Genomic DNA, 57364 nt, shown 5'->3' on the forward strand with positions numbered 1-57364 from the left:
CAGCACGCGGCCGCGTTCGGCTGCGCTGGCCTCGCCCCACGCGCCTTCGAAAGCGCGGCGCGCGGCGTGCACGGCGGCGTCGATATCCGCCGCGGTGCCGCGTGCCAGTTGGGTGAAGGGTTGGCCGTCCGAGGGATCGAGCACGGCGATCGTCTCGCCGCCTGATGCGGCGGACCATTCTCCGCCGATGAAGTGTCGGGCTTCTTCCATGCATGCTCCTTGAGGTGTCACGCGAACCGCTTTGCGGTTACGTGGTGTTCACAAACGAGAGGCACAATCGAGAGAGACGCCAGACGATTATCTCCCCGATCCAATCAAGGGTGCCATTGGCCGATTGGCTATAATGGCGCATTAAGTACTTCCGGCCGCAGCGCCGCCGCTCGTGGCGAGTTTCACGATGCATGCCATTCGAGCGAGCGTGCCGCACGCCGTGTTCCGAATTCCATCCTCACCAGAGAGCGCTCATGAGCTTCAATCACGTCCCCGCAGGCAAAGACCTTCCGCAAGATTTCAACGTTATCATCGAAATCCCGGCGCAAAGCGATCCGGTGAAGTACGAAGCCGATAAGGAAACGGGCCTGCTGCACGTCGACCGTTTCATCAGCACGGGCATGCGCTATCCGGCGAATTACGGCTACATTCCGCAAACGCTGTCGGGCGACGGCGACCCGGTGGACGTGCTGGTCATCACGCCGTTCCCGCTGCTGGCCGGCTCGGTGGTTCGCGCCCGCGCGCTCGGCATGCTGCAAATGACCGACGAATCCGGCGTGGACGCGAAGCTGGTCGCGGTCCCGCACGACAAGGTCTGCCCGATGACCGCCGACCTGAAGTCGATCGACGACGTCCCCGCTTACCTGAAAGACCAGATCAAGCACTTCTTCGAGCAATACAAGGCGCTCGAAAAGGGCAAGTGGGTGAAGGTCGACGGCTGGGCGGGCATTGAAGCCGCGCACAAGGAAATCACGGACGGCGCGGCGAACTACAAGAAGTAAGCTGCGCCACCGCAAAGTGAAAGATTGGCTTCGCTTTGCGAAAAGAGGTTTAACTGCCGAGAGGCAAGCCACAGCGGCTTGCCTCTTTGCATTTGTGCAGCCGATTTCGGCGCTGAGGTTCGCAAGTGCTCTTCCGCCGGCAAACCCTGCGCCAGCGGGGCCCTGCTGTGCAGCACAGAACAGCGCCTCGTTCATTCCGACGCTGCGGATTTGTACCAGAAAAGCGCAAAGTCCTTTCCGGAAAGCAGCATGAAGCTGCGGCATGCCACTGCATCGACGAGTTCGGGCTAGCCGATTTTGCTGCACCGAAACATGGGTGAACGCGCCGAAATACCCTATAGACGCGACCTGACATCAACGCCCTTGCAAATTAATGGTGCGTCGCATCATGTGTATCCGGACACGACATCAGGTCTCGCAGTTCGGGACGCATGGCGTTAACCCTATCAAGACAGCGGCGCATTTCGGCCATATTCTTTGGATACAGAGTTCGGAACACGAAACTCCGAGTCCGGCGTTCAGAGATGAACAGCCTGGCCGAGCGTCCCTATCAATCACTGGAGGAAATCAGACATGAGCGTCAAGTCAGACAAGATGGATGAGCAGAAGCGCACGGGTGGCTCCGCCCCGGTCGCAAAGAAGCTGATCCCTTTCGGCGGGTACTACACGAACAAGGTGCCTGAGCACGACCCCGAACTGACCGAAACCGGTCCGGGCACCCCGATGGGCGAGTTCATGCGCCGCTTCTGGCACCCGGTGTGCATGTCTCTGGAGCTCACCGATACGCCGCGCTTCCTCAAAATCCTGAACGAAGAACTCGTGGCGTTCCGGGATAAAAGCGGCCGGGTCGGTGTGCTGCATGCACATTGCGTGCACCGCGGTGCGTCGCTCGAATATGGTGCGATTCAGGAGCACGGCATCATGTGCTGCTACCACGGCATGGTCTTCGACGTGGACGGCACCTGCCTTCACGTTCCTTTCCCGAAGGGCGAGGAGAAAGAGGCCGAAAAGTTCGCCTGTTCGATTCGTCAGGGCGCTTACAAGGCAGTCGAACGCAACGGCCTGGTGTTCGCCTACATGGGTCCGCCGGATGACGAGCCGCCTTTCCCCGAGTGGGAAGGCGATTTCACGGTAGCGGAGGGTGACGAGCTGGTCGCATACAGCAACTTCCAGCACTGCAACTGGCTACAGGTACAGGACAACGCGGCCGACAACTACCATCCGACGGCGTTGCATTCCGGCAAGAATGTGGTGGATGGTCACTATCAGGGCACGACGTTTGACGAAGTCGGCGCGGCGTCGATGGAAGTCGCTCCCGACATGAATTTTGTCCCGGTTCAGGGCGGTCGCAGCCTCGCTTGTGCGGGCGCTCGTCGCGTCGACAAAGACAAGCTTTTCGTGCGCGTTCAGCATCAGGTGCTGCCGAACCTGAGCCTGCATGCCTATACGTCCGAAGACGGTTCGAAGAAAAAGCTCTTCAGCCGATTCCACATCATCCGCTGGACAGTCCCTGTTGACGACGAAAACAGCAAGATGATCGGCTGGCGTGTAATGGGCCCGGGCATCGACACCCGTGGTATCGGCAACAAGGAACTGGTCGGGTACGAGACCATCGACTTTCTCGAAGGCCAGGTGGCGATGCGCCGTCCTGAGCGCTTTGGCAAATACAAGCTCGAAGACCTGCCGCCCATCCCGCCGAATCACCGGGAGCGCGCAACCTATAAGGACGCGCAATACGCGCCTGGCGACTATGAGGCCATCATCAGCCAGCGGCCTATCGCTGTCCATTCGCTTGAAAACCCGACCAAGTTCGACGCCGGCCTTTATCAGTTCCGCAAGATGTTGCGCGACGCAGTGCGGGGCACGAACGCGGCGGCATCCGCTCACGGGTTCGCCGAGTGGTTCCGCGAACTCGGCGGCGCGCCCAACAGCTATTGCACCGGCAACGTGTTCGAAATTGCTGAAGGCGAAACGGTCGAGGATGAAGTCGCCCGTCGCCGGAAAGTCCTGAAAACCGTCGTCGCAATTCTCACCGAGAGCGACACCCTCAAGGGCACCGCACGCGCCGAATTCGTGCGCGGGAAATTTGAAGAGCTCGAACAGTCGCTGAAGAGCTGAAGCATTGCGTCTTTTGTACGGGATTGATCAGACACTAGCTGCGCCTGGCCGCTCCGTTGTTGAGCGGCCAGGCGCCAGCCAGGAAGGGAGATGACGATGGAAACCTCACTGGAAACGGAAGAGGCCGTTCAGGATATCGAAGCAGGCACGCTGGATGTACGTGTGAAGCAGGTACGGTACGAAGGGAAAGGTATCAACTCGTATGAGTTGACGAGCCCCGGAGGCGAGAAGCTTCCGCCGTTCGAAGCCGGTTCGCACATCGACGTCCATCTGAAGAACGGCGTTATCCGTCAGTATTCACTGTGCAACCCGCCAGCCGAGCGTCACCGCTATGTCATTGCGGTTTTGAAAGACGAAGCCGGACGCGGTGGTTCACGCTCCATGCATGACGACGTAGCAGCAGGGGATATTGTCACCATCAGCCGGCCGCGGAATCACTTTTCGCTGGACGGCAATGCGAAGAAAGTCATTCTGATTGCCGGCGGCATTGGTGTGACGCCGCTCAAGGCGATGGCGCACGAGCTCGAAGCGCATCACGTCGACTTTGAAATGCACTACTGCGCACGAAGTCGCGAAGCGGCAGCATTCAGCGAAGAGCTCGCAACCATGCTGAGCACCGGCAAGTTGCACTATCACTTCGACGACGGCGAAAAACGCAACCAGCTAGATCTGGCGAAGCTGCTGTCGCAGCCTTCTTCTGGAACGCACGTCTATTACTGCGGACCCTCCGGCTTCATGAAGGCATGTGCGGATGCGGCTAGCCATTGGCCCAAAGGCACAGTGCATTTCGAGCACTTCAAGGCGCCCGAGCAGCCGAGGCGTGCACCTGCCAGCGTGGAATCCGCGGATGGTTGCGACGTCACCATTGCAAGCACCGGTCAGGTCATACATGTTGGAGCGGACCAGAGCCTCGCTGAAGCGCTGAATGCAGTTGGGGTCGAAGTTCCGACTTCATGTTGCGCCGGCTTGTGCGCGACGTGCAAGGTTCGCTATCGGGATGGCGAAGTCGAGCACAACGACTTCATTCTCAGCGAAGAAGAACGGCAGGAATACCTCACTGCGTGCGTATCACGGCCGGTAAGCAAAACACTCGTGCTCGACCTTTAAGAGGCGATAGCTAGTTGGATTAACGGGGCCGCCCGCCGTATCGAGGCGACTTCTTCTTCGCGTACTTACGCAGCAGCGCCCTTGGCGCAAACCTCTGGAAACAGCATGAAAGTTTATTACGATAAGGATGCCGACCTTTCTCTTTTGAAAAGCAAAAGCGTTGCGGTCATCGGTTACGGCTCGCAGGGCCACGCACATGCCCTGAACCTGAAGGACAGCGGCATTGACGTAAGCGTCGGTCTGCGCAAGGGTGCTTCATGGACCAAGGCGGAGAACGCCGGCCTGCGCGTCAAGACGGTAGCGGATGCCGTAAAAGAGGCCGACGTCATCATGATGCTGCTTCCCGATGAACGCATTGCAGATGTGTATCGCGAAGAAGTGGAGCCGAACGCCCGGAAAGGCGCGGTCCTGGGCTTTGCACACGGCTTCAACATTCACTACGGTCAGGTCGCCCCCCGCCTCGACCTCGACGTGATGATGGTCGCGCCGAAGGCACCAGGCCATACCGTGCGCAGCACCTTTGTGTCGGGCGGTGGTGTGCCTCATCTCATCGCGGTTGCGCAGAATCCGTCAGGCTCTGTTCGCGAAGTCGCGCTCGCCTACGCTGCAGCGATTGGCGGTGGGCGTGCGGGCATCATCGAAACCAGCTTCCTCGAAGAGACAGAAACGGATCTCTTCGGTGAACAGGCGGTACTCTGCGGCGGTCTTGTCGACCTCATCAAGACTGGATTCGAAGTGTTGGTTGAAGCCGGCTACGCGCCGGAGATGGCCTACTTCGAATGTTTGCATGAAGTAAAGCTCATCGTGGACCTCATTTACGAGGGCGGTATTGCCAACATGAACTACGGCATCTCGAACAACGCCGAGTTCGGGGAATATCAAACCGGTCCGCGAATCATCACCGAATCGACGAAGCAGGCCATGAAGTCGGTGCTGCATGACATTCAGACCGGTGAGTACGCAAAGAGCTTCATCCTCGAGAACAAAGCCGGCGCGCCGACGCTGCAGGCTCGCCGTCGCCTGAGCGCCAATCACGAGATCGAAATCGTTGGGGCGAAACTTCGCGCCATGATGCCCTGGATTAGCAAAGGCGCTTTGGTCGACCGCTCGAAGAACTGAGTTCCCAGCGAAGCAGGCATGGGCATATCGCCGGATAAATCCATGCCGTCGTCAAGGAAAGTGAAACCATGACATCGAAACTGCTCAAGATTCAACCGCGGCCCGATTACGTAGAGGAAGTCTATGAGGTACTCCTCGGCGCAATCTGCGATGGCTCTCTCGCACCCGGAACACGCCTGACGCAGGAAGACATTGCGGAGCAGCTCTCCGTGTCGCGCTCGCCGGTGTTGCAGGCGCTGCGACTGCTCAAGAAAGACGGACTTGTGCAGGATGCTCCCGGCCGTGGTCTGCTTGTCGCACCCCTGGAAGCATCGGCACTCGCCGACCTTTACGAAATTCGCGGAGCTCTGGATAGGCTCGCGGCCGGGCTCGCTGCCGGCGCCGGCGCGCGGCTCGACCCGAAACTCATTGAGCGCGGCCGCAAGGCAGCGCAGACGGGCAACGTTCACGCGATGATCGACGCGGATATGGAGTTTCACTTTGCCGTCTACGCCGCTTCTGGAAATCGTCTGATTGCGCAGACGGCACATGGTCACTGGGTGCATATCCGGCGCGTCATGGGTGCTGTACTGCAGGCGCCCGGTCAGCGCCCGTCAATCTGGGACGAGCATGCGGCAATCGCCAACGCCATAGAAGCGGGGGATTGCGCACTAGCGGAACGTCTCTCGGGCGGGCATGCGAAACATGCAAGCCAGTTGGTCGCCGGTCAGTTCGATGCATTGCTCGGTGTTCTCAATTTATCGGCCGAAGCGAATGAGTCGGTCGCCTGATGTTTGTATTGCAGGTCATGCCGGCGGTGATGGTTACATCGCCGGGTTTCAGTGGGAACAGTGTCGGAAGCAACGCGACTGGTACCCACGTACTTCATAAGTTCCCGTTCAATACGTAGGAGAATTAGACATGTCTACTGCCGTTGCAGAATCCAGAGAAGAATCGATTGTCAAGCCGGGCAAGGTCTCGATTTACCAGCCGGACCAGGAAGGGCTGATTTTTCCGGAAGTTCCACAGTTCACGTCTGTGCAGGCGCACCGCCAGCATCTGAAGGAACGCCTGGTTGCTGCATGCCGCGCGTTCGCGTTACAGGGTTTCGACTACGGATTCGCAGGTCACCTGACCATCCGTGACCCCGAAAATCCTGGCCTTTACTGGACAAACCCGATGTGTGTGCATTTCGCACAGGTCAAGCTCTCGAATCTCATCTGCGCGGACCACAAGGGTAATGTCGTCGAGGGCAACTACGCCATCAACCGTGCCGGCTTCGTGCTGCACGCCGCGGTACATGAGCAGCATCAGGACATCGTCGCGATGTGCCATGCCCACACGACCTACGGAACCGCGTTCTCCTCGCTGGGTAAGCCGCTCGCGCCCATCTCGCAGGACGCGGCAGCGTTCTATGAGGACCACGTCGTTATCGGCGATGAAGCGGGCAAAGTGGCGGTCGAAGTCAAGGGCGGCAATAAGGTTGCCAACGCATTCGCCGGAGTCAAAGCCGCCATCCACCAGAACCACGGCTTGTTGACCGCCAGCCGTCACAGCATCGACTCGGCCGCGTTCTGGTTCATCGCGTTGGAGCGCTGCTGCCAGCAGCAACTGATGATCGAAGCCACGGGTATTACGCCGAAGGAAGTCACGCCGGACCGTGCGCGGTACAGCCGTGAGCACGTGGGTAGCGAATACATTGGCTGGCTTCACTTCCAGACCATCTGGAATGACCTCGTAGCCACGCAGCCGGACATGTTCGACTAAACGCGGTCACGAACGCATACCTGCGGCGGTATTTCCTCGGATACCGCCGCAGGCCACAACCGGTGGGCACTAGAAGAAAAGCAACCACCGTCATCGGAAGGCCCCTCAGGAGACAACAATGAGTTCCCACAGTCCGGCCGTATATCTGGAAGAGAGTGAGTCATCCGCGTTTGCAAAAGCCGCCTGGCGCCTTATTCCATTCCTCTTTCTATGCTATCTGTCCGCCTACCTGGACCGCATCAACGTTGCCTTTGCGAAGTTGCAGATGCTCAACGACCTCGGGCTCAGCGAGGCGGTTTATGGATTTGGCGCCAGCGTGTTTTTCGTCGGTTATCTGCTTTTCGAGGTGCCGAGTAATCTGATACTCATGCGTGTAGGTCCGCGACGGTGGATCGCGCGCATCATGGTTACATGGGGTATCGTCTCGGTCGGCATGATGTTCGTGAAGACGCCCACGACCTTCTACATCATGCGGTTTCTGCTCGGTGTCGCCGAGGCAGGCTTTTTCCCCGCAATTGTCCTCTACCTCACCTACTGGTTTCCGTCTTCGCGGCGCTCAAAGGTTACCGCGCTTTTCATGACCGGCATTCCGATGTCCGGCGTTATCGGCGGTCCTCTGTCCGGCTGGTTGATGACGGCCCTCGGAGGGGCTCATGGTCTGGCAGGCTGGCAATGGCTGTTCCTGGTAGAAGGCGTGCCGACGGTCGTGCTCGGCGTGGCTGCATATTTCTATCTGGACGACAAGGTACAGGATGCGAAATGGCTCACCGACGCCCAGAAAGCCATCATTGAGCGCAAGCTCGTTGATGAGAGGCCCGAGGGCCTTCTGCACTCGGTCAAGGACGGTCTTCTCAATCCCAAGATTCTCCTTGTCAGCGCCATCTACTTTTTCTATACCATGGGCCTTTACGGGGTCAGCTTCTGGCTGCCTTCGCTCATCAAATCGAGCGGCGTGGCCGACCCCTTGCACGTCGGGCTGCTGACGGCCATTCCCTATGCGGTCGGTGCGGTCGCCATGGTGCTCGTCAGCCAGAGCTCGGACCGGATGGGCGAGCGCCGCTGGCACCTGATCGTGCCGGGTTTCGTCGGCGCCTTTGGTCTTGCGATGAGCGTGTGGTTTTCCAACTCGACGGTGCCGGCGATGATTGCGCTGACCATCGGAACGATGGGTGTGATGACAACCATCTCGCAGTTCTGGGTGCTTCCTCCGGCATTCCTTGGCGGAGCCGCTGCCGCTGCGGGGCTGGCATTTGCCAACTCGGTAGGCAGCATCTCGGGCGTGGTCAGTCCGTCGCTGATCGGTCTGGTCAAGACCGCTACGGGATCGGCGGGCGCGGGCGTGTTGGCACTTTCAGTCAGCCTCGTCATTGCGGGCGTGCTGGTGCTATTTGTGCCTCCGACGCTGGTTAACCGTCGTCGCTAGGTGAGCGCTTGTGTGTAAGCGCCGCCGCAGGCTCTGGATCCTGCGGCGGTCGCGACGCCAGAAGGGGAGCAAAAACGCTCAGCGTACCGAGCGTTTCGGCGTGTCCGTTTCCACGATGGTTTGGCTCATGTGGCGAACGAGGTTCTCGCGGGCGACTTCGGTGTGCTGGAGACTGAGCTTTGCAGCGAGCTCTTCATCTCCCTGGGCAATCGCGTCAGCTATTGCCGCGTGTTCGTCCCAGACGGACTTGCGCTGGCCGGTCACCTGGTGAACGGCCCCCATTACACGCCGCAGGTGCATCCAGTGCAAACGTGCGCTGTCGACAATGAGCGGATTGCCCGACGCCGTGTAAATGGCGGTGTGGAATGCCATGTCGGCCTCGATCATCGCCCGGACGTCTTCACCTTTTGACAGCTTTCGCCCGGTCGCCACCAGTGCCTTGTCTATCTTGACCTTCTTGCGCGCGGCCAGGCGAGCGGCGAGACTATCCAGCGCGCCGCGCAGTTCATAGAGATGGCCGATGCGCGTCGCGTCGAGCGGTGTGACCTGCAATCCGCGGCCGGGCGCATCTTCCACCAGTCCGTCTTTTTTCAAAAGGCGGAAGGCCTGCAGAACGGGCGAACGGGAGACAGCCAACTGCTCGGCGATTTCCTCCTGGACGATCCGGGTTCCAGGCGCGATCGAACCCTCGCTGATGGCATCGAGCAGGACTCGGTAGACTTCATCGACGTAATCTGTACGTGCCTGGATTTTCAGGAGTTTTGCTGGCATGGCTACGGTAGCTGTGGATACAGAATACTAATAGCTTACCAGCATTGATTAAGGCTGTTCAGGTCGGCGCTTCGCCTGCATGACGTGGCGCAAGCCTTTGATGATTCGCGGTGGAGGCGAAGGCCCACGGAAAGGAAGGGAGCGGCGGCGGCGTTTTTCGGCAGGAAGCAGCGGTGCTACGCCGGAACAGTCAGTTTTTGCCCGACAGACTGGCGAGCCAGATTGGGGAACTGGCATGCCGGTCGATGTAGAGCCGGTTCAGCTCAGGGATGTCTGTTGCAAATGTCTTTTCCAGCGCCTTGCGCCCGATTTCTGCGCCCCGGCCGGTTTCCGCCTGCACGAGAATGACGACGGACTTTGCGGCGAAGCGCTGTGCTTCCTCAGTCGCGAACGCTGCATCTTCCGCAAGGCGTTCTGAATCGCAATCTTGAGCGTTGCGAATCGCAATGGAAACCAGCCCTGATGAAGCACGCGCGAGAATCCATCCCGAAGAAGGGCGGCGATGTTCGCGCGGCGCGGTCGGCACTCCAATGAGGCCGACGATATCGGCAAATTGCGGATATTTCGCGAAAACGTCCCGAGCGGCCGCGGGAAAGCCCTCGCCGTTCATCCAGACATCCATGATTGATTTCGGTCTGTCCGAGTCGCGAAATGAAAAGCCTGTCTCGCCGATCACGACAGGCGGTGAATTGCCATAGCTTACGGGGCGCGCTATCAGGAAGTCCGCTTCTTTCATGCCGTCTCCGTTCATCATTGTTGAGAAGAGCCGCCGGAGATCCGCCGGCGTTTTTCTGTCACTCTGCGTGCGGAATTCGGAACTCTGTATACAGAAAGAGTACGGGATGTGATGCTGGTGGCCTATCAGTACAAATACTGAGTCGAACGTTTGTGGGGTTTCCCGACTCCCACAACAATTCCGGCAATCGCGATTCTGCGTGCCTGTGAGTTTCGCATCTTGCGTCTTCTCTACCGGTTGTGCTCCGTGAGAAGAACGTGATCGCTTTACAGGTTGTCGCGGTTTGGTGCTCTCGCTATTGCAGCTTTCAACAAGCCTGGTGCGCTTCGATCAGTTGTGCGTCGCGTGCCGTCACAGTTGGAAGATGCTGACGCAGAAACTCGACCCACGTCTTGATTCTGGCGTCTGTGTATCTTCTGGACGGATGAAGCGCGTAGATATTCATCTTCTGGAGCGTGTAGCCGGGAAGTACTCGCACGAGGGTGTGGTTAGATAAACCCTCAAGCGCCGTGTAGATCGGCAATACGCCTATGCCCATACTTGCCCGCGCGGCCATGCCGATTGCCTCAGGCGTGTTCAACTCCACTGCACCGGATACCTTCATCGATTCGCTTCCGTTGTCGCTCTCCAGTAGCCATTCGTAGGCCGGAAAAGCGGGGGAATGCAGAATGAGACATTCGTGACGGGCAAGCTGTTCAGGTGAATCCGGCATGCCGCGTTGATGGACATAGTCTGGCGACGCACACAAGACGCTGAAAGAGGAGCCCAGTAGATGCGAGACGAGGTCCGAATCTGGAAGCGCCGAAGAAGTTGCCACGACGGCAATATCGGTGCTGCCCTTATACAACTCCGGCGCCCGCTGGGATAAGGTGAGCTCTACGGAGACGTTCGGATAGCGTGACCTGTACTCCTTGATGGCGGGCAACACGTAGTACTGCCCGATTCCCGTGAAGCTGTGAACTCGAAGCTTACCCATGGGGCGCGACTGCGCATCACTTGCTTCTTCCTCGGCCATCTCGACGTCCGCCAGAATCTGCTTGCATCTCTGAAGATAGATTTCTCCGGCTGGAGTGAGGGCAACCTTCCGCGTTGACCGGTTGAGCAGTCTCGTTCTAAGCCGTGTTTCCAGTTCCGCGACTGCGCGTGAGATTGCGCCGGGACTTGTATTCAACGTGTTTGCCGCTGCGGTGAACGTGCCCGATTCAACAACGCGTGCAAACACACGCATCTGGTTCAGCGTATCCATTCTTTTCCTTTACTTATTCTCTGGCGCGACGTCGTGTTCGTGAGTGAGGTCGTGTCATCGCCCATCTGCCGCGTTGACTGACTGAGAGACACGCCGACTCTGCTTATGATCGAATCGAGCCCGCTATCGGTCAGCGAGCGGCTCGCATCAAGGTCGTCCAGGAATGTCGCCCGGCCCATTGAGTAGAGGTGGTCGGCGTGACTCGCGGAATCAGCCGCCAATGCGTAAGGCCGTTCGAGCGAGTGCATGCGGTCGATGTTGCCGCTATAACCGGCAACGCCGCATTGAACATCTTTCAGCGCATCAAGAACCACTCCATCGAATCGGGCCAGCGCTTCTGACTGGCAGGCCCACGTGCCCGCGCACGCACCGTTCGCACGGAAGTCCAGCTTATCATGGGAGCCATGTTCCAACGCTTCGTCGCCCCTTCGCCGAGGTCTTCCGTCGCGCCTGTCATGCCTGTGAACGCACCGAGAATCGCATTCGGATATAGGGCACCTATTCGAACGCCGATTCGGGCAGTAGCCGTCGCGAGGTTGCACTCCCTGCCGCTTGAGCACCGCCGCTCCATCGACACCACATAGACACAGCGCATCGAGAGGATGAACCGAATGCATTTTTATATCTAGGTGTAAACCCTTATCATTGGGCTCCCCGCCGCGCTGACATTCCGCCGGCTATCCAGAGGCGCTGACGCGGCGCCAATCCGCGTTCCAAGGAGCACACCGTCCGGATGCTGAATCGCAAGTCCAACCCGTCGTCGTCTTCTTCGCAGCGCTGGTCGAACTGGCTGTATGCCGTCGCCAATGCGATTTACCGCCAGCGGCCGGTATGGATGGTGTCGTTTTCGGCGAGCGAGGCCAGTCTGTCGGAAGGTTTGCGGGCGGCGTGCGCATCGACGGCCATGCTTGCGCTCGGCAATGTGCTGCACGAACCGACCTTCGCGTGGGCGGCGATCGGCGCCTTCTGGACCTGTCTCGCCGACGCCGCCGGTTCCAACCGCGCCCGCTTCGCGTCGATGATGGGCTTCGCCGTGTTGTCCACGCTATGCGGCGGCTTGACGGCTTTCGCCTCCGCAGCCGGGACCGTGTTCGCCGCGCTTGCGTTGCTGGTCTTCACGAGTCTGGGCGCGTTCGGCCGGATCTGGGGCGCCGCCACTGCACAGGTGACGATTCTCGTCGCCACCGCATGCGTCGTGATGGTCGACCGGCCAATGCACGATGTTCGGCAAGGCATGGCGTTTCTCGGCGTCTACCTGATCGGCTGCCTGTTTGCCGTGGCGCTGAGTCTGACGGTCTGGCGCATTCACCCGTTCAGTACGAGCCGCTCGACGCTGCGCGCTGTGTACCTGCGTCTGGCCGACATCGCGTTGGATAGCGCGCGGCTGCTGGAGCGGCGCGCGGCCCGCGGTGAGTGGGCCACGCATGCCGCGAAATTTCGCGCCGACGCCCGCGCCGCGCTGGAACGCTCGCGCAAGGTGCTGGCGCGGGTGCCGGCGTCGAGAACGGGTGGCCGTGAAACTTACGACACGCTGCTCGGCTTGCTGACCGACAGCGAAGCGTTGTTCGCGTATCTGATCGCCGTCTCCGGCGCATGCGAACGAGCACCGGACGACGCATGGCGCGCAAAACGCGCAGTCCGGTTGCTGACGGCCACGGGCGACGTGCTGCGTGGCATCGGCGCGGCAGTCAATGACGGACAGTGGGCGCGTCTTACCGATTTGCAATTGCGCTTGCGGCGTTTTGCCAGGCGGCTCGAAAGCGCCTTGATGGAACCCGTGAAGCTGAAGTCCGATTTCGAACTGGTCGACTTCACGCCGGTGTATGCGCAGCCGGAAAGCTGGCGTGATAGCGCGACGCGGCTTTTCACGCGCATCTGGGCCACGCTCAAGGCCAATCTGTCGGCCGACTCGGTCGGCTTGCGGCATGCGGCCCGCGTCGGCGTGACGACCACGGCGGGCTTTCTCGTGATTCGCGCGCTCGGGCTGCCGTTCGGCTACTGGGCCACGATGGCGACGCTGTTGATCTTGCAACCGTCGATTGCCGCTACGTGGCCGCGCAGTATCGAACGGGCCGCGGGCAGCATTGTCGGCGGCGTGCTGGCGGCGGGTATCGGCTACGCGATCCATTCGCCGCTCGGCATTTCCCTCGCGGTGTTTCCGCTGGTGATGGCGACCATGGCGCTGCGTCCGGTCAGCTACAGCCTGTTCGTGCTGTTCCTCACGCCGACCTTCGTGCTGGTCGCCGACTTCGCGACGCCGGGCGCCAGCGAATTCGCCTATGCGATCACGCGGCTCGGCAACAATGTGCTCGGCTGCGTATTGGCGCTGCTGGCCACGTTCTATCTGTGGCCGACGCGCGAAAAGATCGACTACCGCGCGTATCTGGGCGAGGCGGTGCGCGCCAATCTCGCGTATCTGCGAGCCGCGCTGGAGTCGCCCCGTCGCAGCGAGAAGGACATGGAGCGCTTGCGCCGGGCCGCCGGTCTGGGCAGCAATAACGCGGAGGAAGCCATCGGCCGGATGCGCCTCGAAAAGCTCGAGGACTCGATGGTCGATACCGTGACGCTGACGGTGCTGAGCGTATTGCGCAGAATGGCCGGCACCGCGACGCAACTGCGTCTGAGCACGAACCGGCGCGATATGCACGATGAGCTCGGCGCCTGGATCGCGACCGTGAGCGCGGACATCGACGCCGCGTTGAATCGGACCTTGCGGCCGGTTCGCCACGCGCTGCCCGCACGCGACGGGCTGACTTCGCTGGAGGCGGATGCGGTGGGCGAGCTTGCGCTGATGCATCGGCTGCTCAATGAGCGGATGCGGGAGGCGAGGGGATAGTAACGCGGCGCGAGGAAGAGCGACGACGAAGCTGAAGCCGTTTCAGGTCGCGCGGGTGGCTTCTTGAGTCTGCCCGGCTTCGATCGCTTCGTGCTGAGGCTGAGGTTCCGGGTCAGGCTCGGGCTCCGGCTCCGGCATGACCGACTCCAGCGTGCGAAAGCCCGCCGCCAGCGCCCGCTTCTCAGACGGCGACAGCCGCTTGACCCAATACTCCGCGCGCGACGCGCTCGACCGATCCGCCAGTTCGAACGACGCCAGCACCTGCACCGGCTTGCGCGAACGCGTATAACGCGCGCCCTCGCCACTCACGTGTTTGTCGAAGCGCGCCTGCACGTCGACGGCAATGCCCGTATAGACGCTGCCGTCCGAGCATTCGAGCAGATAGAGAAACCACGCCATCGGTGCGCTTCAGCCTTTAAACGGATTGTGTTCGCGCAGTTCATCCACATACGCGTGGATGCTGTTCTTTTCGTTGTCGAGAAAATGGCCGACCGCGTCTGCGAAAGCAGGATGCGCGAGCCAGTGCGCCGAGCGCGTCACCGTGGGCAGGAAGCCGCGCGCCATCTTGTGTTCGCCCTGGGCGCCGCCTTCGAACGCGCCGAGCTTTTCTTCGATGCAGAATTCGAGCGGCTGGTAGTACGCGGTTTCGAAGTGCAGGCACGGCACGTGTTCCAGCGCGCCCCAGTAGCGGCCATACAGCGTGCCGCCGGTTTTGGCGTCGCGCTGATACACCACGAGCGAACTGGCGATCGGCTTGCCTTCGTATTCGGCGATCACGAGCAACAGGTTCTCCGGCATCGACGCGCCGATCATGCGGAAGAAATCGAGGTTCAGATACGGACTCGAAAAGTGCTCGCGGTAAGTTTGCCGATAACACTTGCTGAAGAAACGCCAGTCCGCGTCCTGAATGTCCTCGCCGCGAAGCCGGCGCATGGTCACGCCGGCTTCATGCACTTTGCGCCGCTCGGCGCGAATGTTCTTGCGCTTCTTCTGTTCGAGCGTGGAGAGGAAATCGTCGAAGTCGCGATAGCCGTCGTTGAGCCAATGGAACTGCACGCCTTCGCGTTGCATCATGCCCATTTCGGTGAGCGCGTTGGCTTCCGTTTCGGTGGGAAACAGCACATGCAGCGACGACACGTCGGCCTGCTCGGCGAACGCCATCAGCGTGGCCGCCAGATGCCTGAGCGCATGCGTATCCGCCGACAACAACCGGTTGCCTTGCACCGGCGTGAACGGCACCGCGCACAGCAGCTTCGGGTAATACGGCAAGCCGTTGCGCTTGTAGGCGTCGGCCCAAGCCCAGTCGAACACATAGGTACTAGTCAAGAATAGAGCGTTTTGTGTCCAAGTAGGGTTTACGTGCATCTGTATCTAAGCTTTTCGAAGGCGACCGCAGGGAGCCGAGAGACTTTAGGTTGAGGGCAAGCATGCCCGAAACCGGTGGGGGTCCGGGGGAGGGGCGCGGAATGTCGATGATAAGTTGTTGAAAAATATATTGTTTTTTCCATTTCTTCGACTAGATTCCATTTTGTGCCCAACCCTCCCAACGGAGCCGACCATGGAAGCAATCACTCCGGACAGCCTTGACATCATCCTGGCGAATGAGAGGGACCGCCGTACCTTCGCGTACCTCGTCGACACCTGTGGGCTTCAACGGGTAATCAAGGCCCGCCAGGCGCTTCCTGGACGTACCCGGCCCTATGTTTCCAACATTGCCAAAAGTCTCGGTGTCACCATACCAGAAGGCGTCGTAATCACGCCACGGGAAGAGGGGCGTCGGCACCTGTCTGAAATCAAAGATTTTCTGGCCGCGCGGATAGTTGCTGCTCCCGCAACACAAGTCCGACGCAACTAACAAAAATACGTATGGACGAAGTATCATTCGGCATCAGAAAGCTTTCGTAAGTCTGTCTGCTTTCAATTCCGGGGATGCCGCCAAGACTCATTCGAATGCCGACCTTGGTGGTCAAGGGTGTGCGTAGTCAGCAGAAGAACTGGGCGTAGCACGTGGCAAACGAAAAGAGCTTTACCGACAAGACCAGCGCGGATGATAAAAGTATTGGATTTGACTACCAGTACTACTACTTCCTCGACAGAATACTCAACCTAAAACCAGGGCAATCCGTTGGCCTTGAAGTAAAAGACGACGTGCATACGGCGCTCAACGCCGATTTCAACATACTCGTCCAGCTCAAGCACACGGTTCAAAGTAACGCGAAGGGCGAGCCAATAGCGTTGACCGAACTCGATTCGGACCTCTGGAAGACGCTTTTCAACTGGTCGCAGGTAATCACAGATTCGGCGGAAGGGCGCGAAACCTTTGGTGCACAAATGCGGTTCGTGGAGAACACGAGGTTCCTTCTTGTCTCTAATAAGTCGCATTCCAAGTCGAATCAGTTTCTTCAGATACTCGACCAGTTCCATGCGGGCGAAGAAGACTTCGAACAGCTGCTTGGTCACTTGAAATTTCTAAACGGTAAGACTGCCGACGACGGTATTAGAGGCTATATCGATGCGGTGCTGAAGTTGTCGCCCGATGTCCTCAAGGCGTTTTTCGTGAATGTCCGCTTGGAGCTCGAACTCGACGACATAATTGGCCGCGTGAAGGTCTCCCTTCTCGCGAAAATTATCGATACCGACAAGCTGGAAACCGTTTTTTCTCGTCTCGATTCCAATATCAGAACCGACAACTTCATTGCCATCAAGCGTGGCGAGTCAATAGTCATCAGCTTCGATGACTTCATGAAACGGTACAAGCGTATTTTCGACGACGGACGTACAAAAAAGCTGGTCTATCCAAAGTTCACTCCGGAGTTGCCGGACGACATCTTCGCGCAGAAATTCATCAAGCGTCTCCTGGAGATTGGTGACATTACCGATTCTGACGAGGAGCTCGCCATCGATTACACCACCTACAAGCTGCGTATATCGAGATATCTGGAGCAGTGGGTTCAGGAAGGTGACCTTGTCCGCGACGAAATCGAAAACTTCCATGAAGAGGTATTCGTTCGTTGGCGAAACGAGTTCCGGGTGGCTTTTCGCGGCTGTAATAGTCCGCAGCAGATTATCGACGCGGCGATGGATTTGCTGATGACTCTAAGGCGCGACCAGTTCAGCTTGGGCGAGACCGAACTTACGACAACATTGAGTAACGGGGAGCTCTACTATCTCTCTGACGCTGGACAGATAGGCTGGCATAAAGATTGGAGCGGCAATGAGCAATAGATGGTCCGGATACAACAACGTGGGGATTTGCTCAATTGCGCTAATGAGCGTCCTTGGACACTCGAAGGGCGTGACGCTCCCGAAAGCCCTGCTTGTGATGCCGCTCGTCATGCACGATGTAACCGTTCGTTATCTAGGCAATTCTCGAGTCGCGCAGAGAGAAGCTGCAGCATTGGTCGCCCAACGGCCTGATTTGTTCGCGAACTTTTCAACCCGTTTCGACGACAGTTTGGCAGTAACGATAAACGCGATACAGCTACTCGTGGCGGCCGGGTTCGTTCAATTCGACGACGGTCTGACATTGCTTAAGCCATTGGAAATTGATGCCGCGTTTGGCAAGCGAGCACAGAAAATCGTCAAAGCGGCCGGGCACATCGCTTCGCTCCTCGCGAGCCCGGTCGAAGAACTGTATCTAAATTTCAGGGTGAAGCTTTGAATTTTGGCATTGATTCCATCACGCTTTGGTCAAAGAGCGGTGAGCAACGAAGCCTGGCATTCGAGCGCAACCGGGTAAATGTGCTCACGGGCGGTAGTCACACCGGTAAAAGCGCTTTGCTTGACATCATCGATTACTGTTTTCTGGCCAGCTCGCATAAGCTTCCTGACAGCATCATCAACGAGAACGTCGGCTGGTATGGGCTCACGTTTTACGTGAACGACAAGACCTACACCATTGCACGCAGGAGCCCGTTAGACAACGCGGTGTCGAAAGACTATTACTTCTCGAGCACCGGCGCTGTTCCGGACGCGCCACAGCCGAACACAAGAGAGGACGACATCAAGTCGATACTGGAGGCTGAGTTCCATATCGACGACAAGGTCACGGTCGCATATGGCGGGCGGGCGCTGAAGGCGGGCTCGAAGGTGTCGTTCAGATATTTCTTTTTGTTCAACACCATTTCCGAAGACATCATCACTAACAGCAAGGTGTTCTTCGACAAGCAGTCTGAAGAGCGGTATCAGGAGGCTTTGCCGCGCATATTCGATATGGCGCTCGGAATCGACGACCTCTCAAACATTGCCGCGCGCGAGAGGAAGGAGGTCCTCAGGAAGGACCTTTCGAGGCTCCAGCGCAAGGACGCGCATCTCGGCCAAGGGCGGGAAACGTTTGATGAGGAAGTACGCGATATCGCTGTTAAGGCGGCTGAATACGGGTTGATAGATAGTGACCCTGAAAAACTGTCCATCGACAGTGTACGGAGTGCGATTCGCGACGCTGCGTCACCGGAGGCAGGGCGCGCCCTGAACCGATATGTCGAAGCAAGTGCCAAGCTCTTTGTCGTTGAGCGGCGGTTGCGAAAGCTCAGGCAGTTCACGTCTGAATACCGCTCGTACAAAGACACGTTGAAGAACGCGGAGGACAGCCTTCGGCCAATCGAGCAGCTTTTGAAGCAGGCGCCGACGCTCTTGAAGTCGGAGATTTTCGATGACCTTATCAGCAGCCTTAAAACGGACCTGTCGGCAGTCAAGAAATCCATCGCTGGCAAGCAGCCGGTGGACGGGCAGATAAGCGCGATGGTCAAGTCACTCGAGGAGGAACGCGAGACGCTGCAACGCGACCTCTCCGGGCTTCCGCAGGAGCCGAAATCTTTTGCGTCAGAGCGCGAAAAGTGGATGTTCGTTGGTGAGGCGATGGGGCGATTTAATGCCTACGAGGGAGCGAGAACGCCGGCCGTTCTCCAGTCAGCTACTTCCGACGAAGCAGACCTCCAACAGCAAATGGACGATATCGAGGTACGTGACGTAGAGGAAACCCGGCAGGCCGTTGTCTCCATGATTAACGAGATTGCGCTCGCTCTGTTGAAGGAAACAGCCAATGCGCTTGCGAACTACGCCAGCTACCAGACCGACTTTGCATACAAGGAAAAGCGCTTGCGACTACGAAAGCCGCGTTCCAAGCTGATTGAGAACGTGGGCAGCAGTTCGAATCACATGTTCCTGCATCTGCTGCATTTCCTTGCGCTGCATGAAGTTGCCATCAGCCACAAGTCGATGTTCATCCCAAGCTTTCTGATTATTGACCAGCCGAGTCGACCGTACTATCCGGACGAGAAAGCGAACGACAATGTGAAGCTTACGAACAGCGACAGCGAGAAGGTCTCAATCGCTTTCAATCTGCTCAACAATTTTGTCGCTCGTATGAACAACGATTATCAGACGGAATTTCAGATGATTGTCTTCGAGCATGTCCCGCGGGATACCTTCACGGGCATGAACTACGTGCACCTCCTGCCCGAATTCCGCAATGGGGAGGCGCTCATTCCGCAGTCCTGGCAAGTGTAAAGGGCGGACCCTTGACCCACTGGACAAGCTGTTAGCTTCAGGCGATGTTGCGGCGACCCCATGCCCGCGTATACGCCGGGCCGGGCAGCAGGCTCGGCGCAAGCATCCCTTGTTGCATTTGCTGTGGCCGGCGGTCTAGGGCCATGTTGCTCACGGCGAGGCCCATTCGCTAAGAGGGAGCGTGGGTGGCGCCGGGACAGCTCACGGGAGGCGTTGCTAGAAGGCGACAAAGTCGCTTGCAGTTGACATCGAAATCAGGAATATATGGCCTGCGTTCTTGCGGACGCTACCCCGAAACGCGTGTCAGAGTGGAGGAACGATGTTCTCATTCAGCGTATTGAAGACGATTCAAAAGTTCGCGTGGTTGTTGCTGATTCCGATGGTCGCGCTCGGCATCGACGCGGATTTTCCAATTCACAATTCTCCGGATGCCAGCGTTATGACGAACATGGCTGCCGGACTGGTCTTCTCTTGCATTGTGGCGCTGCTTGCGATGATGTTGGTCGATAACGCGCTGTTTTTTATCGACCGGTATCTGCCTGACGACGCGATTTTTGGGCTTGTTGGAATCGTGCTGCTGACGTTCTGTCTCTACGGTGTTTCGTTTTTTTATCACCAGCTACCACCGTCACCCTTCAAACCTGTGTGGCATCTGGCAGCAGGTTGTTACGCGTTCGCCCTGTTCGAGCGAAACGCGCTCTTCGCTTCGTTGAGGGCGACCGCGGCTGAGCGCGCGAAGCAGTGTGTCTCGGATTGACGTGCTTTAGCCGGACTACTTTGGGACGAACGTCGGAGGTGACTATGGTCGAAAGGTCGGCTTGCTAGTTAGACGCTGAAACTCACACTTGGCGCCAAGACACGAACCGACCTCGTGCCGCGCGTCAGAGCCACGTACCAGTGATGGCGGTTTTCACACGCGTCCGGCGTAACGACGACATGGTCGAATTCAAGGCCTTTCATCAATAGCGTGCTGCCAACAGCGCGATTCCGCAGGACTCGTCCTCTCTCTCGACGTGCGTTCGCAACTTGAAATGCGGCATCGTCCAGTTGTAGCGCGGGATTCTCTGCGCATAGCTGCAACGCGGATTTGATGCAATACACCAGTTCTGGGCGCACGGTTGTTACGCCGGTCTCATTCTCAATGCACCGAATTGCGTCCAAGACATTCGCGAGCGAATCGCTCGTCACGATGCCGGTCAATGCGACCTCTGCTGGCGTAGCCGGTGTTTTGATGCGCGTCGGATTTGCCAGCAACGATTCAACGCGCTTCCTTTTGCTCGCAGCCCCTACGCCCAGATACGCTGTTCCCATGAGGTCGAGCACGGCGTTCACCCGGTCAACCCCGGTTTGCGTTCTGAGGCTCTCATAAAAATTGCGCTCGGTCCTGCCACCAATGGGTTCGACCGTAGTCGCATGGATGGCCTTTGCCAGGTCTGCGCGCCGCACTTCGTCGATGCTCGAATGAACCACCGCGAGCGTCTCTCCAGCACGAAGCTGGACCGACCAGGAGCCGGCGAGCTGCTGGGCTGCGAGCCGAGGGGCGCAAGCCTGCCATGTTAGGCATGTCGGGGCGCCCCGGAAATCGAAAATGCCGGCGCTGAAGTTTGCTCGCTGGCCGATGAGCCACGCACCGAGTGCGGGATTGCCGGCATGAATCCATCTTTGAGGCGTAGCTAGCACGCCTGCCTGTGGGAAGGCCGCCAAGGTGTGCGTGTGCCAGTTAGCGAGCATGCCTGGGCGAAAGCCAAAAATGGCCTGCAACGGGTCGCCGAACACATAGCAAGGAAGATGGAGCGCAAGCGTGCGTACAAGCCCATGATGTGCGACGGTGCAATCCTGATACTCGTCTACGAGAACGCCTTCATACGACGCGCGAAGAATGCTCTCGACGGCACCGCTTTCAATCAGCGTCGCGGCCGCTACCATCACCGTATCCCAATCCCGGTCTTTAGCCGACCACGTTGAGGCCAACCCTGACCCCTTTGGAAAAGCACGTGCCCATCGGTGCGCCCATGCCGACAGCGTCTCGACCTGAGCTTTCTCGGGGGCTATCTTGTATTTGGCCAGCCGGCGTCGAATGGCATCAACACCAGCGACTGTATGCGTGAGAATCAACCAGCGGCCCGGAGCGTTGCCGGCGACAAGGGCAATCTGCTCGGTTTTACCGGTGCCCGCTGGCGCTTCAATAGCGCCGGCGCGAGCGCGGAGCATCTGCTGGACGGTCAGTTCAAGCATCGCTGCAGAGCCAACTAATAATCTGGTCGAGCTGCCACGGCAAATGGGCAGGTGCTCCTGGGGCTACCGGGGGCGTCGCGAGATTTGAGCCGATACGGAAGCAGAGGTCGTAGTCTTTCTTAATCCACTTCGACTTATGCGCGAGTCCACCAATGTGACGGAGCCAATTCTGGTCCGATAGATACGTGGATGCATGCTGCAGCGTTTCGAGCTTCTGCTGAACAACGTTGGACAGTTCTCCCAGAGCGCGCGGCTCTCCAATTTCGCGAACAATCAACTCTAGTAGCTTTGGGCGCAAGTCCTGCGGTGTCCCCATAAAAAGCTCTTCTTCAGTGCATCGCCCGTCGCCCCACTCGAAGTGGGGAATCTTCTCGGCTTTGAGCGATGCAGTGAAGGCGGGTGGGATTGGGGCATCGCTGTCGGTAAGCAGGGCAGTCCGATATCCCAGTGACGCAAAGTGTATTGCGATGGCGGGCGCCGAGGCCCCTCCGCCATCTATGACGGTCGCACCAAACATCTGGAACTGCCTTTGTTTGCCTTCAGCGTATCCCTTGAGAAGGGCGACCTCTGTCTGCCCTTCGCAAACGAGGACGGACCTTGTAAGCAACGCTTCGCCCAAGTCGCGAATATAGCGCTTTGCCTCAAGCGGCGCCGTGGCAGTTGTGGACGACGGCTTCACTTCAACTTTGCCCGTTGCGTCACGTCGGGAAACAAAGACTTCCCCGAACCTTACCTCGCGCAGTACGCTCGTGGAATGCGTGCTCAGAAATACCTGACCGCCTGATTCAACCCGTTTTCGGAGATGGCTGACTAGCAGAGAGATTCGGTGGGGCTCGAGCCCGTACTCAATCTCATCGACGAGCAAGAACTGGCGATGTGCCGATTCAGCACTCTGGAGGGCGGCAACTGCAAGCCGCGCGGAGCCTGTTCCCATACAGCGAAAGGGTACGTTGCCATCATGAAGGGCAACTCCGCTTGCGTTCATGGAGAAGCTCGTGTGGTCAAGATTCGCGGTTAGCTTGTTACGAACCTGAACACCCAACCCTGTGATGTCCGGTGCAACTGCCTCAATGATTTCACTGAAGGTCGAGGCGCCTTTGGCAGCAAACGTGTCGCGAGCCGAGCGGAACAGCTCGTTCAGCTGCGCTGGCAGCCTTTCTGGATGTGCACCGACCCGTTGCAAGGCGGAGCCGCGGCCCCATGAAAGGTGTCTGTCCGCGTAGGCGCCGAGGCGCGCTGGCGCCATCTCCTTGCGGTCAGCGAAGCGAATTCGCTTGGACTTGTCTTCGGGCGCGCATCCAACATAGATTGACCACAAGGGCTCGAGTGTTTCATCGACCAAGAGTTCGAGCGTCAGTACGGGTCCAAATCCTTGCTTCTCCGAGGGCTCAGCGTTCCACGAACGCGTGACGGAATTCCAGCCGGATAGATACAGTCCGTATCGGTCCTCTCGCAGGTAGTCTCTCGGCAACTCGGCAATGCATGCAACGATTCTGATTGCGTTGGACGGATTCGCGTCGTAGAAGTCAAGGTCGTCAAACGTGACGTTCTGCCGTTCTGCAAGCAGCAGGTCGATAGCATCGAGAATCGTAGTTTTGCAGCTGTCGCCCGGACCAATTAAACAGTTGACGCCTTGATTCGGAAACCACGATAGCTCGCGGATTCCCCGAAAATTGTTGACCCGTAGCGCGACGATGTGCACGGCTTGCCCTCGGCGTATAGCTGGGCTCGCGCGCTCATATGCTCGAATCGCGGCAAGCTCGATGTTTTACGTTTTCTGCAGCGACTAAAGCCGTTGCGCTACAGGTTGCATGAATGCTCCCGACCCGCAACCGGCAGTCTATCTCGACGCCACCGACCTTGCCGACATCCTCGGCCTCTCCCTGCGCACAATCATCCTGCGAGCAAGACACCGCCCTTGGCTGCTACCACCCCGCGCCGAACTGCTCGACCGCGAGCCTGTTCGTTGGCGACCGAACGTGCTCATGCAATGGCGGCGGTTGAACCCTGTCCGTCGGCGCTTCTAAAGCAAATCCACCGGGTTCACGCTAAGTGCTGCTGCCAGTTTCTCAAGCGAGGCAAATTCAAGTGGTGTGGAACGCCCGCTTTGCGATTCAACGCGCGAGATGAAATTGCGGTCGAGCCCAACGCGTGCCCCCAGCTCCTTCTGGGAAATACCCTCCGCGCTACGCAGTTCGAGGACTTTGGCACCGACCGCAGCGCTTGAGACATCTTTCGTCGGCGCACGATGCTCAATCACGGCGTCTGTCGGCGTTGCCATCAGTACTCGGACATCGATTCCCAGTGCCGTAGCAAGGGCGTCCGCGCGCTCCAACGTTGGATTCCCGTAAGTCTGTTCAAGGCGACTGATGCCCGTACGGTCGGCCCCGACAAAACTCCCCAGTTTCTCCTGCGTCATGCCCATTTCTATGCGGTAGCGCTTCAGATTCCGCGCGAAGCGTTCCCTCAAGCTCATCTGCTCGTTAGTCGTTTTCATGTCGCAATTTTGGCGACAACAATTTATCTGTCTACAGCGTAAAACTGTTCGCCTTTAAAATTTGCGTCGTAAAAGTTGTCGTCACTTGAAATGTTGTCGTTTACATGTACATCGTAAACGCCTACACTTGCCGTATGTGCGGTTTGTCGAGCGGCATCGCAAAGGCGCGATGCTGTGAGCGTTCCGAAGCATTTTCGCCATTCCGAGTCTCGGACAGACGGTTTTGTCGTCTGAAATTTGAGGAGGTTCAGCTCTCAAATTTTCCACGTCGCGCTTTGCCGGTGGAAAGGCCGATGCCAAGACGTTCGACAATCGACCGTACGGTCGAAATACTTGAGGCAGGGCCGTGTTTTTTGAGCACAGCACCTGACGGCGTCCTCATTGCGCCTTCATTGTTGATGCATGTGTGATTCGAGGGAAAGTTTGGATGACTAGCGCCGATGACCGCCACTTGATGTCAGTCGCCGAGTTGGCCCTGTTGCTTTTCGTGTCAAAAACTTATGTGAGCAAGAAGCTGTTGCGGAAACACCCCTCGCGGCCAGTACCAGTGCGCCGCGGTCGTGTATCCGTGCTTCGGGCAAAAGCAGAAGCTTATCGACGCAAGCGGCAGAGAATTGCGCGCGGGGCTTTGCGCGAGCTAGCGCGTGTATCTCAGGAAGCGAGACTGTACGAGACTACAAATATTGGAAGATGAGCGACGTTTTAACACCACCGCCTGCTGTGCCACCACCAGCAGCAACTGGTGGATTCGTACTGTATTTAGACTTTGATGGCGTCTTGCATCCCGAGAATGTCTATATGCGCACCGGCCGAGGGCCCTATATTGAGTCGCCCAAAGGTCATAAATTGTTTGAGAATGTAGGATTGCTTGAGAAAACCCTGCTGCCATATCCGGACCTCCGCATTGTGCTGTCAACGTCCTGGGTGCGTGTCTACAAAAGCGTTGTGAGGGTCGCGCGCAAATTGCCGCCAGAATTGCGTAGCAGGGTGATTGGAGCGACGTATCACGAAAACATGGACGCAGAGTTGTTTAGGCAGGCGCCTCGAGGAATGCAAATATGGGCAGACGTCCTGCGACGCAAGCCAGACGACTGGCTTGCAGTCGATGACGACTATTTGCATTGGCCGACGTGGTGTCGGGACAAGTTAATACGAACACATGAGGTTCTCGGAATTAGCACGCCGATGGTGTTAGCGGAACTGCGAGGAAAATTGGCCACGATGTATGAGCGGGAGTACTGACGTGATGGCAGTTTATGCGGTAGAGAGCACTGCATTTCGGGAGAACGAGGGCATCGTAATTGGAGTGTACACAGGGCAATTTGGGTCTAACTTGCAATGGGCTCAGGTTCTATACGGACGTTGCGTTCAGCATGGAGGTGGCCCCGACATTTGGGTCGACGCATACCATGCCCTAGCTAGATACGAAAGCGCGCAGCTCGTCTCTGACGAAAATGCGGTTGCGCGTCCTGAGACGGCTACATGCGCAAAGCGCGCTCGCGTAACGAATATTACTGTCTTCGTCGAACGCGAATGTAGGCAAGTGCAAGATGCGGCCGCGCGCTTCACAATATCCATTGACACATCGGGACGAATTCGAGGTGAGGCTGTCGCTACTGGCCAGTCATTGGTAAAAATCGCACGCATGCGCGTCGAGCCATCTCACTCACCCACCGAGATTGGCCTCGCCGTCCTACTTCATCTGGCGAGCAGAGAACACCATCCTGCGGTCGCGGACCTCATGGGGCGTATGCGCCGAGGAGGCAAGCAATGATGCCGTACATGGCATCGCGTGAATTGGGTTCGAAAATGGCAATCTGAGGTGGCTGATGCTGAATGCGCGATGCGCCTGTGGCCTACGTGCTGGTATGGGACAGTTGCCGACCCCGGGAGCACTTGCGGTCAACAATACGAACTGAGAAAAATCGCGGTGAAACTCAAAGACCGAGTGGTTCGTTCAATTGCTAGGAGGTACAGCGTAGTGATTCTCCGCTCCGAGCTCGCCGCTCTTGGGAGCCCGGCGCAACTTACCCGAGTCTTGTCCAATCTGGTTAAGAACAAGCGATTGGTACGAGTCGGGCTCGGAATTTACGCCAAGACACGACTCAACAAATTCACCGGTGAAGCTGCAACTGCAGCGACGTTTGAGGAAATCGCGGCAGAAGCTTTTCGCAAGCTAGACATAGATGTCAGCCACGGCCAGCTCGCTCGGGACTATAACGCGGGCAAAACCACCCAGGTACCTATGCTTGCAACAGTGGATACAGGGCGACGTCGTATTTCGCGACGCATTTCGCTGGGTAGCAGGACTGTCACTTACGAGCGAAGCAGCAAGCGGATGCCTAAGGAGCCGCAACCGTGAAGATACTAGAAATGCCCATTTTGCCTTCTGCGTCTGGAGTAGCTCGTGGCTGATAGCGGTTGGGACATTGCGATGCGGCGCATTGACGCGGAGTTTGACCTCGCGCAGTTCGTTGCTTCCGCGCTTGTGCGCAAAATCGCAGCAAGCAATTTCCGGCTGCCGGCGTCGGACCGCGTCAAGGTTGGATACTTGCCAGATGAAGTTATCGCTCGCATCCAGCACATCGTCCTCGAATCCTATCTGGAGGCCGGCGAAGACATCGACGAAGACATCCTCCGCGAGGACCTTTGGCAGCAAGCACTAACGAGTCGGCGCGAGATGATTGCGAACGGCGAATTGATTTCAGAAGCGGAATTTCGCAGGCGCGGCAACCTGACAGCGCGAAGGCTTTCTGTGCTCCTCGCGGACGACAGCGTTTTTACGATTAAAGTAGACGGCGTGGAGTATTTCCCCGCTTTGCTGGCAGTTCCGGCAAGTCAGCGGAGGAGCATTTATGCAATTTGCCAAATCATCGCGCCCGCGCCCTCGGACGCTAGGCTCGACTTTCTCACTTCACGGCGTGAACGTCTGGGCGACCGCAGTCCCCTCGAAGTTCTGAAGAGCGTGGATGGGTTCAAAACAGTGAGTCGGATGGCCACGGCTTGGGCCACGCAGTGGTCGCGCACAGTGGTCAAAATTTTCGATGGCGAGCATGAAGTGGAACCTGCGGACATCGAATTGCTTTACACAGCTGCGGCCGACGTGGACCCAAGGAGGCCTCTATGGGAGCGCGCCTCGAATGCACTTCACTTGCACGGTTATCAGTGGCCACTCGGGCCGTATCCCGACGTCAGGATATTTTCCCTCTTCGTCGCGCGTCAGGCGGCGGGGGACTCGACGCCTATACGGGAAGCTTGCGTGCAAATTCACGTCGACGGTGAGCGGATTCTAATCCGCATTGCCGCTGCAGTTGGAACTCGGCTGCATTCAGAAACGTTGCCCCGCGATGAGCATGAAAGCTTCATCGAAATCGCCAAGCGCATCGTTGGCTACCTTTGCAAGCACCTCTAGTCGACAAACGAGGAGGGTCAACCAATGACAAATCCAGAGGAACCCACGGCAATCTCGATTGACGTAAATGAGCGCGACTTCATCCTTCTGTTGAAAGACGGTCGAGAATTTCGGATTCCATGGCGATGGTTTCCTCGATTGCTAGCAGCGACGCCCGACCAACGAAACGATGTTCGAGTCTCTGCGTCCGGCGCAGAGCTGCATTGGGACCAACTTCACGAGAACATCCGCGTCAGCGGACTAATGCGTGACTATGAACCGCTCCTTCTTGAAGAGACGTTGAGTTTACAGGTTCCCAACGACTTTCCTTGGGAAACGACGCCCGCTTCACTAGCCGGCGCTCAGCCAAAGCTCGCGGTGAGGTCGATTGGCGGTAGGTTCGTCGTCGGATTAACTGCGGCCGAAAGGTTTGAGCGGTGGGACATGTGTGAAGACTTGGCACAGCAGTTGGTGCCAAAGACCCTTAAAGACGCAGCGAAATACCCCGAGAATTCGCGCGAAGTAACGCTGCGGAGAATGAAAAGGGCTATCGAAGGAAAACAGTGGACGAGCGTCGTCGAAACGGATTGGCTATTGGAACGGCTGCGCACTCTGCTCAACTGGTAACAAACACTCGGAAACGGGACACATGTGTATCGACTCGATGACCGTGCGGCGCGAGAACTGGCTACTGCCGGCGGTGCCTACCCTACATAGCGACAACTGGCTGCGCACCTCGCTTTTGTCCATGCAACGAGATAGTCACGTTGAAGTGTCTGTCATGACCATTGAAGAAGCAGTGAAATTTCTCTTCGTCAGCCAAGCGCACATTCGCCATCTTCTTAACATTGGCGTGCTGGTCGAGGTGGAGGCGAAAAGTTCATCGGGCCAAGTCGATATCGATGCGACTTCGATTCAGGCTTACCTAGCGAAGCGGAATGCAGCCTGGCGCGCCTATCTGGATTCGCAGACCGAGGATAACGACCCGGTTGGGCTTTAGTACCCTCCGTGAGCCCACAATGCTCGTTCTGACAGAAACCGTAACCACCGCTGACTACCCGCGAATCAGCGCAAGCTTGTGGGACTTCGCAGTTCAAGGGGCGCTGTGGCGTCGAGGATATCAGCGTGAGGGAATTGTTGCACAACGCCGAACATCACGGCGTTTCTGAACCGCTGAAATCAGTAGACCACGCTGTCCAAATCGACCTCGATGACTTGTAGCTAGGCGCCGACGAGAACTGTTCACTACCGCTTTCGGCGCACCGATAGCGGGGGGGGGCATCCAGCTCCCCGGGGAAATCAACGGCGCGCGAACCGGCTGGCGGACGCCTGCCATCGAGTTGCCACCGACGTCCTGCGCGTCAAGAATGACCAGGTCGCTGGGATTGCGGATGGCGTCCTCGGCGTAGGCCATTATCCAACCGTCGTCTGCACGGACCGCATTTGGCCGACGCACGGGTACTGGAAGCGTACTGGCCCGGGACTAATCAGCCGATGCAGGCAATGCGACCGGACTCACCTCAGTTAGTGCATTAATCAGCATCTGGGCACCTGGAGAAATGGGCGCACTGCGACGGGTCACGAGTTCGTACGGCTCGCTGCGCGACGCAACACGGAGGGAGAGCTGCGTGGCCCACCCCTGGGATGTGCAGAATTCCACGACTGGCACTGGCAGCAGTGCAACGTATTGCGGGTCTTTCCGCAGGAGCGACATTGTCGTAAAAGCCGACGTTGTTTCCACAACATGCACGGGCATTCGAAGCCCGGCTTCATGGAATTCACGCTCGAGCAATCGTCGAATTGGCATATTCGTGCGATAAACAATCCAGCGGGCATCCTCAAGGTCAGCGAGGCTCACGCGCTGCACGTGAGCCAGCGGATGTCCTGCACTTGCGATTATGGCAAGCGTTTCGTGCTGAATGATGACACTCGTGTAGAGCTCCGGTGCGCGACTCACACTTGTCCGGCACAACGCCAGCTCAATGCGTCCTTCATCGAGCAGGTCAAGCAGAGATGCACTTGTGTCTTCCATAACCTCCACTGACATCTTCGGTTGTTGCGACAACAAGAGATTGATGCCATCGGTTAGCAGCGGCACCGCCCCCATGATTGTTCCTGCCGACACCCGTCCTCCAAAACCGCGCATGACGCCAAGCAAATCTTCGCGCAAATGGGCCATATCGGTCTGGAACAGGCGCGCGTAGCGGATAACGCAGTGGCCCGCGGCGTTGGGCTCGAGACCCCGGTTCGTTCGGACGAATAGCTCGACGCCGAATATGGACTCGATTTCCCGGAGCGCCTTGCTCGCGCCGGGCTGGGACATTGAAACCGCCTTCGCGGCGTTCAGCAGCGAGCCATGGTCTGCCAGTGCGGCGAGCAGGCGAAGTTGCTTCGCGTGCAGACGGCCAACGATGGAATTAAGAGACGGAATCATCAGGGTTGCCTTCCAGCTATATCACTATCCCGAAGTTTCAATATCGGGCAGCGCAAAGCATTTTTATACTGCAGCCATGAACGCAGCAGTGTACACAATCGATGCCACGCAGGGACCGGTTGGTGGCCCCGTTAAGGTATCCAGTGTCTGGCTGCGCGTGCATTGGTGCAGAAAAACCTAAGGGTAATCTCCGATGCAGCGCTCCCGCCAGTCTTTCAGTGAATGGTCGACACGTGTGCAGGACGGATTGGCGGTAGGCAGGGCGGTTTCATGGATAGTGGTTCGGAAGTTTGGACGGGCACCTGTTGGTACAGCAGTGATGCACCTTTCCCGGAGATGTTCATATGAACGAGCTTGTGAAATTGAAGCAGGCTGACTCGAATTTTCCTCGTGGCAGTGCGCCGGACTACACAATTATGTTGCATGAAGCTGCAAATCAAAGCGGCAGCGGCGTGGCTGGCCTTCCGGCTGTGGCCGCCCTTGCGAGACTCGGGCACTGGATGTCAGAGGAGGACATCGTTCCGGCTGACGTTGCCCGAGTGTCGAAATTGTCCGGGGGCGCCATCCAGGAAAACTGGCGGCTTGAGATGACGAATGGCGATACGTATGTGTTGAGGACGGATGCAGATGGCGCAATCCCGGCTAGTTGCAGCCGCAAGCAGGAATACGGCCGCTATTGTCTGGCGTCGCGCCAAGGCGCACGAGTGCCGCAACCCTACGGCTTTTGTGAAGACCTGAGCGTCATCGGAAAACCGTTTTTCATTCTGGAGTTTGTCAAGGGGACCACGGCGGGGCACGTTCTCGCCAGGAACGACGTACTTGTCCCGGATAGGCACGCGCTTGCGTTCGAACTGGGTGAAATCCTTGGCACCATCCATCGCGCGCCTTGCCCGGACGTTAGGGCTATCTTTGGGGATGCTCCACGCTTGGCAGCGTCTGAGTCAATCACCCATCTTCGTCGGCAGCTCGACAGTTTGCCTGATACCTACCCGGCGCTTGAGTTGTGTCTTCGCGAAGTCGAGCTGCGGGTCGGCGGTATGACCGAAGCGGTTTTTTCGCATGGCGATTATCGGACCGGCAACTACATGGTCGATTGCGGACGTGTTACGGCAGTTCTTGACTGGGAGTTTTCGGGCTGGGGGCACCCTTATGAAGACCTCGGATGGTTCACAGCACCATGCTGGAGATTTGGCAGGACTGAGAGGGCTGCTGGCGGAGTCGGGCCGCTTCAAAGCTTTCTGGACGGATATCGAATGGCCACCGGGCATTGTGTCGAGGCGTCCGAGCTAGTCGACTGGCAGGCACTGGCGCAGGTCAAATGGGCGGTCATTGCACTGCATCAGGAGAGGCGCCACGCTTCAGGTGCCCAGCGCAGTCTCGAGCTCGCACTCTCTGGCCGGCTGGTCTCGGGCCTGACACTGGAAGCATTGAACCTGCTGGAGATTCTCTGATGGAGGCCCCCGGCCAGATAGTCGACCTGCTCGAAATCGCGCACAGCACGCTCACGGCGGATGTTCTTCCGTTGCTCAAGGATGAGAGCCGATATCGCGGCCTCATGGTTTCCAATGCTATGTGCATCGTTGCCCGCCACGTCAACGCAGCGTTCCGTCCGACGGCGCCGCTGCCGCTGCTCGGGGACGTTGCTATTGCCGGAGGCATTCGTGCGGGACAGTTTGACGGTGGCTCGCCGATGCGCTCTGCGCTCGTCGCAAACCTGCGAAATCGCCTCGTACAGGAACTTTCAATCGACAACCCCCGCATGCTCGAAACCCTGCAAAACTCCGAAAGGACCTCGTGAAATGGATTTCTCAATTGACAACAGGACGCGAGCGTTGCGCGACCAGATTCGGACGTTCGTCAACGACGTACTGTTACCGCTCGAGTTTAGGGCTGACTCCTACGACCAGCACGAGAACATTTCCGAGAGCCTGCTCAGGGAACTACGCGCGCAGGCACGCGCGAACGGTCTGTGGGCGCTCCAGATGCCCCGCGAGCGCGGTGGTGGCGGCCTGTTCATTGCCCAGATGGCGGTCTGCTATGAAGAGATGAATCGCTCTATCTTCGGTCCGGTTGTCTTTAACTCGGCGGCACCCGACGACGGCAACATGATTCTTCTGAACAAGGTGGCAACGCCTGCGCAGAAGGACCAATGGTTGCAGCCAATCATCGAGGGGAAAGTCCGTTCCGCGTTTGCTATGACCGAGCCGGCGCCGGGTGCGGGCTCAGACCCGTCGATGATGCTGACGAGCGCAGAGCGCGCGGGCGACCGGTGGATTATCAGCGGTCGCAAGTGGTTCATTACCGGCGCGGAGGTCGCGGCTCACTTCATCCTCATCGCGCGCACATCGGCCGACTCGAGAAGGGGGCTCTCCGCCTTCCTCTTTCACGCCGACAGTCCTGGCTGGCGCATTGTCCGCCGCATCCAGATTATGGGCCCGGAGGAGCACGGGGGACATTGCGAAATTGAGTTCGATGGTCTGGAAATCCCCGATGAGCATCGCCTCATGGAAGTTGGCGATGGCCTCAAGGCAACGCAGATACGCCTTGGCACAGCCCGCCTGACCCACTGCATGAGGTGGAATGGGATGGCCCGCCGTGCACTCGAGCTCGCCGTTGCCCATGTGAACACTCGCAAGGCGGGCGGCAACCTGCTCTCGGCGCGTGAAGGCGTGCAATGGCTGCTGGGGGAAGCAGCCATGAAGCTCGACATCGCTCGCTTGCTGACGATGCGCGCAGCGTGCTGCATGGACACCGGCGACTTCGCACGCCCGGAAATATCGATGGCAAAAATCGCGGCATCGGAGACATTGCACCACGTCGTCGATACAGCCATTCAGTTGCACGGCGCCAAAGGCTATTCCAGGGACACGCTACTCGAATGGATGTACCGGTACGCACGGCAGGCACGCCTCGTTGACGGTGCCTCGGAAGTCCACAAGATGGTCGTTGCGCGCTCGCTCCTTGAAACCGGGAGCGATATCTGGAACTGGAAGTCGCAACCGGCCGAACCTACCACCACGAAGGAGTGACCGTGACTCTGCGAACAGTGACGCTTGACGACAAGTACGCCCTCGACAGCGGGCGCATGTTCCTGACCGGAGTACAGGCCCTTGTGCGTTTGCCGTTGATGCAGCAGCGACGGGATAAGGCAGATGGGCTGAGCACCGCCGGCTACATCTCCGGCTACCGGGGCTCGCCGCTGGGCACATACGATGCCGAACTCGGGAAGGCCAGGAAGTTTCTGGGCAAGGCCAATGTTGTCGTCGTGCCGGGGATAAACGAAGACCTTGCGGCGTCAGCGGTCTGGGGCACGCAGCAGGCCGAGGTGGGCGGGGAGGGCAAGTATGATGGCGTCTTCTCCATCTGGTACGGAAAGGGCCCAGGCGTTGACCGCAGTGGCGACGCTTTCCGTCACGCAAATCTCGCTGGCAGTTCCAGGAACGGCGGCGTGCTGCTGTTGATGGGCGACGACCACACGTGCGAGTCGTCGACGACCTGCCATCAGTCGGAATTTGCGTTAGTCGACGCGTCAATCCCTATCTTGAGCCCGAGTGGCGTACAGGAAATTCTCGACTATGGCCTGTTTGGCTGGGCTATGTCGCGATACTCGGGGTGTTGGGTCGGCATCAAGTGCGTGAAAGACGTTGCTGACGCCTCTGCTGCAATCGATGTCGACCTGGAACGCGTCACGCCGCAGATTCCGACGGCGTTCGAAATGCCGCCGGATGGCCTCAACCTCAGACAACCGGACACACCCCAGCAGCAGGAATTCCGGCTTCACAATCATAAACTTGATGCTGTTCGGGCGTTCGTTCGCGCGAACGGACTTGACCGGGTTGCACTTGGCACGCCTCACGCGCGAATCGGTATCGTGACGCACGGCAAGAATTACCTGGACCTCCTGCAGGCTATTGACGACCTGAACGTCACGGAGGGCGACCTGGAGTCAATGGGCGTTGCCATCTACAAGGTGGCCTGCACCTGGCCACTCGAGCCTCAGGGTATTCGGGACTTCGCATCCGGGCTTGACCTTCTCATGGTCGTTGAAGAAAAGCGCAGTCTGCTTGAATTCCAGGTTAAAGACATCCTGTATCGGCAGCCTCACGCCCCGGTCGTTATCGGAAAGCACGACGAGCAGGGCAAGAAGCTCTTTCCGGTCGAAATGGCGCTCAGTTCGATTCAGATTGCAATCGCTCTGGGTCAACGCCTCGCGCAGCATACGGGCGACGCAGGCATTGCAGAGCGGGTCGCTTTCCTGACTGAACTGAGCCAGGTGGAACTCACGCCTGAAGCCATGCTACGCAGCTTTTACTTCTGCAGTGGCTGCCCGCATAACTCGTCGACGGTTATTCCTGAAGGAAGTAAGGCCTACGCCGGCATCGGCTGTGGCTGGATGGCACAGACGATGGAGCGCAACACGCAGGGCTTCACGCAGATGGGCGCCGAGGGGATGGCGTGGGTTGGCGAGGCACCGTTCTCAAAGCGTGGTCACATGTTCCAGAACATGGGCGATGGCACCTATTTCCATTCAGGCCTGCTCGCGGTCCGTGCAGCGCTTGCTGCCAGGACCAACATCACGTTCAAGATTCTGTACAACGACGCGGTGGCAATGACCGGTGGTCAACGGCACGACGGACAGCTCAGCCCGATGGCCGTCACGCGGCAGGTGCGCGCTGAAGGCGTGAGCCGCATCGCGGTCGTGACGGACGAGCCGTCAAAATATCCAGCGGATGCCGGCTGGGCACAGGGCGTGACCATCCACCACCGTTCCGAACTGCAAAAGGTTCAGGAGGAGCTACGCGACATTCCAGGTGTGACAGTGCTGGTGTATGACCAGACCTGCGCGGCCGAGAAACGTCGTCGCCGCAAGCGCAATCAGTTCCCCGACCCTGCAAAGCGCCTTGTCATTAACGACCTCGTCTGCGAAGGCTGCGGCGATTGCGGCGTGAAGTCCAACTGCGTTTCGCTGGTTCCCCTTGAGACGGAGCACGGGCGCAAACGGGTCATCGACCAGTCCTCGTGCAACAAGGACTACTCATGCAACAACGGCTTTTGCCCAAGCTTCGTGACAGTGCATGGCGGCAGCCTCAGAAAGGGCGGCGCCATCAAACCGAACATCGAACTGTTCCCGGCACTGGTTGAACCTGAACTGCCCTCTGTCGAAGACGGCGTCTACTCCATCATCGTGACGGGCGTTGGTGGTACCGGGGTTGTGACCATTGGCGCAATTCTTGGCATGGCTGCTCATCTGGAAGGCAAGGGGTGCGGAATTCTTGACATGGCTGGCCTTGCCCAGAAGGGTGGCTCGGTATGGTCGCACCTGCGCTTTGGAAAGAGCCCACACGCTATCAAGGCTATCCGCATCGCCGCGGGTGGTGCTGATGTCGTTCTGGGCTGCGATATGGTCGTGGCAGCGAGCCGCAAGACGCTCGCCGCGACGCGAAAGGGTGCAACACGCATGCTCGTGAACACGCACGAGGTCATGACAGGCGAATTTACGCGCCATCCCGACCTCAGGTTCCCTGCGCCGGAAATGCGAAAGGCCATTACCGATGCCGTCGGGGGCGACCGTGCGGAGTTTGTTGAGGCGACAAAATACGCCCTCAACCTGTTCGAGGACACGATTGCGGGCAATATGTTCATGCTCGGCTACGCCTACCAGCGTGGTCTCATCCCGATTGGCTCCGAGGCCATCAACGCCGCCATTGAGCTCAATGGCGCGGGTGTCAGGATGAACCAGGAAGCTTTTCTGTGGGGCCGCCGGGCTGCACTATCGCCCACTGCAGCCGAGCGCGCACTTGTCGCGGCGAAGCCGGTGAGCGAGTCCCTCCGGATTTCGTCGACACTCGACGAATTCATCGAGCGCAAAGTCAGGTTCCTGAGCGACTATCAGAATGCTGCTTATGGCCAGCGTCTCCGCGAGCTCGTCGGCAAGGTTCGCGACTGGGAGCGCACTGTTATGCCGCGCGAGGAGAGCGTCACGCGCGCCGTCGCAAGCGGCTATTTCAAGGTGCTCGCGTACAAGGACGAGTATGAAGTCGCACGGCTTCATTCTTCACCGGAGTTCGTCGAGAGTATCCGGCAGCAGTTTGAGGGAGACTTCCGTATCGCATTTAATCTTGCGCCGCCGCTCGTTGCGGGCAAAGACGTACTGAGCGGCGAGCCGCGCAAGAAGGAGTATAAGGCCTGGATTCTGCCCGCGTTCCGGATGCTCGCGAAGATGAAGGTGCTCCGGGGAACCGCCCTCGACGTGTTCGGGTACACGACTGAGCGTCGAATGGAACGCGCCCTGATACCTCGCTATGAGCACACTGTTGCCGAGATTCTGCGGTATGGCACCGCGCGCAATTATAAGACCGCACTCCGTGCAGCAAACATGGTGGAGAAGATACGTGGGTACGGACACGTCAAGGAGCGCAATTTCAAGTCCGTAGACGCGGAATGGGCGAACGCAGTCGCCCAACTGGCGAAGCCATCGGTGATTGAGCTCAAGCAGGTCGCCTGAATAACGCAAGGACCGGAGAACATGCATGGCGTTCGACTTTAACCTGGCAGGCACGACGGTGCTGGTAACAGGCGCATTCAGTGGACTGGGTCTTCACTTCTCAAAGACGTTGGCGGCACAGGGCTGTCGAGTGGCAATGTGCGGCCGGCGGCTCCTCAGCGGTCAGACGCTGGCCCAATCGCTCTGCGATGAAGGCCAAACGGCACAGGCATTTGCGCTTGATGTAACCGACGCGATTTCTATTGCGCGATGCCTCCAGGAAGTCACCTCGACGCTCGGGCGGCCGTCCGTGCTTGTGAACAATGCTGGGGTGGCTCACCACTCGCCCGCGCTTGCCACCAGTGACGATTCATGGAACCAGACGATTGAGGTAAATCTTAACGGTGTATGGAAAATGACCCGCGCCTTCGCCGATAGCCTCAGGGAAGTCGATGCGCCGGGACGCGTGGTCAATATCGCTTCGATTCTAGGCCTGCGTGTTGCCCAGCAGGTAACCGCGTACGCTGTCTGCAAAGCTGGCGTGATTCAGATGACCAAGGCGCTAGCACTCGAACTTGCGCGACACCGGATTCGTGTCAATGCCATCGCGCCGGGGTACTTCGAAACTGACCTGAATCGGGATTTTTTTTGAGAGCGAGGCAGGAGAGCGACTGGTCATGCGCATCCCGATGCGCAGGTTGGGCAAGCCGGCCGAGCTCGACGGACCAATCCTTCTTCTGGCGTCTGGCGCGTCCTCATTTATGACCGGCTCTGTCGTGACAGTTGACGGCGGTCATCTTATCAGTTCGCTCTGACCTGAAGCCTCGGTGTCGCGCGTGGCTTTGGCGTCGGCGGGCCCGGCGGCAAGTTGCACCGTGGCTGCTTGCATGCTGCGCCGCATCTCGAAAAGGTCGAAGATGTCCTGACGGTGCAGCTCCCGGATGAAGAATCACCGGTTGGGTCCAAAAGTCAGAAGGTTTCGGCGATAAGTCGGTTGAGCGCCTCTCGACGAGGAGGCCGGCTCACCTCGAACTTTTCCTTGAGTTCGAGTTTGTTCACTCGCTCGCCTGGCCGATTCGCATGGAGGACAGCCATCTCCTTCAGATGCTCGTGAAGTTCCTTTACGGTTGGTCTGGCGCGCTTTGGAGCGCTGGTCTCGCGCACGTGCGGTTCGCTTTCCCGAATGAGAGACGCGTAGCCTGCCATTGTCTGCTCCGTTGCTGGCGCCCATTACTGCGCGAGGGGATAACTGAGGGCTGGCACGTTCGCTGGGCGTTTTGTCAGGCGATTGCGTTTTGCAGTCGGCGCACACCTGGCAGGGGCATGTAGCGAGATTTTGCTGTGGCTTCAACACAGCTGCGGTATCGTATTTGTTGCCAATTGGCAGCATACTGGTTTGAGCCTGATTCGGTCGTTCGGGACGCGGCGGCGGTTAGAGCGCAGCGATGCTCGGGGCCTCGGCGACCTACCCGACATCGAGCAACGTCGATGCTCACGCAGAGCGAGCCGATGCGAAGTGCGTGTGCACTGCAGCATGCGAAGTCGTTCCCCGCAGGTCTGGACGAAACGACAGAAGAGCATAGGAGACGATGAAATGTCAGACGCTCTAAGAATTCTTCACGGAGAGTTTGGTCGCGTCGCACTGGTACTTATCGACAAGCCCATGGCGGTCCATGCTCATCGTGTGTGCCACATCATATTCAAGGTCGGCGGGGGAGCAATCGAATTTGGCATCAGGGAGCGGCAGCATCGCCTTGACGCCAGAACCGTACTCCTCGTAAATGCTTGGGAGCCGCACTTCTATGAGCAGAAACCCCTTTCGCCGCCGGCCACGCTTCTGGCGCTCTACCTGGAGCCGGATTGGCTTCGTAAAGTTGACCGTCGTTTCTCGCTGAGTGCACATCCGCGGTTTTTCAGCAGCCCCGGTTGCGAAGCGGAAGGCAGAATTGCAAGAATTCGTGACGAGCTGCTAGATATGCTTGCTGTGAGGGAATCACCTTGGGGGAGAATCGTGGAGGAGACAATCGTCGCGCTGATTGCTGAAATCACTGCGAAGGCTCAACCTTCACCCCACCTTTCGGCATGCGAGTTGATAGGAGGGGTGGCATTCGACGCACGCATCCGGCATTGCATCGAGCTCATGCAGTACACGAGTGGGATTACCGTTGATTTCGATGAGATTGCGCGTTCAGCGAACCTGTCCCGACCTCACTTTTTTCATCTTTTTCGCAAACAGACTGGCGTGACGCCGGCAACATTTGCGACGATGCTGCGCATGGAAGCCTCGATTGCCCGTGTCTCTTCGCCCGACGCCCCTTTGATGGAAATCGGCTGGCAGATGGGGTTCGACTCGCCAGGCAACTTCACGCGTTTCTTTGTGGCCCAACAGGGGTTACACCTAGCCAGTACCGTCGGAAAGTGGAGTTGGTCACTCCGATTCTCCGGTAAGGCATGAAAAGAACCATCCGGAAAGATAAGTCGACAGTTCAAGCGTCAGATTGCCACCTATAACTAAAAGAACCGGGCGACGACCTGGAAGTACTTCTTCCGCGGCCACCTTCGGGATGACCGATGAACAGTCCAACATATAGGAGACAATCATGGCCGGAGTGGGTAGCGAAAAGGTTTTTGAGAACGACAAGGTAATCGTGTGGAACTTCACCCTCGAACCCGGGGAGTGCACGCCCCTTCACACGCACGAGCGCGACTACGTGTGGTATGCGATTGCCGGTGCGCCGCTCCAAATCTACGACGAAGAAGGTAAGGACCTCGGGGTCTTCGACGTCCCCACCGGAGGAATCTTCTCGCTAAAGTTGGAGCACGGCTACCTGGAGGTGCTCTCGGAGATTGGCAAGGGCGCGCGCGTACCCGCGACGCACAAGGCTCTGAATGCCGGGCCCACCCCTTACCGCGAAGTCCTCATCGAATACAAATAGCGCACATCCGTTGCGACGATGTTGGTTGCAGCCGAATATCGTCGCGTTGCCGTGAACAGTTTGCGCGTTTAGCAAAAAACACAGAGGCAGCAAGCGCGGGCGGACAACTAAGAACGCCCGCGCAGCGCAACCGCGCCGCAGATGAAATCGAACAGGCGCTGTAGACGGCTCGTTCTGCTACCGCACGTGCGAGTGGTCACAGTCGAGCCGATATTCGGCAAATTAGAAAAGTAATTTCGCCAAATGTGAACACTGCTGTCGGGGTGTTCGGTGCTACTGTTGTTGCCTTCTGGTGTGTGTCAGTAGAACAGAAGGAGACGCGGAAGTGCTAGCAGATATCGAGAGGATTACCCATCCACTGGAGCTTGCCGCGAGCTTCAAGTCGGCCATGAGCCGGGGCGCATCTTCAGTAGCGCTGGTCACTACTGTCGACGAAAACGGCCGTCCCCATGGCCTCGCCACGACGACATTCCTCTCTGTGTCAATGAACCCGGCGTCCGCGCTGATATGCGTGAACCGTTCAGCAAGCGCATCGCCGGTGATTAAGGACAGCGGGGTCTTCTGCGTAGTTCTGCTGCAATCCATTCATGAGGAAATCAGCGCCAGATTTAGCCGGCCCGATAATCGAGACCAGCGATTTGTCCAAGGCCGTTGGCGAGCTGGACCTGCTGGATTGCCGTACATCGATGATGCGCCCGCGGTGTTCTGCTCCGTTGCCTGAGAGGTGGAGCACGGCACCCATACGGTCATCATCGGAAATGTACACAACGTCATCGTGCCAGAAGTTCGAGACCCTCTCGTTTATACGGGAGGGCGATACGTCGTCTGGATGCAGGTGATATGGAAAGTTGAGGGCAAGAAGTCAGATGGAATCGAGCGCGGTGGTTTCGCCTCCCCGCGAGGAATTAATCAGGAGACGGCATGCGCAACTGGGTTCGATTGGGTGGTCGCGAAGACGCAATTGCGAATGTTGTTTTAGTGCGAAAAAACTGGAGAGATGTAAATGAGTTGGGAAGCTGACGAGGTACGAATTCATGAGTTTGGTGGTCCGGAACAGATGCGTCTGGAGAAGGTAACACTTCGAGACGTTGGGCCGGGTGAGGTTCTTCTGAGGCAGGATGCCGTGGGCATCAACTTCGTCGACACCTATCATCGCCGAGGCCTGTTTCCGATTGGCGAACTACCGCGTGCACTTGGCGTGGAAGCCGCCGGGATTGTTGAGGCGGTCGGCGAGGGGGTGACGCGGGTCCGTGTCGGCGACCATGTCAGTTACCCGAGGTCGGTTACGACGGGTTCCTATGCAAGTCGCCGCATCATGCCCGAACGGATGCTCATGCGCCTTCCCGAGGGCATCAGTAATGAGGTCGCAGCAGCAATCAGCCTGCAGGGCATGACGGTCCATATGCTGCTAAAGGGTGTTCGTGAACTCAAGCCGGGCAACACCATTCTAGTTCATAGCGCAGCTGGTGGCCTTGGTCTTTTGCTGGTTCAGTGGGCGAAGAGCATCGGTGTGCGCGTCATCGGGACAGTCGGCTCGCCTGAAAAGGCGGAGTTGGCAAAGTCCGTTGGCGCAGACGAAACCATCCTCTACAAAGAGGTCGACTTCGCGGAAGCGACGAAAGAGCTGACGAAAGGCGAAGGCGTCGATGTGGTCTACGAAGGCGTCGGCGGTGACACGCTCAAGCGTTCGCTCGCGGTTATCAAGCCATTCGGTCTCGCGGTCAATCTCGGCCAGGTTGGCGGACCTCTGCCAACGTTGGACCTGGCAGACCTCGGCCCATATCAGTCTCTTTCGGTGTGCGTGCCGGGTCTCTCGCCCTATCTGAAGACCTTGCAGGACATTCAGGTGGCAGCGGATGAGCTTTTCGGACATATCCTGTCCGGTGCGCTAAAGGTGCACATTGGCGCGCGGTTCCCCCTTGCCGCGGCTGCCGATGCTCACCGCCTTATTGAGAGCGGCAAGTCAATGGGCTCTGTCATTCTCGAGGTCTGATGCTTGAGCGAGCTTTGTTCGCATTTGTTTGTGCTGTCACAGAGCCCCTTGTTAGAAGCCGAGGCAGAGGGCCACACGTGACAGCGCAATCGTCGCAATGAACGGCAATTTCGCATCAAATTGAGCACCTGCGCAGTGAACGCATCGATATATCCTGCCTTGTCAGTCACTTTCCTGCAGCTTGACGCCTGCGCTACAAGCAGAACGGGCTGGATGTTCCGCACACGACTAGACGCTGGCTCTGGCCTGCGATTCGCACGTGAGTGGAACTCCTCCTGAAGGCTCATTACAGCTCGGCGCCGCTGCAGCCGACTTACGGGCCAATCCGTGTTGCGAGTGGCCGCCTTCGAGGCGGCCACCTGCTGAACGAATCATCTTCGGCCGGCCGTCGCTACCTACGCGACGTTGCGGTTCCGCTTCGGTCCGTTCAAGCTTGCGGGCTATTTGTCTTTCGCCGAAAGTTTTGTGAATTCCTGAGGTTTGAGCACTACGCCACAGTTGGTGTAGCTGGAGACGGTCTCGTAGCTGTCGGGCAGCTCAGGAAAGTAGTTGACATCGACCTTCATGTCCTTAGTCATTGCATGAAGAGGCGGAAGGTAGGCAAGAGAAGGAAGGGCTTTGCCTTGGAGTAGTGCGATGGCTGCCTGCATCGCTACGGGACCTTGACCGGGAGACGTTGAAATAGATATCCCGGGAATTTTCTGAGACACCAGCGCCTTGACGAACCCATTGACAGCGTCGCCGCCGACGGGCGTTGCCGGACCGTTCGCTGCTTTGAGAGCGTTGGTTACGCCTTGGCACCCGTGCTGACAAACAATTGCGTCGAAATTGCCATTCACGGCGATGGCATCGGAGACGACTTTCTGAACGGTGCCGGTATCCCAGTTGCCGACTACCTCTGTAACCTGAATGTCCTTGTACTTATCCAGGACCTCGCGCGCACCAGCATGTCGGGCTCGGTCATTTGGGGCACCCGCCGGTCCACGCACTTCGAGCAATCGGCCTTTTTTTGTTGGCATCAGGTCAACGACCGTCTGAGTCTTAAGTACGCCGAATGCCTTGAAATCCGGAGTGACTCTGAACACATCGGGACTGTCTACAACGTTATCGAATGACACAAGTACTGTGCCCGCCTGCTTTGCACGCCGGATAACCGCGTCGAACGCCTTGGGGTTCACCGAATCAAAGACGATGGCGTCATAGCCGACCTGGATGAAACTATCGATTGCAGCGATTTGGGCGACAACGTCGGACCCGGTGCCGACCACTTTCAGTTCCTTGATGTTCTTTGCATTCTCGGGTCGGGCAACCCACGCCTGCGTTTCCTGAACCATCTGTGTGAGCCACGGAATGCCGCTGAAGCCATAGACCAGCGCCACCCTGTAGGGTCCCGTGCGAGCCGGGTACTGAATCGTGCCCGCGGACGCTGGCGCGGGGGTATAGCAAGCCGGCATGAAAGTTTCGGCGGCCGTCGCAATCTGCGGTGCCATTGCCGCTACGAGCGCAAGTACCATAGCGCTCGCAAATGCGTGAGGGGCGCGTCTCGTTATATGTTTCATTGTTGTCTCCACCAGTCTCATTTCAATTTACTTCCAGCAATATCGGTACGCACCTAGGGAATCAGGCGGTAATCACGTAGCCGACGCAAGTGGGAAAGAATGCTCTGATGCGAATCAACGCATGCACCAAAGCCAGCCTGCCGAATCTTGATGGTGCTTTGGACCATGTCGGTGCCGAAGTTCAGCTGACCGTCAAGAAATGGCCATGACACCAGCTCGGACCACAGTGTCGGCTTCAGATTGTGCTTTCTGATTGTCCGTTCCCAGAGGCTTGCCTTGTCCTGCATCTGTTCGGCAAGAGACATGGGCTGGGGCGCGGCGACCGGCATGTCGAAGAACTCTGCCACGTCAGGCCAGAGGTGCTGCCACCGGAAGTTGTCGCCGTTCGTGACATTGAAGATTTCATTGCGAGCGGAAGGAGATGTGAGCGCCCACCGCACGGCTTGACCGAGAATTTCAGAGTCTGTCGCCTGATGGAGTGCGGACCATGCCGCCAGGCTGCCTGGAAATCGCAACGGCACATTCAACTCACGACTGGTTACGGCAAACGCCGCGATTCCCATGACAAGGTTCATCGGTGAGCCAATGCTTGGACCGATTACAGCATCAGGCCGTAGCACGGTCCAGTTGTAACCCTGTGTCTGTGCACGAGCCCAGAGAATGTCTTCTTGGTCGTTGTAGAAAATCGGGCCCATGAAGCGCGGGTCACTTTCCTTGGCGGGCGATTTGTAGGCTCCGAGGTGTTCCGCGTATGACTTGCCACCGCCGATGAGAACAACAGACTGCAATCTCGCGCCCGCGATTCGAAGCCCTTTAAGTACGTTGCCGAGCATCGAGGCATTGGGCTCAACAGCCGCAGCCATCGATTCCCTCTCGGCGTATGCGCAATAAACGACGTCGGTCACGCTTTCAAGTCTGGAGCGGGCGTCGCTTATCTCTGCCGGGTTAAGCAAATCGATGCGCAGGTGGTCCGCGGCTGGGGCTCCGGCGAGCATTTGAGTTGGGGCCGCGCGTCGTGCCGCAGTCAGGACGGTCCAGTCAGTGTTTCGCATGGCGCTCGCCACCGCAGTCCCGACTACGCCGTAGCCACCCACAATGAGGAGTCTTCGAGCTGGCGCAGACCCTGTGTTCGTCGTCATGGTTACCTTTCTGAAGGTTAATTGGACAATGATGCGGATGGGTCGTGTTGCTCTCGCTCCATGCTATGCGCGAGGCTCTGCTCTGAACTACCTTGAACTTGGACTCGTTCTTACGCACGGCCCTGAGACGGACGATATGAGTGAACGAACTATGAGTCAATATTCATTTATGATTAGTGAGTCATTTTCAGGGTAAACGACACGCATCTCGAGCCGGGTGAGAGTCATCAGTTTTTATGAAATCTGTTTTCTGAAATCTCAGAAAATCAATTACCCGTCCGTCACTTATCCTGTGGCTAATAACGAGGCGAATAACATTGTTTCGATTTGCTTGGTATTTAGTGAGGCAATGAAATAATCGGAACGTCAGCGATGTTTTCGACGTGGTGCCTCCGGAGATAGGAGAGCATCCGGTGTGTCTGGGCGGCTGCACAGTTACCCGAATTTCAGACTATTCATACGTTCGAGGAGTGCCTGAGAGCACTGCCACCGCTTGTCCGTGTCCCGGATAAGCGGTCCGGCTTGATGCCTAGCCAGAATCAAAACGTACCGCGTAGACGGTCAGATGCTGGTCTTACATAGAAAGAGTAAGGAGATGAAATGAAACTTGGCATTTTCATGCAGCCGCTCCATTTGTCTGGGGCACCATATCACGCAATGTATGACATGGACATTGCGTGTGCCATTCACGCGGACAAGGTAGGTTATGACGAGCTTTGGATGGGCGAACACACTTCGCAGCGAACGGAACCGGTAACCAACGCGCTACAGTTTCTCTCGACACTGATTCCCCTTACCGAGCGCATCAAGCTCTGCACTGGCGTGTTGAATTTGCCACATCATCACCCTGCCCGCATCGCGGCGGACGCAGCCATGTTCGACCATATGTCGAAAGGGCGCTTCATTATGGGCATTGGCCCAGGTGGCCTTGCATCGGACTTCGAGGTGTACAAGAGCGACCACAAGGCGAGCGGGGCAATGCTTGCGTCGTGTTACCAGATGATTCGCGCTATCTGGAACACCGATGCGCCATACGACCTGAAGACGGCGCATCACGAGGTCAGTATCAAGAACACCGTTCACGAAGACTTGGGCGTCGGACTGATGCCGGTCCCTTATCAGAATCCGTTCCCGCGGGTTGCCACGTCTGCAATGAGTAATTTTTCGAGCACCGCGAAACTTGCTGGGGCGAACGACTGGGACGTCATTTCGGCCAACTTCAATCTGGCTTCTACAGTCGCATCGCATTGGCAGGCCTACACCGATGGCGCGCTGTCGGCCGGGGTCAAACCCGACCGCCGGAACTGGCGTGTCGCCCGTTCCGTGTTTGTTGCCGATTCGCAGGCCGAGGCCGACGAATACCTGGCCCGCGAAACCAACGCGCTGGCCACGTACTTCGACTTCATGGTCACTCACCTGAAGGCCATCGGTTACGCGAGCATTTTCAAGTCGCGCCCCGACATGACCGACGACGAGGTGAACATCGAGCACTGTATTCGCGAGATGGTTATTGCCGGCGACGCAAACTCGGTCGTTGAACAGCTGGTGGCGTTCAGCGAGAAGACCGGTCCGTTCGGAACGCTCCTGACCACCTTCCATGAGTGGGATGACGAGCCCCTCTGGCGCCGTTCGATGGAACTGACGGCGAAGCAGGTGATGCCGAGGCTGAGCGAGTACATGGAGCCCCGGCTGGCCGATAAGCAGCAGGTCGAGTACGCGCAATAGGTGTTCTTTCGGCCACCGTCGTAGCCTTTTCTGCGATATACCGAGCTGCTGCGGCGCATTGCATGAACCCTGCGTCGCTACCCCGGAACTCTGAATCGCATTACTTGTGAGGGACCGGAAAAATCTCCTGTTCTGGTTCCGCCGCTCGCGTGCACTCCAAGGGCACGCGAGCGGCTTTTTCATTTATGAGGCAACGTCTGTAAATGTGCGCGCGGAAGCCAACGAACGAGGCGAAAGGAAAAGTCTGGATAAGACCGTTGTCGGCCCTGGGCCATATGCCAACACGTTCATTGACCTACGCAAGGTCGGTGTCTTGCAGGCTCGTACGCATCAACATTCAGGAAATTTGTAATGACTTACATCGCCCCAATCAAAGACATGCTCTTCGTACTCGAAGAATTGGCCGATATCGCAAAGACTTCTACATTGCCGGGTCTTGAAGATGCGACTCTGGAAACGGCACACGCCGTCCTGGAAGAAGCCGCGAAATTCACTTCTGAGATTGTGGCGCCGCTGAACTTCGAAGGGGACAAGAATCCGAGTGCATGGCAGGACGGCAACGTCATCACAACGCCGGGTTTCAGGGAAGCATTTCATCAGTTCGCCGCAGGCGGTTGGCAAGGTATCGTCCATCCCACCGAATTCGGTGGTCAAGGCCTGTCAAAGCTGATTGCGACGCCATGCACTGAAATGCAGAACGCGGCAAATATGTCTTTCGCCCTGTGCTCATTTCTGACAGACGGTGCCATCGAGGCGCTGCTGACAGCAGGGTCCACCGAGCTGAAAGAACGGTACTTGCCCAAGCTCATCTCGGGTGAATGGACTGGGACGATGAACCTCACTGAGCCGCAGGCTGGTTCCGACCTGTCGCTGGTCAGCTCTCGGGCGGTTCCAGGCGACGACGGCACCTATGCGGTGTTCGGTACGAAGATTTTTATCACCTACGGCGAACACGACATGGCGAGCAACATCGTCCATCTGGTTCTCGCCAGGACGCCTGATGCGCCTGCGGGCGTAAAAGGTATTTCGCTGTTTGTCGTGCCCAAATTCCTAGTCAACGAAGACGGCTCACTGGGTGGGCGCAACGATGTTCGATGCCTGTCAATCGAGCACAAGCTCGGTATTAAGGCGAGTCCTACGGCCGTGCTGCAATTCGGTGACAACGGCGGCGCGGTAGGCTACCTGGTTGGCGAGGAGAATCGGGGCCTCGAATACATGTTCATCATGATGAACGCGGCCAGATTCGCGGTCGGCCTGCAGGGAATTGGTGTTTCCGATGCGGCGTATCAAAAGGCTGTGACTTACGCGAAGGAGCGTGTGCAAAGCCGTCCCGTAGACGGTTCATCCAGACAGCCGGTCGCCATCATTCACCATCCAGACGTGCGACGGATGCTGACGACCATGCGTGCGCTGACCGAAGGCGCTCGGGCGCTGGCGTATGTGGCAGCGGCTCATCTTGACTACGCACACTATGCGGCGGACAGCGCAACACGGGACAGCCACAGGGCCCTCTACGAGTTTCTGGTGCCCATCGTCAAGGGATGGAGCACCGAGATGTCGCTGGAGGTGACGAGCCTTAGCGTGCAGGTGCATGGGGGCATGGGGTTCATTGAGGAGACGGGCGCAGCGCAGTTCTACCGTGACGCACGGATTCTCCCGATTTATGAGGGAACAACCGCCATCCAGGCAAACGACCTGGTCGGGAGGAAGACGTTGAGGGACGGCGGTGCAACTGCTCGAGTCATACTCGAGGCGGTGGCGAAAACTCTGGCCGAACTGGAGAGCATCGACGCTGGAGAAGCGGGGAACGCCTGTCGTGCGATGCACGGTCGTCTGAAAGATGGACTAAAAGCATTGACGGATGCTGTGCATTTCGTGCTGGACACCAACAGGCACGACCCGAATGCGGTCGCAGCTGGCGGCGTGCTGTACCTGAAGCTCGCCGGCGTCGTACTCACCGGTTGGCAGATGGCCCGTGCGCTAGTGGTGGCGGTCAGGAAGCGAACGGGCGCCCCCGACTTCTACGGCGCCAAGATTGCGACGGCACACTTTTTTGCAGACTACATCCTGCCACAGGCGCCAGCACTCGCCGCTTCAATACTGAGCGCGAAAGACGGCGAAGCTTCACTTGCGCTCGCCGAAGACGATTTTTGACGGCGCCCAGGGCGCGTCAGACACAAGTGCACACGAGAGTTCGACTGGCGAAGGGTCGTGCAATTGGGCCCGCGCGCGTCGGAGGAAAAACGATGTCATTGGCGGTGCGGCATTCACCGGGTTTTGACCAGCGGCACGGTTGAAATGGAAATTTTGATAAGGGGCTCACCAGGCGCAGCATCGTTTTGAGCTCTGGAAAGGGTCTACGTCATCAAAGCGCTTGGGGCGACCAAAATGATTCCTCTCTCGGATGAGCAGTGGGGCTGCATTTCGCATTATTTTGAAAATCAACCAAAGCACCGTGTCGGCAGACCTCGGTCCTGCCCTCGCGCCGTCCTTAATGGCATTCTTTGGGTTTTGATTAATAACGAAAAGTGGCAAAATTTGCCGTCCTCATATCCAGCATCCCAGACGTGCTACCTGAAATGGCTGGAGTGGAAGCGAACTGGACTGATTGCCAAGGTGCTATCGGAACTGGGCATCGCCGGAGATTTCGACGTGAGGACGACGCGTCGATGATGGGTGCAGGAGGCAAGCGATTCCTCCACGCTAGCGGACCGATTTCAATCGGACTGAACCGGTCTGGATAGAAAAATCAAATTTTCCGAAGGCCACCCGTCCGCATCGACGGTCTCAAACGCATCCTCAGAATGACCTGACGGTATTCATGACCCCGTCATCCGGGAAAAGCCTCAGCCGCGTGGCTAGCGCGCGCCTCGTGTAAAGCTTCAGCATCCCCGCGCGATACTGGTTAATTTCTGCTGTGCGGGATTAACCGCCGCACGCACACCGAACACTGCCAGTCGATGGCTCCGCGCGGGGCCGCGCGGTTACGTGGAGCTCCTCTCATGTCTCGCCAACGACTCGTAGTCAGGCGGACTGCGCCATCAATTCAATGTCGTCCTGGGTGCGTCAAAGTGACGATAAGAGCGAACGAGCTCTGAGTCAATATTCATTTCGCATGGCCGACCTGACTAGAGGGTAAACGACATTGGGCGCAGCGAACGTTGCAGGCGGCATTCCACTTCATGAATAAATTGTTTTCGCAAGCCACTTGATTTCACTTTTTCTGAAATCTGTTTTCGGAAGTTTCAGAGAAAGGATTGCCTGTGACGTCATTTATCCTGTGCTTCACACGGCCTGAAAACACTTTGTTCGGCGGCGCTTAACAAAGGTTTCGTAAGACGAAGTGAGTAGTCAGGACGCGTGTTTTCAGTCGGGTATGCAACCTAGCGTAGTTCGGTATCCGAAATAAAATAGTCTGGTTTCTGTAAGTCTGATTTGCAAAGCAAAAAGTATCGCCCAGTGAGGTCGAGAGGTACGTCAGTGCTAGTAGGAAGGGCGGTTGGCCTTCAGCGGGACTGCCCGAACCGAAAAAACAGATGCAGCCAAAAGAGCTTGCGCTGTGCGGATTGAGAAAATATTGGAGACGAAGATGAAGCGTGCAAAGAGAGGTGGCATTCCTTTGGCGGCAGCAGTTGGTCTGGCGGTAGCATCGCTGGCCACGTCGCTGACATCGGTGGCGGCTGATACGTACATGCCAGCCTGCTACAAGCCCGCGCCGGGCGTCACAACGACGATTAAGTACCCGGCGCGCCCGGGCCCGTACAGGGTAGCACTGGTCAACGGTTATACCGGTATCCCCTGGCGTACCCAGATGATTCAGGAAAGCCGTGCGTGGGCAGCGCGACCGGAGAATGCGCGCAACATCAAGGAACTGAAAGTCGTTAGCACGGGAGCCGATGTCGCGGCGCAAATCGCGGCGGTCGACAACTTCATTGAAGCCGGCTACGACGTGATTGCATTTGACCCGGTCAACCCCAAGGCATTCGATGCAGTCATCCGCCGCGCAAAAAAGGCGGGAGCAATCCTGGTGTCGTTTGACAATCCGGTCGACAACGCAGAGATACTGCAGATTACGCCGGAGTGGACCCGCTTCGAGTCGATTCGTACCCAGGCCACTCTTGACCAGATGCCGGTCAAGAAGGGCAGACTGCTCGAAGTCCGGGGGCCGGCTGGCAACGCGGCTGACCGGGACCTCCATGCTGGTGTGCAGAAGATTGTCAGCAACTACAAGGACATTCAGGTCACCGAGGTTGTCGGCAACTGGGATACAGGTACGGTCCAGAAGGTTGTCTCCGATGCAATCGCCGTGAACGGAAACTTCGACGCGGTAACTTGCCAGTATGGCTGCCAGGGCGTCACGCGCGCACTTCAAGCCGCGCACAGCCCAGCAATCCCTGTCGGTGGCGATGCCGCTAATGGCTTTGTAAAAGCGCTCGCTGCACAGAAGCTTCCGGGTGTCGCTGTCTCTACCTCGCCTGGCCAAGGTCCGGTTGCCCTGCAGGCAGCGGTGGCGCTCCTGCAAGGAAAGACATTCCCGACCCGGGCGTATCTGCCGATTCCGTATGTCCTGACGAAGGACATGAAACCCGACGTCAATTATTTCCCCAATCTCCCGGACACGTACGAAACGGTAGCGAGCTACGTGGACTGCGGCATCTCCTTCACGCCACAGGAAGTCAACAAATTCCTGGCTGACAACAACTGAGCGTTCGGCTACGGATGTCGTGCTCGATGCGGCATCCATCAATTGATGTCACGAAGAGAGGTACATGGTGAATGCACATGATGTGGTTGATGGCTTCCTGCGCCTGGACGGTGTAACGAAGCGCTACGGCGGTACGACCGCCTTGAAGGACATCTCGTTTAGCGCCTCGCGAGGTTCGATTCACGCAATCCTTGGCGAGAACGGTGCGGGTAAAAGCACCCTGATGAAAATCCTCGCAGGCGTAGTCAAGCCTGACAGTGGAATTGTCACCCTCGGCGGCTCGCCCTTGAGTATGTCGACACCTTCCGACGCATTGGAAACGGGCGTTGTCTGCATATTTCAGGAACTGTCGCTCGTACCGCATCTGACGGTGGCTGAAAACATCTGCATCAGAAAGCCGCCCCGGCGCTACGGACTTGTTGACGGGGCACGCCAGAACACCGAAGCAGCGGCGGTGCTGGCGGAGATGGGATTCGAGGGGGAATTTAACCTCTCGGAGCGCTGCTCGGACCTATCGCTTTCCAAGCGGCAAATTATCGAAATCGCCAAGGCAGTCATTCAGCGTCCCCGTGTACTGATTCTGGATGAGGCGACTTCCGCGCTCGCCGCGGGGGATGTCAACAAAATCCTGAGTCTGCTGAGAAGGTTGCGCGAGGACGGTGTTTGCGTGCTCTTCATCTCACATCGCATGCACGAAATCGACGCGCTGGCTGACATGTGCTCCGTATTTCGGAGCGGCGAGCGCGTAGCGAGCTTCCCCGCCGGCACGCGGTCGCACGAAGACATCGTCAAGCTCATGATTGGCCGTCCAATCGCACAGGTCTACCCGCCGAAGCCGGAGGCAGCGTCGTTACACCCGGCTTATCTACGGTTAGCAGGCTTGAGTTGGAACAACGTACTCAAAGGCATAGACCTGCAGGTTCGCCCGGGCGAGATTGTCGGGTTAGGTGGCCTCGATGGGCAGGGGCAGCGTGAACTGTTACTTGCCCTGAGTGGCGTTCTTGCAAACGTGGAAGGGGAAATCCATGTGGGGGAGAGACTAGGGGTGCCCGCGAGTCCGAGGGCCGGCAAAGGAAAGGAGTTCCAGCTCGCCTTCGTCCCTGAAGAGCGCAAGACCGAGGGTCTGTTCATCCGTCGCTCGGTGGCCGATAACCTTAGCGTCGCCGCGCTCAGTCGGTTCACCCGGCGCGGCGCCATCAAGGACAAGGCTGAAAAGTCGATGGTCATGGAGTTGGTCAATGCACTGCAAATCAAGGCGCCAGACCCGTCGTTGCCGGTCGCGACGCTCTCCGGAGGGAACCAACAGAAAGTCCTATTGGGAAAGTGGCTTGCGACCCAACCGAAATTGCTGCTGTTGATGGACCCGACCCGCGGCGTCGACGTCGGTACCAAGCAGGAGATATATCGACTCTTTCGCGACCTTGCGGAGAAGGGCATGGCCATTCTTCTCTACTCGAGCGATTACGACGAACTGATTGGGTTGTGCGACAGGGTCGCCGTCATGTACGACGGAAAAGTTCGTTCGGTCCTTTCCGGCGCGAGCCTGAATGAGCAGCAGATTCTGATGGATTCGATGAATCTGTCCAACTCCGGCTCCGCGCAGAGTCCTGCTTCTGTGTCACAGGATGCACAACTTGGGAGTTACGCGCGATGAAAACCTCAATGCCTTCGTTCTTGCGGTACCAGTCGCGCTATCTGATGGCGGGTGCTGTCCTCGCCGCACTGCTGCTTCTCTTCCTTTGCATCCACCCGCGAGGCGGCTCGGTGAACGTGTTCACCGCGTGGGCCAATCAGGGGGGCGGTCTTGCTCTCGTAGCGGTTGGGCAAACAATTGTTGTGCTGGCCGGTGGAATCGACATCTCAATCGGCTCCATCATGGCACTGTGCAACAGCGTTACCTCAGAGCTGGTTCAAGGTAGTCCGGTACAGGTCGCTGCTGGCATCGCTGCCGTGCTTGCAATTGGCGCATTGTGTGGCCTGGTCAACGGGATGATTATCGTGTTTGGCCGCATACAGCCCATCGTCGCGACCCTTGGTACAAGCGCTGCTTACACGGGCGTCGCGCTGCTTGTCCGGCCGGCACCCGGTGGAAGTGTATCCGAGGGCCTAAGCGACGCTTTGACGGGGGCCTTTGCAGACTGGTTTCCGACCTCGCTTCTCTACCTGCTGGTCCTCGTGCTGCTTTTCTGGCTACCGGTCAAACGTTCGCTGACAGGAAGAGCCATCCTGGCTGTCGGCTCGGCAGAAGCGTCCGCTTTCATGTCGGGTCTCCCAGTCGCGAGAGCCAAGGTCGCCGCGTACACGCTCGCCGGCATATTCGCCGCAACGGGCGGACTTTTCTTGGCACTTCAGACGCTCAGTGGTGACGCAACGACAGGCATGCCTTACACGCTCAATTCCGTGGCTGCAGTGGTGTTAGGCGGGACCGCCCTGAGCGGCGGTTCCGGCAGTGTCCTTGCCTCCATCGCGGGCGCATTTATCTTGCGCACAATTGGAAGCCTTATGTTTTTCCTGGGCGTACCCCCATCCGCACAACCGCTCTTCGATGGCCTTGTTCTCGTGGGCGCGGTGGTGGTCGGCGCGCTGGGACTGGTCGGCATTCGCAACCGGTTGGAGGTGTTTCAATGAACCAGAGCATTTTCCCCCGCATCTCCATGGACACATCGACCCGAGCTCTACTCATCGTGCTCACGATACTGATTGCGGTCGGTGGAATGGTGCATGACCAGTTTCTGTCTCCGCGTTATCTGTTGCTTCAACTTCAGAGCGGAGCGCTGCTGGGTATCATTGCGGCCGGTGCGATGCTGGTCATTCTCGTGGGCCATATCGACCTTTCGGTCCCGTGGACCTTGAGTGTCTCCGCCATCGTATCGACGGCGGTGATGCAGGCTGGCGGCGGTAGCGAGTGGGTGGAACTTAGTCCGCTGGCCGGGCTGGTCGCGGGCGCGGCCATTGGCATCCTGAACGGCTTCGGGGTTGCGTATCTGCGCATTCCGTCGCTTATATGGACGCTCGCGATAAACGCGATATTGCTTGGCGCCAGTGCGTTTTACGCGGGCAATGCAGTGGTCGCGAGCCAGCCATCACACCTGATGACAATGCTGGGAAGCGGAAAACTCTTCAATCTCGTGCCTAACTCGGTCCTGCTGTGGATTGTCTTTTCCGTTGGGCTGATGTGGCTTCTACGTCGCACAGTGATTGGCCGATACATCTATCTGGTCGGGTCCCGGGAGAAGGCTGCTTACCTGTCTGGCATCGATACTCGCCGCGTGGTCCTGGGTGCGTTTGTTTTGTCCGGAGTCTGCAGCGCCATCGCTGGGATGCTGCTAGCCGGTTACGCGGGGCAGGCCTATCAAAGAATGGGTGACCCGTATCTCTTGCCGGGTATCGCGGCTGTCGTCGTCGGGGGCACAAGCATTCTGGGCGGGAAGGGCACATACGGTGGGACCATTGCCGGTGTCCTAGTCATCACGCTCATCAGCAGCATGCTCTCCCTCATGCACGTCCCTGAGGCGATTAAGCAGATTTGCTACGGGGTTTTAATCGTGGGCATGGTCAGTCTTTACAGCATTCGTCAAACCACTGCAGCTGCATAAGACCTTGGGCCGTTGCCGGCGTGCTCAACGCCGGCATCCATCTCGCGTTGTTCAGTTTGGGTAATCGAAAAAATCCATTTTTCAGATGAAAAATGTAGGACTACGATTCAATAAAGAAAATATCAATCTGCTTGAAGGCGGAGACAAGTTCAATTGATATTGGGGAGGCGAGATAAAGATGAGCCAACTTCTGAATTCACAGGGAGCTGGCGAGTAGGAAAACATAAGGATTCTGGCGGTCAAAAAAAGCAATAAGGCTTGCCATTCAAATTCCATCAATGAGGTCGGAGGCAGACGTGAAGAAGGTATTTATTGCAGGTGCATCGTTTATGCTGGTAGCGTCGCATGCGTTCGCACAGAGCAGTGTTGCACTGTACGGAATTATCGACGAGGGCTTCCAGTACACGAGCAACACGGGCGGGAAGAGCACATACCAGTTGGCTGATGGGTCAATGGCGGGAGACCGGTGGGGCCTGTTGGGAAGCGAAGACCTGGGCGGTGGCTGGCGCGCGGTGTTTCGACTTGAGAACGGGTTCAACCTGAATTCGGGGACCTTGGGCAACGCCGGACGGATGTTTGGCCGGCAGGCATATGTGGGTGTCGCAAGCAACACGCTTGGCACGTTGACGTTCGGCCGACAGTACGACTCGTTCGTCGATTTCATCGCGCCTTTGACGTCCACGGGCGGTTACGCTGGTTGGGCATTCACGCATCCATTCGACAACGACAATGCGGTCGACACCTTCAGGGTCAACAATTCCATCAAGTACACGAGTACGAACCTCAACGGATTGACGTTTGGGGGACTCTACGGCATGAGCAACCAGACGGGAGGGTTTGCCAACAACCGCGCCTACAGCCTTGGAGCTACGTACTCCGCGGCGGCTTTAACGGTGGCTGCCGCTTATATGCGCATTGACAATCCCGGTCAAAACGCCAGCGGTGCTCTCGCCAACGACGATACGAACTTCACTGCGCGCAAGCAGCAGGTGTGGGGTGGCGCGCTCAAGTACGTATGGGCTTCGGCAAGCTTCGGGCTAATCTACACGCACACCTCGCTCGACCAGCCCACCAGTTCCATTTACGCCGGGAATTTCAATGTTGTCCCAAGTTCATTGAAGTTCGACAACATTGAAGCAAACATGCTGTACCAGTTCACACCTGCATTGTCGGCTCTGTTGATGTACACCTACACCAACGGAACTTTCGACGCTTCCCAGGGAACGTCAAAGCCGCACTGGCACGAAGCGGGTGTGATGGTCGACTACTATCTTTCTAAGCGGACTGACATCTACGCTCTCGGTGCCTATCAACGCGTAGCCGGTGGCCTGACGGGGACCTTCCTCGACAATGCGAACATCACCGGCGGCGCGGGGCCATCCAGCGGACGAAATCAGACCTTCGCTCGCATTGGGCTGAAGCATACGTTCTGAGAAAGTACCGCGTTTCAGGGCATCGCCAGGCGGCCCTGGATTGGCGATGTAGAAGACCGCGCGCTGAAGTTGTGGGACCCGTTCGATAGGGGTGGGTTCCCGTGATGTATTTTGTGAAGTCAGACTTCTGAAGTTGTGTATATCACCGAGGAATGCTGGGTGCTATGGTTGCCTGATGATTGAGGAGCAACAAAATCCGCAGTCAGAGATGACTCGCTGTCGCAGCGGGATGCGACGCGCATTGACGAAAAAAACCATTTCGGAGACGGACAACAAATGACGATGAAGCTTTATATTCAGAACGGCTCGTGCTCGCTTGCACCACAGGCTATTGCGAATGAAACGGGGCTTGAGCTCGAACTGATTAACGTCGACGTCCCCGCCAAGAAGTACGGAAGTGACTCGGACTACTACCGCGTAAATCAATACGGCATGGTGCCGACTCTCGAGATTGACCACGAGACGAAACTCTCTGAGGTGCTTGTCATCTCGCTGTTTCTGGCGGACAAAAAACCTGAACTGCGCCTGGCGCCGGCCGCCGACAGTTTTGAACGGTTCAGGCAACTTGAAATGCTCTCGTTCATCGCCACCGAGGTTCAGGCGAAATTCATCCCGGTGCTGCGCCCCTTTGTGAATGAAGAGGCGAAAGACCAGTTCCGCGCGCTGCTTGTGCGGAACTTTACGTCGCTGAACCAGCGACTTGCAGACGGCAGGGATTATCTGTTCGGTGCTGATTTTACTGTCGCTGACGCGTTCCTCTTTTCGATTGTGCCGTGGGTCGTGCGTACGAAAGTTGACATCTGGAATCTGAGTCATCTGGTGGCGTATATGGGCCGCGTCGCTGCGCGCCCGTCGGTCGCCAAAGCCATGAAGGAAGAGGGCGGCAGCGCTACCGGTTGGCGGGACCGCCTCCTGTGACACGGAGGCTTTCAGGCCTGTCCGGCGAGTAACGGGTGGTTCGGACAACGGGGGCGCGGTAACGCGCGGCCGGCTGTCCATTTCCGTTACCTGCCGTGCGGATATCACGGACAGGCCGTATGTCTTCACTATTTCCCTGTGGTTACCAGCTTAAGTGCCTCGGCCGCGAGCTCGTCGGTGTCGCCTGCCTTGCCTGTAATTTTCTCCCACCCTGATGCGTTCGGTACAAGGACGCCGCGTTGTACAGCGGGACGCGCCTCAACCATCGCGAGCCAGCGCTGCAGGTTGGGAAACCTATCGATAGCAACGCCGCCCCAGTCGTGAATGCGTACCCACGGGAAAGTCGCGATGTCGGCGATAGAGTACGGTCCAGCAATGAAGTCCCGCGTTGCCAACTGCCCCTCTAACACGCCGAACAGCCGCTTGACTTCTGCGTGGTAGCGCTTGATTGCGGGCTCAATTTTTTCAGGGAAGTAGCGATAGAAGACGTTCGCCTGACCCATCATCGGCCCGATGCCGCTCATCTGGAACATCAGCCACTGGATGATGTGAATTCGCTCTTCGCTGGTGTTGCCGAGTAGTTTTCCGGCTTTCTCGGCCAGATGAATAAGAATGGCGCCGGACTCAAAAATCGTCAGGTCACTGTGCTCCGTGTCGACGATGACGGGAATGCGCCCATTCGGATTCAGCCTGAGAAAGTCTGGCAGCTTCTGCTCT

53 protein-coding genes and 1 pseudogene (2 of these 54 only partly in view) are annotated in these 57364 nt (G+C 57.9%); 38 read left to right on the forward strand and 16 right to left on the reverse strand.

Annotated elements, in window-relative coordinates:
• A protein-coding gene (locus tag PDMSB3_RS04615) for an aldehyde dehydrogenase family protein (protein WP_007175838.1) crosses the window boundary here: on the reverse strand, positions 1-210 show its start. 1230 nt of this gene lie to the left of the window's left edge; 210 of the gene's 1440 nt are visible here — the first part of the coding sequence; it begins with the start codon at positions 208-210; the stop codon falls past the left edge of the window.
• Between the two features lie 254 nt (positions 211-464).
• Here PDMSB3_RS04615 and ppa point away from each other — a divergent pair, with 254 nt between their 5' ends.
• The 7 genes from ppa (at position 465) to PDMSB3_RS04650 (ending at position 8505) form a co-directional block, all read left to right on the forward strand.
• Entirely contained in the window at positions 465-992 is a 528-nt protein-coding gene (ppa, locus tag PDMSB3_RS04620; protein WP_007175837.1) for an inorganic diphosphatase, read from the forward strand.
• 573 nt (positions 993-1565) lie between these two features.
• On the forward strand, positions 1566-3110 hold the full coding sequence (locus PDMSB3_RS04625) for a Rieske 2Fe-2S domain-containing protein (protein WP_165185087.1): 1545 nt from the start codon (positions 1566-1568) through the stop codon (positions 3108-3110).
• Between the two features lie 96 nt (positions 3111-3206).
• The gene (locus PDMSB3_RS04630; protein WP_165185089.1) at positions 3207-4217 is read left to right on the forward strand and encodes a PDR/VanB family oxidoreductase; all 1011 of its coding nucleotides are present in this window, start codon (positions 3207-3209) and stop codon (positions 4215-4217) included.
• A gap of 105 nt (positions 4218-4322) precedes the next feature.
• Positions 4323-5336: a ketol-acid reductoisomerase gene (gene ilvC / locus PDMSB3_RS04635; protein ID WP_165185092.1), complete on the forward strand. Its 1014-nt coding sequence runs from the start codon at positions 4323-4325 to the stop codon at positions 5334-5336.
• A 68-nt stretch (positions 5337-5404) separates the two neighbouring features.
• Entirely contained in the window at positions 5405-6106 is a 702-nt protein-coding gene (locus PDMSB3_RS04640; RefSeq protein WP_007175833.1) for a GntR family transcriptional regulator, read from the forward strand.
• A gap of 130 nt (positions 6107-6236) precedes the next feature.
• The gene (locus tag PDMSB3_RS04645; protein ID WP_007175832.1) at positions 6237-7082 is read left to right on the forward strand and encodes a class II aldolase/adducin family protein; all 846 of its coding nucleotides are present in this window, start codon (positions 6237-6239) and stop codon (positions 7080-7082) included.
• 118 nt (positions 7083-7200) lie between these two features.
• Entirely contained in the window at positions 7201-8505 is a 1305-nt protein-coding gene (locus tag PDMSB3_RS04650; RefSeq protein WP_007175831.1) for an MFS transporter, read from the forward strand.
• Between the two features lie 78 nt (positions 8506-8583).
• Here PDMSB3_RS04650 and PDMSB3_RS04655 read toward each other — a convergent pair whose 3' ends face one another.
• From PDMSB3_RS04655 to PDMSB3_RS04670, 4 genes are all read right to left on the reverse strand, one after another.
• On the reverse strand, positions 8584-9276 hold the full coding sequence (locus PDMSB3_RS04655; RefSeq protein ID WP_007175830.1) for a GntR family transcriptional regulator: 693 nt from the start codon (positions 9274-9276) through the stop codon (positions 8584-8586).
• Positions 9277-9466: 190 nt separating this feature from the next.
• Positions 9467-10012, reverse strand: coding sequence for a hypothetical protein (locus PDMSB3_RS04660; RefSeq protein ID WP_007175829.1), 546 nt, complete (start codon positions 10010-10012; stop codon positions 9467-9469).
• 307 nt (positions 10013-10319) lie between these two features.
• Positions 10320-11258, reverse strand: a complete 939-nt coding sequence (locus PDMSB3_RS04665) for a LysR family transcriptional regulator (protein WP_007175828.1) — start codon at positions 11256-11258, stop codon at positions 10320-10322.
• Entirely contained in the window at positions 11246-11671 is a 426-nt protein-coding gene (locus PDMSB3_RS04670; RefSeq protein ID WP_035516372.1) for a TolC family protein, read from the reverse strand. The genes PDMSB3_RS04665 and PDMSB3_RS04670 overlap by 13 nt, the downstream gene beginning before the upstream one ends.
• Before the next feature lie 320 nt (positions 11672-11991).
• On the opposite strand from PDMSB3_RS04670, the gene PDMSB3_RS04675 reads away from it, so the two are divergent.
• On the forward strand, positions 11992-14094 hold the full coding sequence (locus PDMSB3_RS04675) for an FUSC family protein (RefSeq protein WP_165185095.1): 2103 nt from the start codon (positions 11992-11994) through the stop codon (positions 14092-14094).
• 42 nt (positions 14095-14136) lie between these two features.
• On the opposite strand, the gene PDMSB3_RS04680 is transcribed toward PDMSB3_RS04675, so the two are convergent.
• A complete protein-coding gene (locus tag PDMSB3_RS04680; RefSeq protein ID WP_165185098.1) occupies positions 14137-14493 on the reverse strand; it encodes a GIY-YIG nuclease family protein in 357 nt (118 codons plus the stop codon).
• A 9-nt stretch (positions 14494-14502) separates the two neighbouring features.
• A pseudogene (locus PDMSB3_RS04685) lies at positions 14503-15408 on the reverse strand (GNAT family N-acetyltransferase); the annotation flags it as partial.
• Between the two features lie 244 nt (positions 15409-15652).
• On the opposite strand from PDMSB3_RS04685, the gene PDMSB3_RS04690 reads away from it, so the two are divergent.
• From PDMSB3_RS04690 to PDMSB3_RS04710, 5 genes are all read left to right on the forward strand, one after another.
• A complete protein-coding gene (locus tag PDMSB3_RS04690; protein ID WP_165185101.1) occupies positions 15653-15949 on the forward strand; it encodes a hypothetical protein in 297 nt (98 codons plus the stop codon).
• A 152-nt stretch (positions 15950-16101) separates the two neighbouring features.
• Positions 16102-17319, forward strand: a complete 1218-nt coding sequence (locus PDMSB3_RS04695) for an ABC-three component system protein (protein WP_165185104.1) — start codon at positions 16102-16104, stop codon at positions 17317-17319.
• The gene (locus PDMSB3_RS04700; RefSeq protein WP_165185107.1) at positions 17309-17755 is read left to right on the forward strand and encodes a three component ABC system middle component; all 447 of its coding nucleotides are present in this window, start codon (positions 17309-17311) and stop codon (positions 17753-17755) included. Before PDMSB3_RS04695 ends, PDMSB3_RS04700 begins: the two co-directional genes overlap by 11 nt.
• Positions 17752-19602, forward strand: a complete 1851-nt coding sequence (locus PDMSB3_RS04705; RefSeq protein WP_165185110.1) for a DUF3732 domain-containing protein — start codon at positions 17752-17754, stop codon at positions 19600-19602. Before PDMSB3_RS04700 ends, PDMSB3_RS04705 begins: the two co-directional genes overlap by 4 nt.
• A gap of 367 nt (positions 19603-19969) precedes the next feature.
• Positions 19970-20359 carry a hypothetical protein gene (locus tag PDMSB3_RS04710; RefSeq protein WP_232064109.1) on the forward strand — a complete coding sequence of 130 codons (390 nt, stop codon included), beginning with the start codon at positions 19970-19972 and terminating at the stop codon, positions 20357-20359.
• A gap of 68 nt (positions 20360-20427) precedes the next feature.
• On the opposite strand, the gene PDMSB3_RS04715 is transcribed toward PDMSB3_RS04710, so the two are convergent.
• Together PDMSB3_RS04715 and PDMSB3_RS04720 are read right to left on the reverse strand one after the other, a co-directional pair.
• Positions 20428-21837 carry a UvrD-helicase domain-containing protein gene (locus tag PDMSB3_RS04715; RefSeq protein ID WP_165185116.1) on the reverse strand — a complete coding sequence of 470 codons (1410 nt, stop codon included), beginning with the start codon at positions 21835-21837 and terminating at the stop codon, positions 20428-20430.
• On the reverse strand, positions 21830-23539 hold the full coding sequence (locus tag PDMSB3_RS04720; protein WP_165185119.1) for an ATP-dependent nuclease: 1710 nt from the start codon (positions 23537-23539) through the stop codon (positions 21830-21832). Before PDMSB3_RS04720 ends, PDMSB3_RS04715 begins: the two co-directional genes overlap by 8 nt.
• A 109-nt stretch (positions 23540-23648) precedes the next feature.
• Here PDMSB3_RS04720 and PDMSB3_RS04725 point away from each other — a divergent pair, with 109 nt between their 5' ends.
• The gene (locus PDMSB3_RS04725) at positions 23649-23864 is read left to right on the forward strand and encodes a hypothetical protein (protein ID WP_165185122.1); all 216 of its coding nucleotides are present in this window, start codon (positions 23649-23651) and stop codon (positions 23862-23864) included.
• Here PDMSB3_RS04725 and PDMSB3_RS04730 read toward each other — a convergent pair.
• Entirely contained in the window at positions 23861-24334 is a 474-nt protein-coding gene (locus tag PDMSB3_RS04730; RefSeq protein ID WP_165185125.1) for a helix-turn-helix domain-containing protein, read from the reverse strand. The genes PDMSB3_RS04725 and PDMSB3_RS04730 overlap by 4 nt on opposite strands.
• Before the next feature lie 690 nt (positions 24335-25024).
• Here PDMSB3_RS04730 and PDMSB3_RS04735 point away from each other — a divergent pair.
• From PDMSB3_RS04735 to PDMSB3_RS37760, 5 genes are all read left to right on the forward strand, one after another.
• A complete protein-coding gene (locus tag PDMSB3_RS04735) occupies positions 25025-25576 on the forward strand; it encodes an HAD domain-containing protein (protein WP_165185128.1) in 552 nt (183 codons plus the stop codon).
• 601 nt (positions 25577-26177) lie between these two features.
• Complete coding sequence (locus PDMSB3_RS37750; RefSeq protein ID WP_232064248.1) at positions 26178-26696, forward strand: DUF6088 family protein; 519 nt, start codon at positions 26178-26180, stop codon at positions 26694-26696.
• A gap of 45 nt (positions 26697-26741) precedes the next feature.
• Complete coding sequence (locus PDMSB3_RS04740; RefSeq protein WP_165185131.1) at positions 26742-27746, forward strand: hypothetical protein; 1005 nt, start codon at positions 26742-26744, stop codon at positions 27744-27746.
• Between the two features lie 24 nt (positions 27747-27770).
• Positions 27771-28352, forward strand: coding sequence for a DUF2442 domain-containing protein (locus PDMSB3_RS37755; RefSeq protein ID WP_232064110.1), 582 nt, complete (start codon positions 27771-27773; stop codon positions 28350-28352).
• A gap of 22 nt (positions 28353-28374) precedes the next feature.
• On the forward strand, positions 28375-28725 hold the full coding sequence (locus PDMSB3_RS37760) for a hypothetical protein (protein ID WP_232064111.1): 351 nt from the start codon (positions 28375-28377) through the stop codon (positions 28723-28725).
• Positions 28726-28845: 120 nt separating this feature from the next.
• On the opposite strand, the gene PDMSB3_RS38395 is transcribed toward PDMSB3_RS37760, so the two are convergent.
• Together PDMSB3_RS38395 and PDMSB3_RS04760 are read right to left on the reverse strand one after the other, a co-directional pair.
• On the reverse strand, positions 28846-29181 hold the full coding sequence (locus tag PDMSB3_RS38395) for a carotenoid oxygenase family protein (RefSeq protein WP_165185133.1): 336 nt from the start codon (positions 29179-29181) through the stop codon (positions 28846-28848).
• Positions 29182-29208: 27 nt separating this feature from the next.
• Positions 29209-30159 carry a LysR family transcriptional regulator gene (locus PDMSB3_RS04760; protein WP_165185136.1) on the reverse strand — a complete coding sequence of 317 codons (951 nt, stop codon included), beginning with the start codon at positions 30157-30159 and terminating at the stop codon, positions 29209-29211.
• Positions 30160-30503: 344 nt separating this feature from the next.
• On the opposite strand from PDMSB3_RS04760, the gene PDMSB3_RS04765 reads away from it, so the two are divergent.
• From PDMSB3_RS04765 to PDMSB3_RS38275, 6 genes are read left to right on the forward strand one after another with little or no spacing between them, the layout of a single operon-like run.
• Complete coding sequence (locus PDMSB3_RS04765) at positions 30504-31610, forward strand: phosphotransferase family protein (RefSeq protein WP_165185139.1); 1107 nt, start codon at positions 30504-30506, stop codon at positions 31608-31610.
• Positions 31610-31957 (forward strand): DUF6285 domain-containing protein, encoded by a 348-nt coding sequence (locus tag PDMSB3_RS04770; protein ID WP_165185141.1) that lies wholly within the window; start codon positions 31610-31612, stop codon positions 31955-31957. Before PDMSB3_RS04765 ends, PDMSB3_RS04770 begins: the two co-directional genes overlap by 1 nt.
• 1 nt (position 31958) lies before the next feature.
• Positions 31959-33188 (forward strand): acyl-CoA dehydrogenase family protein, encoded by a 1230-nt coding sequence (locus PDMSB3_RS04775; protein ID WP_165185143.1) that lies wholly within the window; start codon positions 31959-31961, stop codon positions 33186-33188.
• A 2-nt stretch (positions 33189-33190) separates the two neighbouring features.
• Positions 33191-36664, forward strand: coding sequence for an indolepyruvate ferredoxin oxidoreductase family protein (locus tag PDMSB3_RS04780; protein ID WP_165185146.1), 3474 nt, complete (start codon positions 33191-33193; stop codon positions 36662-36664).
• Positions 36665-36689: 25 nt separating this feature from the next.
• Complete coding sequence (locus tag PDMSB3_RS04785; RefSeq protein ID WP_310698808.1) at positions 36690-37295, forward strand: SDR family NAD(P)-dependent oxidoreductase; 606 nt, start codon at positions 36690-36692, stop codon at positions 37293-37295.
• A 37-nt stretch (positions 37296-37332) separates the two neighbouring features.
• Positions 37333-37458 carry an SDR family oxidoreductase gene (locus tag PDMSB3_RS38275; protein ID WP_327197025.1) on the forward strand — a complete coding sequence of 42 codons (126 nt, stop codon included), beginning with the start codon at positions 37333-37335 and terminating at the stop codon, positions 37456-37458.
• Positions 37459-37612: 154 nt separating this feature from the next.
• On the opposite strand, the gene PDMSB3_RS37765 is transcribed toward PDMSB3_RS38275, so the two are convergent.
• Positions 37613-37849 carry a GntR family transcriptional regulator gene (locus PDMSB3_RS37765; protein ID WP_232064112.1) on the reverse strand — a complete coding sequence of 79 codons (237 nt, stop codon included), beginning with the start codon at positions 37847-37849 and terminating at the stop codon, positions 37613-37615.
• A 388-nt stretch (positions 37850-38237) separates the two neighbouring features.
• Here PDMSB3_RS37765 and PDMSB3_RS04795 point away from each other — a divergent pair, with 388 nt between their 5' ends.
• The 4 genes from PDMSB3_RS04795 to PDMSB3_RS04810 all read left to right on the forward strand — a co-directional run bounded on the left by PDMSB3_RS04795 (position 38238) and on the right by PDMSB3_RS04810 (position 41572).
• Positions 38238-39098 carry a helix-turn-helix transcriptional regulator gene (locus PDMSB3_RS04795; protein WP_165185150.1) on the forward strand — a complete coding sequence of 287 codons (861 nt, stop codon included), beginning with the start codon at positions 38238-38240 and terminating at the stop codon, positions 39096-39098.
• A gap of 145 nt (positions 39099-39243) precedes the next feature.
• A complete protein-coding gene (locus PDMSB3_RS04800; protein WP_165185153.1) occupies positions 39244-39579 on the forward strand; it encodes a cupin domain-containing protein in 336 nt (111 codons plus the stop codon).
• Positions 39580-39904: 325 nt separating this feature from the next.
• Positions 39905-40300 carry a flavin reductase family protein gene (locus tag PDMSB3_RS37635; RefSeq protein ID WP_197740207.1) on the forward strand — a complete coding sequence of 132 codons (396 nt, stop codon included), beginning with the start codon at positions 39905-39907 and terminating at the stop codon, positions 40298-40300.
• A 282-nt stretch (positions 40301-40582) separates the two neighbouring features.
• Positions 40583-41572 (forward strand): quinone oxidoreductase family protein, encoded by a 990-nt coding sequence (locus tag PDMSB3_RS04810; RefSeq protein ID WP_197740208.1) that lies wholly within the window; start codon positions 40583-40585, stop codon positions 41570-41572.
• Positions 41573-42012: 440 nt separating this feature from the next.
• On the opposite strand, the gene PDMSB3_RS04815 is transcribed toward PDMSB3_RS04810, so the two are convergent.
• Positions 42013-43062, reverse strand: a complete 1050-nt coding sequence (locus tag PDMSB3_RS04815; RefSeq protein ID WP_165185155.1) for a sugar ABC transporter substrate-binding protein — start codon at positions 43060-43062, stop codon at positions 42013-42015.
• Between the two features lie 122 nt (positions 43063-43184).
• Positions 43185-44270, reverse strand: coding sequence for an SDR family oxidoreductase (locus PDMSB3_RS04820; protein WP_165185159.1), 1086 nt, complete (start codon positions 44268-44270; stop codon positions 43185-43187).
• A 600-nt stretch (positions 44271-44870) separates the two neighbouring features.
• Between PDMSB3_RS04820 and PDMSB3_RS04825 the strand changes: the two genes are divergently transcribed.
• The 9 genes from PDMSB3_RS04825 (at position 44871) to PDMSB3_RS04865 (ending at position 56647) form a co-directional block, all read left to right on the forward strand.
• Positions 44871-45995, forward strand: coding sequence for an LLM class flavin-dependent oxidoreductase (locus PDMSB3_RS04825; RefSeq protein ID WP_165185162.1), 1125 nt, complete (start codon positions 44871-44873; stop codon positions 45993-45995).
• Between the two features lie 351 nt (positions 45996-46346).
• Positions 46347-48149: an acyl-CoA dehydrogenase gene (locus tag PDMSB3_RS04830; protein ID WP_165185165.1), complete on the forward strand. Its 1803-nt coding sequence runs from the start codon at positions 46347-46349 to the stop codon at positions 48147-48149.
• Between the two features lie 234 nt (positions 48150-48383).
• Positions 48384-48668, forward strand: a complete 285-nt coding sequence (locus tag PDMSB3_RS38400; protein WP_165185168.1) for a transposase — start codon at positions 48384-48386, stop codon at positions 48666-48668.
• 916 nt (positions 48669-49584) lie between these two features.
• On the forward strand, positions 49585-50700 hold the full coding sequence (locus PDMSB3_RS04840) for a substrate-binding domain-containing protein (RefSeq protein WP_165185171.1): 1116 nt from the start codon (positions 49585-49587) through the stop codon (positions 50698-50700).
• Positions 50701-50764: 64 nt separating this feature from the next.
• Positions 50765-52354 (forward strand): sugar ABC transporter ATP-binding protein, encoded by a 1590-nt coding sequence (locus PDMSB3_RS04845; RefSeq protein WP_165185174.1) that lies wholly within the window; start codon positions 50765-50767, stop codon positions 52352-52354.
• Positions 52351-53328: an ABC transporter permease gene (locus PDMSB3_RS04850; protein WP_197740209.1), complete on the forward strand. Its 978-nt coding sequence runs from the start codon at positions 52351-52353 to the stop codon at positions 53326-53328. The genes PDMSB3_RS04845 and PDMSB3_RS04850 overlap by 4 nt, the downstream gene beginning before the upstream one ends.
• The gene (locus PDMSB3_RS04855; RefSeq protein WP_165185177.1) at positions 53325-54296 is read left to right on the forward strand and encodes an ABC transporter permease; all 972 of its coding nucleotides are present in this window, start codon (positions 53325-53327) and stop codon (positions 54294-54296) included. Before PDMSB3_RS04850 ends, PDMSB3_RS04855 begins: the two co-directional genes overlap by 4 nt.
• Positions 54297-54592: 296 nt before the next feature.
• Entirely contained in the window at positions 54593-55729 is a 1137-nt protein-coding gene (locus PDMSB3_RS04860; protein WP_165185179.1) for a porin, read from the forward strand.
• A 276-nt stretch (positions 55730-56005) separates the two neighbouring features.
• Positions 56006-56647: a glutathione S-transferase C-terminal domain-containing protein gene (locus PDMSB3_RS04865; RefSeq protein WP_165185181.1), complete on the forward strand. Its 642-nt coding sequence runs from the start codon at positions 56006-56008 to the stop codon at positions 56645-56647.
• A gap of 128 nt (positions 56648-56775) precedes the next feature.
• On the opposite strand, the gene PDMSB3_RS04870 is transcribed toward PDMSB3_RS04865, so the two are convergent.
• Positions 56776-57364 carry the 3' portion of a glutathione S-transferase family protein gene (locus PDMSB3_RS04870; RefSeq protein WP_165185183.1) on the reverse strand. 107 nt of this gene lie beyond the right edge of the window, so the window shows 589 of its 696 coding nt (coding positions 108-696); its start codon lies beyond the right edge, outside the window; it ends in the stop codon at positions 56776-56778.

Origin of the sequence: Paraburkholderia dioscoreae (assembly GCF_902459535.1) — a bacterium.
Classification (GTDB): domain Bacteria; phylum Pseudomonadota; class Gammaproteobacteria; order Burkholderiales; family Burkholderiaceae; genus Paraburkholderia; species Paraburkholderia dioscoreae.

What these genes read in the sequence shown, in the direction of transcription:
- ppa (WP_007175837.1), top strand. Translation starts at nt 465, where the DNA reads ATGAGCTTCAATCACGTCCCCGCAGGCAAAGACCTTCCGCAAGATTTC.
- PDMSB3_RS04625 (WP_165185087.1), top strand. Translation starts at nt 1,566, where the DNA reads ATGAGCGTCAAGTCAGACAAGATGGATGAGCAGAAGCGCACGGGTGGC.
- PDMSB3_RS04630 (WP_165185089.1), top strand. Translation starts at nt 3,207, where the DNA reads ATGGAAACCTCACTGGAAACGGAAGAGGCCGTTCAGGATATCGAAGCA.
- ilvC (WP_165185092.1), top strand. Translation starts at nt 4,323, where the DNA reads ATGAAAGTTTATTACGATAAGGATGCCGACCTTTCTCTTTTGAAAAGC.
- PDMSB3_RS04640 (WP_007175833.1), top strand. Translation starts at nt 5,405, where the DNA reads ATGACATCGAAACTGCTCAAGATTCAACCGCGGCCCGATTACGTAGAG.
- PDMSB3_RS04645 (WP_007175832.1), top strand. Translation starts at nt 6,237, where the DNA reads ATGTCTACTGCCGTTGCAGAATCCAGAGAAGAATCGATTGTCAAGCCG.
- PDMSB3_RS04650 (WP_007175831.1), top strand. Translation starts at nt 7,201, where the DNA reads ATGAGTTCCCACAGTCCGGCCGTATATCTGGAAGAGAGTGAGTCATCC.
- PDMSB3_RS04655 (WP_007175830.1), bottom strand. Translation starts at nt 9,276, where the DNA reads ATGCCAGCAAAACTCCTGAAAATCCAGGCACGTACAGATTACGTCGAT.
- PDMSB3_RS04660 (WP_007175829.1), bottom strand. Translation starts at nt 10,012, where the DNA reads ATGAAAGAAGCGGACTTCCTGATAGCGCGCCCCGTAAGCTATGGCAAT.
- PDMSB3_RS04665 (WP_007175828.1), bottom strand. Translation starts at nt 11,258, where the DNA reads ATGGATACGCTGAACCAGATGCGTGTGTTTGCACGCGTTGTTGAATCG.
- PDMSB3_RS04675 (WP_165185095.1), top strand. Translation starts at nt 11,992, where the DNA reads ATGCTGAATCGCAAGTCCAACCCGTCGTCGTCTTCTTCGCAGCGCTGG.
- PDMSB3_RS04680 (WP_165185098.1), bottom strand. Translation starts at nt 14,493, where the DNA reads ATGGCGTGGTTTCTCTATCTGCTCGAATGCTCGGACGGCAGCGTCTAT.
- PDMSB3_RS04690 (WP_165185101.1), top strand. Translation starts at nt 15,653, where the DNA reads ATGGAAGCAATCACTCCGGACAGCCTTGACATCATCCTGGCGAATGAG.
- PDMSB3_RS04700 (WP_165185107.1), top strand. Translation starts at nt 17,309, where the DNA reads ATGAGCAATAGATGGTCCGGATACAACAACGTGGGGATTTGCTCAATT.
- PDMSB3_RS04715 (WP_165185116.1), bottom strand. Translation starts at nt 21,837, where the DNA reads ATGCTTGAACTGACCGTCCAGCAGATGCTCCGCGCTCGCGCCGGCGCT.
- PDMSB3_RS04725 (WP_165185122.1), top strand. Translation starts at nt 23,649, where the DNA reads ATGAATGCTCCCGACCCGCAACCGGCAGTCTATCTCGACGCCACCGAC.
- PDMSB3_RS04730 (WP_165185125.1), bottom strand. Translation starts at nt 24,334, where the DNA reads ATGAAAACGACTAACGAGCAGATGAGCTTGAGGGAACGCTTCGCGCGG.
- PDMSB3_RS04735 (WP_165185128.1), top strand. Translation starts at nt 25,025, where the DNA reads ATGAGCGACGTTTTAACACCACCGCCTGCTGTGCCACCACCAGCAGCA.
- PDMSB3_RS37750 (WP_232064248.1), top strand. Translation starts at nt 26,178, where the DNA reads ATGCGCCTGTGGCCTACGTGCTGGTATGGGACAGTTGCCGACCCCGGG.
- PDMSB3_RS37755 (WP_232064110.1), top strand. Translation starts at nt 27,771, where the DNA reads ATGACAAATCCAGAGGAACCCACGGCAATCTCGATTGACGTAAATGAG.
- PDMSB3_RS37760 (WP_232064111.1), top strand. Translation starts at nt 28,375, where the DNA reads ATGTGTATCGACTCGATGACCGTGCGGCGCGAGAACTGGCTACTGCCG.
- PDMSB3_RS04760 (WP_165185136.1), bottom strand. Translation starts at nt 30,159, where the DNA reads ATGATTCCGTCTCTTAATTCCATCGTTGGCCGTCTGCACGCGAAGCAA.
- PDMSB3_RS04765 (WP_165185139.1), top strand. Translation starts at nt 30,504, where the DNA reads ATGAACGAGCTTGTGAAATTGAAGCAGGCTGACTCGAATTTTCCTCGT.
- PDMSB3_RS04770 (WP_165185141.1), top strand. Translation starts at nt 31,610, where the DNA reads ATGGAGGCCCCCGGCCAGATAGTCGACCTGCTCGAAATCGCGCACAGC.
- PDMSB3_RS04775 (WP_165185143.1), top strand. Translation starts at nt 31,959, where the DNA reads ATGGATTTCTCAATTGACAACAGGACGCGAGCGTTGCGCGACCAGATT.
- PDMSB3_RS04785 (WP_310698808.1), top strand. Translation starts at nt 36,690, where the DNA reads ATGGCGTTCGACTTTAACCTGGCAGGCACGACGGTGCTGGTAACAGGC.
- PDMSB3_RS38275 (WP_327197025.1), top strand. Translation starts at nt 37,333, where the DNA reads ATGCGCAGGTTGGGCAAGCCGGCCGAGCTCGACGGACCAATCCTTCTT.
- PDMSB3_RS37765 (WP_232064112.1), bottom strand. Translation starts at nt 37,849, where the DNA reads ATGGCAGGCTACGCGTCTCTCATTCGGGAAAGCGAACCGCACGTGCGC.
- PDMSB3_RS04795 (WP_165185150.1), top strand. Translation starts at nt 38,238, where the DNA reads ATGTCAGACGCTCTAAGAATTCTTCACGGAGAGTTTGGTCGCGTCGCA.
- PDMSB3_RS04800 (WP_165185153.1), top strand. Translation starts at nt 39,244, where the DNA reads ATGGCCGGAGTGGGTAGCGAAAAGGTTTTTGAGAACGACAAGGTAATC.
- PDMSB3_RS04810 (WP_197740208.1), top strand. Translation starts at nt 40,583, where the DNA reads ATGAGTTGGGAAGCTGACGAGGTACGAATTCATGAGTTTGGTGGTCCG.
- PDMSB3_RS04815 (WP_165185155.1), bottom strand. Translation starts at nt 43,062, where the DNA reads ATGGCACCGCAGATTGCGACGGCCGCCGAAACTTTCATGCCGGCTTGC.
- PDMSB3_RS04820 (WP_165185159.1), bottom strand. Translation starts at nt 44,270, where the DNA reads ATGACGACGAACACAGGGTCTGCGCCAGCTCGAAGACTCCTCATTGTG.
- PDMSB3_RS04825 (WP_165185162.1), top strand. Translation starts at nt 44,871, where the DNA reads ATGAAACTTGGCATTTTCATGCAGCCGCTCCATTTGTCTGGGGCACCA.
- PDMSB3_RS04830 (WP_165185165.1), top strand. Translation starts at nt 46,347, where the DNA reads ATGACTTACATCGCCCCAATCAAAGACATGCTCTTCGTACTCGAAGAA.
- PDMSB3_RS38400 (WP_165185168.1), top strand. Translation starts at nt 48,384, where the DNA reads ATGATTCCTCTCTCGGATGAGCAGTGGGGCTGCATTTCGCATTATTTT.
- PDMSB3_RS04840 (WP_165185171.1), top strand. Translation starts at nt 49,585, where the DNA reads ATGAAGCGTGCAAAGAGAGGTGGCATTCCTTTGGCGGCAGCAGTTGGT.
- PDMSB3_RS04845 (WP_165185174.1), top strand. Translation starts at nt 50,765, where the DNA reads ATGGTGAATGCACATGATGTGGTTGATGGCTTCCTGCGCCTGGACGGT.
- PDMSB3_RS04850 (WP_197740209.1), top strand. Translation starts at nt 52,351, where the DNA reads ATGAAAACCTCAATGCCTTCGTTCTTGCGGTACCAGTCGCGCTATCTG.
- PDMSB3_RS04855 (WP_165185177.1), top strand. Translation starts at nt 53,325, where the DNA reads ATGAACCAGAGCATTTTCCCCCGCATCTCCATGGACACATCGACCCGA.
- PDMSB3_RS04865 (WP_165185181.1), top strand. Translation starts at nt 56,006, where the DNA reads ATGACGATGAAGCTTTATATTCAGAACGGCTCGTGCTCGCTTGCACCA.